The organism is Alistipes sp. HGB5, assembly GCF_000183485.2.
In the GTDB taxonomy this organism is placed as follows: domain Bacteria; phylum Bacteroidota; class Bacteroidia; order Bacteroidales; family Rikenellaceae; genus Alistipes; species Alistipes finegoldii.
This window is the reverse complement of sequence record NZ_AENZ01000084.1, coordinates 1-57,671: the sequence shown is the minus strand read 5'-3', so window position 1 is coordinate 57,671 and position 57,671 is coordinate 1. Positions and strand designations below refer to the sequence as shown.

The following is a 57,671-nucleotide window of genomic DNA, read 5'->3' as shown; positions in this document are numbered from 1 at the left end:
CCGATGTCACAGATCATGTCCGAGATCGAACGGCAGACCAAATATCTGTTCGTTACGGGTTCGGATGTCAAGACCGACCGTATCACAAGCCTCGATGTTACGGCGGTGCCGCTTACGGAAGCCCTGAACCGGATGGTGGCGGGTGCGGACCTGACCTACGACATCCGTTCGCTGAGCATCATCCTCTCCGTAAAGAAAGCCGAGCAGCCTGCGGCCGTCGCAGGTTATGTCCGCGACGGGAGCGGCCAGCCGGTCATCGGCGCCACGATCATCGTCCGCGACACCTCGACCGGTACGACGACCGACGCCGACGGCCGTTTCACCCTTTCGGTGCCCGCACCTTCGACGGCATGGCTCGAAGTGAGCTATCTGGGCTATGAGCCGCAGGCGGTTGCCGTCGGCAACCGCACTTCGTTCGACATTACGCTGCGCGAGGCCGCATCGGAGATCGAATCGGTCGTCGTGACGGCCCTCGGCATCAAGCGCTCGGAGAAGGCGCTCTCGTATAATGCCCAGCAGATCAACGCCGAGGACATCGTGGCCGTGAAAGACGTCAATTTCGTCAATTCGCTCAACGGCAAGGTGGCCGGTCTGAATATCAACGCCTCGTCGTCGGGTGTCGGCGGTTCGTCGAAGGTCGTGATGCGCGGTTCGAAATCCATCGAGCAGTCGTCGAACGCCCTCTATGTGATCGACGGCATTCCGATGTGCAACTTCCGCAGCGACGGCAGCGAGGAGTTCGATTCGCAGGGCTCTTCGGAGGCCATCGCCGACCTCAACCCTGAGGATATCGAGTCGATGACCGTCCTGTCGGGCGCAGCCGCCGCGGCACTCTATGGTTCGGATGCCGCCAACGGCGCCATTCTGATCACGACCAAGCGCGGCAAGGCCGGTCAGACGACCGTGACGGTGACGAGCAACACCGAAGTGCTCGCGCCTTTCGTGATGCCGATGTTCCAGACCCGTTACGGCACGGGCGACAAGCTGGCGGGAGCCGCCAACGGCATCTACTCGTGGGGCGAACGTCTGAATGCGTTCAATTACAGGGGCTACGACCCTGCCGACGACTATTTCCAGACGGGCGTCGTGGGCACCGAGACGGTTTCGTTCTCGACGGGCAACGAGCGCAGCCAGACCTATGCTTCGGCCGGCGCCGTCAATTCGCGCGGTATTATTCCCAACAACGGTTACGACCGTTACAACTTCACTTTCCGCAATACCTCGTCGTTCCTCAAGGACAAGATGCACCTCGATCTGGGTGCCAGCTACATTATCCAGAAAGACCGCAACATGGTCAATCAGGGCGTCTACTCAAACCCGCTGGTGTCGGCTTACCTCTTCCCGCGCGGCGACGACTGGGCGGATGTGGAGATGTACGAACGCTACAACCCCTCGCGCGGCATCTACGAGCAGTACTGGCCGACGATGGGAGCCGATACCTATCAGATGCAGAACCCCTACTGGATCAGCTACCGCAACCTGCGCGAGAACCGCAAGGACCGCTACATGATCAACGCCTCGCTGACCTACGACATCCTCGACTGGCTCTCGGTTTCGGGCCGCATCCGGGTGGACAACTCGAACAGCGACTATACCGAGAAGCTCTACGCATCGACCAACAACCTGCGCACCGAGGGATCGCCCAACGGTCTCTACGGCATCACCAAGACCAACGACCGTCAGACCTACGGCGACGTGATGGTCAATATCAACAAGACCTTCGGCGAGAACTGGAGTCTGCAGGCCAACGTCGGCGCTTCGATCTCGGACATGCGTTCCGACGCCTCGAAAGTCCGCGGCCCGATCGCCTACGGAGAGCAGACCGGTTACGACAAGGACGGCAACGCCATCTACGAGCCGAATAACATCCCCAACGTGTTCAACGTCTACAACCTCTCCAATTCGAAGACCGTCCGCGAGCAGATCGGCTGGCGCGAGCAGTCGCAGTCGGTCTTCTTCTCGGCCGAGGTGGGCTTCAAGGGGGCGTATTACCTGACCGTGACGGGCCGCAACGACTGGCCTTCGCAGCTGGCGGGTCCCAACTCGGTGAACTCCTCGTTCTTCTATCCGTCGGTCGGCGCTTCGGTCGTGCTCTCGGAGATCATCCCGAACATGCCCAAGAACCTCTCCTACGTCAAGCTGCGTGCGTCGTACGCATCGGTGGGTCTGGCTTTCTCGCGTTTCTACGCCAATCCGACCCGCTCGTGGAACTCTTCGACCAACAGCTGGAACCTCTCGTCCCAAAGTCCGCTCTACGACCTGAAGCCCGAACGCACCAAATCGTTCGAAGTCGGTCTTACGATGCGCTTCCTCAGACATTTCAATTTCGACATTTCGTACTATAACACCCGTACGATCAACCAGACGTTCAACACGGGCATCCCCGCAAGTTCGATGTACAGCAAGGTCTACAAGCAGGACGGCGACGTGCGCAACCGCGGTTTCGAAATGTCGCTGGGCTACAAGAATACGTGGAACCGCTTCTCATGGGACAGCAACTTCACGGCCAGCGTCAACCGCAACAAGATCATGAAGCTGGGCAAAGAGGTGATCGACCCCAACACGGGCAAGGTCACTCCGATCGGCGACCTGAACGTGGGAGGCATGGGTAACGTCCGCTTCATTCTGCGCGAGGGCGGCTCGCTGGGCGACATCTATTCGCGCGCCGACCTGCGCCGCGACTCGAACGGCGATATCTATCAGGATATGGACGGCAACATCTTCGTGGACAACAAGACGCAGACCAAGGATTTCATCAAGCTGGGTTCCGTATTCCCCGACGCCAATCTGGCATGGCGCAACGACTTCCGCTGGCGCAACTTCAATTTCGGGTTCCTGCTCACGGCCCGTCTGGGCGGCGTAGTCTACTCGCGCACGCAGGCCGTAATGGATTACTACGGCGTATCGGCCTCGTCGGCCGATGCGCGCGATGCGGGCGGCATCGTCATCAACGGCAACGACCTGATCGATGCGCAGAAATGGTACCAGACCGTCGCCAACGGCGATACGACTCCGCAGTACTACACCTATTCGGCTACGAATGTGCGGTTGCAGGAGGCTTCGATCGGCTACACGATTCCGCGCAAGAAGCTGGGAGACGTTTGCGACATCACCCTCTCGATCGTAGGCCGCAACTTGTGGATGCTCTACAACAAGGCGCCCTTTGATCCAGAGGCGGTCGCTACCACCAGCAACTACTATCAGGGCATCGACTATTTCATGATGCCTTCGTTGCGCAGCATCGGCTTCAACGTGCGTGTCAAATTCTAATCAAGCTAAAACGCCATGAAATTCAATATATCGAATATGACGGTGGCCCTTGCGGCGGCAGCGCTCGGCGCGGCATCCTGCACGGCCAACTACGAAGATATCAACCGGAATCCCTATGAGGTTACCGCAGAGGATATGGAGCGGGACGGTTACGCCATGCGGTCGTTCATGACCACCATGCAGAGCTGGGTCATTCCGGCCGACGTCAATCAGTGCCAGTTCACCGATCTGCTGCTGGGCGGGCCTTACGGCGGTTATATCGCCGATGCGAACAGCGGATTCAACACCGGAAAATTCTCGACCTACGACCCGCAGTCGAACTGGTCGCCGGTATTTTACCGGGTTATCTACACCAATGAAATGTCGAACTTCACGGAGTTGTGCAAGGTGACCGAAGACGAGAATGCCATCGCCGTGGCGAAGGTGGTGAAGGTCGCCGGCGTACACCGCGTCGCCGACACCTACGGACCGATTCCCTATACGCAGGTGGGTACGGGCGCCGATCCGGTGCCGCTGGACTCGGAGAAAGAGGTCTTCAAGGCCATGTTCGCTGATCTGGATGCTGCCGTCGAGGTGCTTACGCGCAACCGTGCAGGCATGATCACCACCGATGCCGACCGGCTTTACGGCGGCAGTCTGGAGCGCTGGGGCCGTCTGGCCAACTCGCTCAAGTTGCGTCTTGCGATGCGTATCGTCTATACGGATTTCACCACCGATGACGGTCGTACTCCGCAGCAGCTGGCCGAGGAGGCCGTCAGCTCGGAGCTGGGCGTGATCGAGGACAACTCCGGCAATGCCATGTATACGGGCTTCGGCAAGGACGGCAATCCTTTCTACGTCTGCTTCTTCAGCTATAAGTCGGGTGCGGGCGACCACCGCGTCGCCGCCGATATCGCGTCGTTCATGAACGGTTACGACGATCCCCGTCGTGCGAGCTATTTCAACGAGTCGGCTTTCAGCGGAGGCGGCTATGACGGTCTTCGCAACGGCATCCAGATTCCCGACGATGATCGTATCAACAACTTCTCGCGGTATAACGTGACGGCATCGACGTCGCTGATGTGGATGAACGCTTCGGAGGTGGCCTTCCTGCGCGCCGAGGGCGCTTTGCGCGGCTGGGCGATGGGCGGCAACGCCCGGACCTTCTACGAGGAGGGTATCCGGCTCTCGTTCGAGCGTTGTGGCGTCGCGGATCAGTTGACTGCCTATATGGCTTCGACGGCGCTTCCCGGCGGCTATGACGACCCGGCATTCGGTTACAGCTGTTCGAACCAGTCGACGGTCACGATCCCTTGGAACGACGGGGCGGCTTTCGAAGAGAACCTCGAACGCATCATCACCCAGAAGTGGATCGCCAATTTCCCGCTGGGTACCGAAGCGTGGGCCGATTACCGCCGTACAGGCTATCCGCGTCTGTTCCCGGTGGTGGTCAATAACAATCCCGACATCACGAATCTGCAGCTGGGCGCCCGCCGTATGACCTATCCGCTGGAGGAGTACGAGGCGAACGGCGAAACGATCCGGGCCGCCGTGGATCAGTGGCTGGGCGGTCAGGACAAAATGTCCACCCGTCTGTGGTGGGATTGCAATCCCCGGATTCGCTAACCTATAAAACCGTCAAACTATGAAAATCAACATCAAAAGATATTTTCTGCCCCTTGCAGCCGTGCTTTTCATGGTCGGCTGCCACGAGGCCGTCGAGCCTGAGGCGATCGACGTGAACTATTCGTCATTCGAGGAGACGAATCCCGAATTGTATGCCCGGTACATGCAGGCGCTCCGGGAGTACAAGGCCGGTTCGCACAAGGCGGTGTTCGTTACGATGACCGTTCCCGAAAACGGCGCCGCGACGACCCATCGTACGCAGCACTTCACGGCAATGCCCGACAGCGTCGATTTCATCGTCGTGAATCCGGTTCCGTCCGTCCTTTGCCAGACGCTTGTCGATGAAATCCGGAAAGTGCATGAGAAGGGAACCCGCATCCTCTTCAATATCGACCTGCAGACATTCGAAAACGACTGGACGCAGGTGCTGAAGGAGGACCCCACGCTCAGCGAGGAAGATGCGCTGGCTTATCTCGGCGGCCGTGTCGGCGAGCAGATCGCGCTGGTAGACCGCTGGGGCTATGACGGCTTCATCTTCACCTACACGGGCAAGGCCGTAGGCAGCATGCAGGACGAGGCGCTGGCCGTCTATACGGCCCGTCAGGAAGCGCTCTTCGCTCCGATCCGCGCTTGGCATGAGGCCCACCCGTCGCATGCGCTCGTCTTCCGCGGTTTCACCGGAGCCATTACGGAGACGAATATGCCGCTGCTGGACGAGTGCGCCTACATCATCCTGCCGACCAATGACGTGAAGACGCTCGACGAGATGTCGTTCTCGGCTCTTACCGCAGTCAGCGTTGCCGGCGTGCCGGCCGACCGTCTGATCGTGACGGCCCAGACCACCCGTCCCGGCGACGACAAGAAGGAGTTCGGTTATACCGGCATGGTCGATGCCTTCGGCGATACGGTCGAGGCGATCGAGGCTTGGGCCGGATGGGTGACGCTCCCTTCGCCGGGCTATACGCGTGCGGGGCTGCTGATCGAGGATGTCCAGTACGACTATTACAACCCCGCCAAGGTGTGGGCCAAGACCCGCGAGGCAATCGGCATTATGAACCCCTCCATCTAAAAACTGACAGCCATGAAATACAATAAATGCTTATTGGTTCTCTCGGCGCTCGCCGCAGTCGTTTTCACCGGCTGCAAGAACGAGGATGTCGAGAAGCATCGTTTCGATAACAAGTTCTATATCACTTCGGCCATCCTCTCCGACGATCTGCTGATCAAGAGCGATACGCCCGGTTATACCAAGACGATCGAATCGCGTCTGGCCAAGCCTGCCGGGCAGCAGGTCGCCGTGACGATCGAGGCCGATCCGTCGCAGGTCGCCGCCTACAACATGATCTACGGCGACAATGCCGTGGCGCTTCCCGCCGAATGCTACGAACTCTCTTCCAACCAGATCGACATTGCGGCCGGTCAGGTGAGCGGCGACGCGATAGAGATCGTGTTCAAGGATATCAACACCCTCGACGGCAGCCGTCGTTACGTGCTGCCCGTGACGGTAACTTCGTGCAATGGCGTGGATCTGCTCGACAGCCGCAGTACGGTCTACTTCGTGGCCCGTCAGGGTGCGATGATCAACGTGGTGGCCAACATCGCGTGGATGAACTTCCCGGTCAGCTGGTCGGCCGACGCCAAACCGCTCGTCAGCGGCATGAAGCAGGTCACCATCGAGGCCCTGCTGCGCAGCGCCGACTGGACCGACGGCCGCGGCGACGCCCTCAGCTCGGTATTCGGTATCGAAGGCAACTTCCTCGTGCGCATCGGCGACGCCGACCGTCCGCGCGACCAGCTCCAGCTGGCGACGGGATCGGCCAACGGCGGCAACTGGCCCGCAGCCAATGCCGCTCCGGGGCTTCCGGTCAATGAATGGGTGCATATCGCCGTGGTTTGGGATGCCGTAAACGGCGAGCGTATCTATTACCAGAACGGCAAGCAGGTGGCCTACTCCAATCAGAAGATGAGCGGATCGGTTACGCTGACCAGCAACTGTTACGTCGGCAAGTCGTACAACGAGGAGCGTTACATCCCCGGAGAGATTTCCGAGCTGCGCGTTTGGAGCGTGGCCCGTACGCCGGAGCAGATCGCCGGCAACATGTACGGTGTCAGCCCCGAAAGCGAAGGGCTGGTAGCCTACTGGAAATTCAACGAGGGTTCCGGTTCGACGATCATCGACCATGCGAACGGCACGAATCTCTCTGCCGTGGGCGGCACGCCGACTTGGATTCCCGTAACTCTTCCTGAAATAAAATAACCAATAACAGCTATTACGCATGAAAACGAGATATTTCAAATCCGGTATTCTTGCCGCAGCCGCGGCCCTGCTGTGTTCCGCTGCGCTCGTATCCTGCACGGACGACGTCACGGTCGGCGAATGGGATGGCGCCGGCTCGATCGAAACGGGCCTCAATGAAACGGGCGCCATGCTGCAGGACCTCAATTCCGGGAAGTCGAACACCACCGTCGAATTGTGGAAGGAGACCTACACCGCCGACCTGCGTCTGGTGCTGACCAAAACCCCTTCCGAGGGATTTACGGCCCGCGCCAAGGTCGATGACTCCTATGACGTCGGACAGTACAACAAGGCCAACGGCACGAACTATACGCTTTATCCGGCCGACAAGGTGACTTTTGCCAACGACGGCCTCTTTGCCGCCGCAGGCCGCAATGTCGAACTTACGGTCGAGATGACTGTCCATGCTGCCGAAGGACTCGTAGCAGGCCGGGGATATCTGATCCCCGTAGCCCTCGAAGCCGATGGCGTGATCCTCAAGGAGAGCCATTGTTTCTACGTGGTGAAGGATATGACCTCGATGCCTACCTGCTATAAGGGCGACGACCTGCCGAAGGGCTTCCTGTTCTTCGAGGTCAACGACGTCAATCCGCTCAACGCCCTGACGTTCGAGCTCGAAGACGGACGCCTGCTGTGGGATGTGGTCTGCCTCTTTTCGGGCAACATCAACCACCATGCGGACCGCAACGCTCCGTTCCTGAGCCTCAATCCGCAGACCCAGTACTGGATGGATAACAACGAGGTCTTCATTCAGCCGCTGCGCAAACGCGGCATCAAGGTCATCATGTGCGTACTGGGCAACCACGACCAGTCGGGTGTAGCCCAGCTTTCCGACTACGGATGCCAGATGTTCGCCAAGGAACTCGCCACGTTCTGCGAAGCATACAATATCGACGGCGTGTGCTTCGACGACGAGTATTCGAACAGTCCCGATCTTTCGAATCCCTACTATGCTTCGCGCAGTTCGGCGCGTGCGGCCCGTCTGGCCTACGAATCGAAGAAGGCGATGCCCGACAAGCTTGTCGTTGCCTATTGCTACTCTAGCTTCAATATCAGCGGCTGGCCGACCGAGATCGAGGGACAGGACATTGCGGAGTGGGTCGATATCGCCGTGGGCGATTACGGTTGGTCTACCTCGCCCATGGGCAATATGACCCAGAAGCAGTGCTCGGCCATCTCGATGGAGTTCAACCGCGGTACGGGCGGCAACTTCACCAGCGTTGTCGCCGAGAGAATGCTCGACCCGACGACCGGCAAGGGCTGGTTCATGGGCTTCGCGCCCGACCCGTTGAAGAATACCAACGGCAGGGTGAATAAGAATGCTTGGCGCAATATTTTCGTCAACCGGCTGAACAAAGGTCCCGAAACTCTCTACGGATCGCCGCTCAAGGAGCCGGAGCACTTCTACAAGTTCGCCGACACCACGCGCTATAATTATCCTGAGGACCTGCCGGATACCTATTCGCGTCCGGCGCAGCCTGAGTGGCCGAACTATTGATTCGATTCCGCCTTGCGGGCGGGGTGCGGCCCTGCCTGCGAGGCGATATTAACCGAAAAACAGTAAACGATGAAAAACATGTATAAATATGCACTGCTTTTCGCCCTCGCGGGCGGTGCAGCGCTCTTCACCGGCTGCCGCGCCGACGAGGAGGTCGATCTGGCGGGCTACCCCGAAACGCCGGTCGGCGCAACGATCTCCGGTACTACGGACCGGGTGGCGACTTTCGCGGGAACTTACGATAATGAAGGCGTGCTGAATCTCGCCGGTTCGCTTTCGGGCGAGTATACCATTGCCCTTGCGCAGGCCAGCCCCGAAGAGACGGTCGTTCGCGTAGAACCTATTATCACCAATGTACCGGCCGAGCTGGTCGAGATCAGCGCGCGCGAGCTGGTGATTCCCGCCGGCAGCACTACGGCGGCAGTCTCGGTAAGGATGATCGAGGAGAACTACGACTTCATGGAGAATGTGTTCGGGCCTGTGACCTACGAGCTGGGCGTGCGTGTGGTCGAAGCGCGCGGTTCGCAGGTTCCCGTGGTGGACGGCGAGGCGAAGATGGTGATCGAAAAGGCTGCCTATGTCGCTGTCGCGTCGCTCGTGGGCGTCGAGGGCAATGCCGTGACTTTCAAACGCAACTTCATCGACGGTGCGATCGTCAACGAAGATCCGATAACATATGACGTGAAGGTCGTGGTGGACCGTCCCGTGCTGGAGGATACGAAGTTCGTCGTGAAATCGGCGGGCATTCCCGAAGGATTTGTCGACGACGAGCGCTTTACGCCCGCTGCCGAGGTGACGATTCCGGCCGGGGCGAAAGAGTCGGACGCAACGACGTGGTCGGTGACGGACGACTTCCTCGAAGCGGACGAAGAACTCGGCACTTTCCCGGTGCAGCTCACGGCCGAGCTGGTCGGCGATACCGCCGGGGCCGCCGTCGATCCGGAGGATGCCGGCGTTGCGATTTCGATCGTGAAGAAGTCCGATCTCCTGACTTTCCTGTCCGCGGCCGATCCGTCGTGGAAGAAGTATCCGACGAGCGGATGGACCGTGCAAACCAACGGCAGCTCAAGTTCGAATGCTAATACCGCTCTTTGGGACGGAGATTCGTATTCCGATATTTATCTTTGGAGAGATTCCTCGCTCGAACTTACGATCGACATGAAGACCTTGCAGTGGGTCGCCGGTTTTGATATTCAGGCTTTTAGTATCGACTATTTGGGCGAGTACTTCGAGCTTTCTACGTCGGAAGACGGGGAGAACTGGACGCCGCACGGAGAGCTCCGGCAGGCCGAGGCTCCCAACAGAGGCTATGGCGCAACCAACTACGTTCAGTTGCTCAAACCCTGCAACGCCCGCTATGTCAAGTGGGTCGGCATGAAGGGCAGCACTGCGCTTAGCATCAATGAGTTGTATATCTATGGTCGGAACGAATAACCGCTATCCGGTCCGAATGTTAACGGAGGCTCCCCGCAGAAATGCGGGGAGCTTTTTTTCGGTCTTGACTTTTGTCGGCGGAGGTCCGTCGTCCGGCAATCAGGTCGGTTTGACACTTTTGTAGCCAAAATTCATCATTTTGTGCATTTTTTCGTCCGAAAGGTAGCTTTTCAGCGGGAAAGAGCGTATATTCGCTGCGCTGAAATTGTTTTGTCGATAATGCTGGAGAGAATTCAATATGCGCTGTTCGTGCTGCTCTTCGTGCTGGCGGGAAGTCTCGACGGTGCGACGCCGCAGGGAGGCGCATGCCGGGTACAGCCCGGAATGAGTCCGCAGGCCGCACTCCATGCACCCGTTACGGCGCAGAATTATTTCACGGCCGCCGTAATGCTTTCGGGCGACGCTTCGATCGAGATTCCGGCCCACTCTTCGGAGCATAAGGCCATCGTGCGGCATCGTTTCTATGCCCGTTCGGCTGCGGCGGAAGCCGTGGCGCAGCAAAACTCGGCGCTCTCGGACCGCGGCGCGCTCTATTCCAAGCCGGTCGATTACTACATCTTTTCTCTGGGGCGGATTCTGATTTAGCCCCGGCTGTCCCTTTTTGCCAGCCGCATGGTTTCCGGCCGCGACGTCCCGTCCGCCGGGGGCATGCCCGTTTTTCGTGTTCCGGAATATAAATTCGTAAAATAACAGGTTATGTATTTCACGCTATTGGTGGTCGTTATCCTGACGGCCATTGCGCTGGTCGCAGTCGCGCTGGGTATCGCCCGCGCCGTGTCGCCGCGTTCGTACAACCCCCAGAAGGGCGAAGCGTATGAGTGCGGCATCCCGACACGGGGCCGGTCGTGGATGCAGTTCAAGGTGGGTTACTACCTCTTTGCGATCCTGTTCCTGATGTTCGACGTCGAGACGGTGTTCCTCTTTTCGTGGGCCGTCGTCGTGCAGGAGCTGGGCGTATACGGACTGGTGAGCATCCTCTTCTTTTTGGTCGTCCTGATTTTGGGCCTTGCGTACGCATGGCGGAAAGGAGCTTTGGAATGGAAATAAAGAGAGAACCGAAGATCAAGTCGATGAAATACGAAGATTTCAACGACAACGAATACCTCGAAAAGATGGTCGCCGAACTGCGCGACAACAATACGAACGTGATCGTGGGCTGTCTGGACGAGCTGATCGAATGGGGCCGCAGCAACAGCCTGTGGCCGCTGACCTTCGCCACGAGCTGCTGCGGCATCGAGTTCATGGCCGTGGGCGCGGCGCGTTACGATTTCGCCCGGTTCGGGTTCGAAGTGGCCCGCGCCTCGCCGCGTCAGGCCGACTTCATCATGGTCGCCGGCACCATCACCCACAAAATGGCCCCGGTGCTCAGGCGCCTTTACGACCAGATGGCCGATCCGAAGTATGTGATCGCCGTGGGCGGCTGCGCCATCAGCGGCGGGCCTTTCAAGAAGTCGTATCATGTGCTGAACGGCGTGGACAGGATTCTGCCCGTCGATGTCTATATACCCGGCTGTCCGCCGCGGCCCGAAGCGATGCTTTACGGACTGATGCAGCTGCAGCGCAAAGTGAAGTTGCAGCGTTTCTTCGGCGGGGTGAACAAGCAGATCGGCCGCGAAGAGTATGAAGAACTGCTGCGCCGCGACCTGACTTCGGAGCGGAACGATTTGAATGTGGAAGGAGGAGAAAAGCAATGAGTATGACGCTGAAAGACAAGATAACGGCATGGGAACCTCAGGCCGTATGGTCCGAGGCGGGCGACGGCATGTGGACCGTGCCCGCGGAGAAGTTTCACGATCTGGCCGCCCGGCTCAGGGCCGAGGGATTCGATTTCCTGCGCAGTCTGACGGGCATGGACTGGGGCGAAGAGGGCTTCGGAGCCGTCTATCACCTCGAAGCCTCTGCCACGGGCGAAAACGTCGTCCTGCGGACGCTGACGCCGAGCCGCGAGAAATGCGGCCTGCCCTCGGTCTGCGATTTGTGGAAGGCCGCCGAGCTGAACGAACGCGAGGTGTTCGACTATTTCGGCATCGGGTTTCTGAACCATCCCGACATGCGGCGGCTGTTCCTGCGCGACGACTGGGTGGGGTATCCCCTGCGCAAGGATTACGATCCGGCGCTCAATCCGCTGCGCATGACCAACGAGGTGTCGATGGACAGCGCTCCGAGTTTCGAGCTGACCTCCGACGGCAGTTTCATCCGCAAGCGCAACGTGCTCTTCGAAGAGGACGAATACGTCATCAACGTCGGTCCCCAGCACCCTGCGACGCACGGCGTGCTGCGCTTCCGAGTGTCGCTGGAGGGCGAGATCATCAAGAAGCTCGACGTGCACTGCGGTTATATCCACCGCGGCATCGAGAAGTTGTGCGAGGGGCTGACCTATCCCCAGACGCTGGCCCTTACGGACCGGCTGGATTATCTGGGGGCCGCGCAGAACCGCCATGCGCTCTGTATGTGCATCGAGAAGGGGCTGGGCGTCGAGGTGTCGGAGCGGGTGCAGTATATCCGCACGATCATGGACGAGCTGCAGCGCATCGATTCGCACCTGCTGTTCTTCGCGTGTCTCTGTATGGACATGGGGGCTTTGACGGCGTTCTTCTACGGGTTCCGCGACCGTGAGAAGGTGCTCGACATTCTGGAGCAGACCACGGGAGGCCGCCTGATACAGACCTATAACACCATCGGCGGCGTGCAGGCCGACATCCATCCCGGATTCGTGCGCAAGGTCAAGGAGTTCATCGCCTATATGCGTCCGCTGCTGCGCGAATACCACGAAATATTCACGGGCAACGTCATCGCGCAGGAACGTCTGAAAGGAACGGGCGTGCTGACCCGTGAGGATGCGATCTCGTTCGGCGCCACGGGCGGCACGGGACGCGCCGCGGGCTGGGCCTGCGACGTGCGCAAGCGGCATCCCTACGCCATGTACGGCAAGGTCGGTTTCGAGGAGGTGCTCTTCACCGAGGGCGACTGCTTCGCCCGCTACATGGTCCGCATGCGCGAGATCGAGCAGAGCATGAACATCGTCGAACAGCTGATCGACAATATTCCCGAAGGGGAATACCAGTTGAAGATGAAGCCGGTGATCCGCATTCCCGAAGGCAGCTACTACGCCGCCGTCGAGGGGAGCCGCGGCGAATTCGGCGTGTTTATCGAGAGCCGGGGCGACAAGTCGCCTTACCGCATGAAGTTCCGTTCGACGGGACTGCCGCTGGTGTCGTGTCTCGAAACCATAGCGAAGGGGACGAAGATCGCCGACCTGATCGCCATCGGAGGCACGCTCGATTACGTCGTACCCGATATAGACCGGTGAGCGGTTGAAAGCTTCGCCGGTCGGCGCCGGCTTTTCCCGATGTTTTTTCCGCCGCAGGCGGATAAGTCCCCTTCGATGAGGGGATTTAGGAGAGGGGCAGACTTGTAAACACGGCCAGAGACCGTGAATTGCAGCCGGGGAGAGCGGAAAACGGATTGAAAAAGGAAAAACTTACAGATATGTTTGATTTTAGTATAGTAACGAGCTGGATTCACGGGCTGCTCACGTCGCTGATGCCCCTCGGACTGGCGGTCTTTCTGGAGTGCGTGATCGTCGGCGTATGCCTGCTGCTGATGTATACGGTGATCGCCATCCTGATGATCTTCATGGAGCGCAAGGTCTGCGCGGCCTTCCAGTGCCGTCTGGGGCCGGTGCGCGTGGGGCCGTGGGGCACGTTGCAGGTCATCTGCGACGTATTCAAAATGCTCACCAAGGAGATTATCACCATCCGCCGTTCGGACAAGTTCCTCTACAACCTCGCGCCCTACATCGTCATTCTGGCGTCGGTGCTGGCGTTCGCCTGCCTGCCCGTGAACAAGGGGCTGGAGGTGCTGGACTTCAACGTGGGCGTCTTCTTCATGATGGCCGCGTCGTCGATCGGCGTGGTCGGCATCCTGCTGGCGGGATGGAGTTCCAACAACAAGTATTCGCTCATCGGCGCCATGCGGAGCGGCGCGCAGATGATTTCGTACGAGCTTTCGATCGGCCTTTCGATCCTGACGATCATCGTGCTGACCGACACCATGCAGTTCTCCGAGATCGTGGCCCGGCAGGCCGACGGCTGGTTTATCTTCAAGGGCCATATTCCGGCGCTGATCGCCTTCGTGATCTACCTGATCGCGGGCAACGCCGAGGTGAACCGCGGCCCGTTCGACCTGCCGGAAGCCGAGTCGGAGCTGACGGCGGGGTATCACACCGAATATTCGGGCATGCACTTCGGACTCTTCTACGTCGCCGAATTCGTCAATCTGTTCATCGTCGCGGGCGTGGCCGCCACGATCTTCCTCGGAGGCTGGATGCCGCTGCATATCTCCGGCTGGGAGGGCTTCAACGCCGCGATGGACTACATTCCGGGCTTTGTTTGGTTCTTCGGCAAGGCGTTCTTCGTGGTGTGGCTGCTGATGTGGATCAAGTGGACATTCCCGCGCCTGCGTATCGACCAGATACTGACGCTCGAATGGAAGTATCTGGTGCCGATCGGACTGGCCAACCTGCTGCTGATGGTCGTTGTCGTCGTATTTAAACTGCATTTTTAGCCATGAAAAGCTATATCAAAGGATTCTTTCACGGACTGGGGTCCCTGTTGACGGGACTCAAGGTGACGGGCCGTGAGTTTTTCACGCCCAAGGTCACCGAGCAGTATCCGGAGAACCGCGCCACGCTCAGGATGTTCGACCGCTTCTGCGGCGAACTGACCATGCCGCACGACGCCGAGGGCCGGAACAAGTGTATCGCCTGCGGCCTGTGTCAGTCGGCGTGTCCCAACGGCACCATCCGCATCACGACCGAAATGGTCGCCGATCCCGAAACGGGCAAGAGCCGCAAGCGGCTGGTGCTCTACGAGTACGATCTGGGGGCGTGCATGTTCTGCCGTCTGTGCGTCAATGCCTGCCCGACCGGGGCGATCCGTTTCTCGACCGACTTCGAACATGCGGTCTACACGCGCGAAAAGCTGGTCAAAACCCTGAATAAACAGTAAGCCATGGAGATAACACTCGAATTAATCGTCTTTACGGTGCTGGCGGTCTTCACGGCCGTGAGCGCTCTGCTGGCTGTGACGACCAAGCGCATCCTGCGCGCGGCGACCTACCTGCTGTTCGTGCTGTTCGGTACGGCGGGCATCTATTTCCAGCTCAACTATTCGTTCCTCGGCGCGGTGCAGCTGCTGATCTATGCCGGCGGCATCACGGTGCTGTACGTCTTTTCGATTCTTTTGACGTCGAGTCAGGGCGACAAGTCGGAGGACCTGAAGGGATATAAATTCTTCGTGGGGCTGGCCGCGACGCTGCTGAGTCTCGGCGTCTGCCTTTATGTGACGCTCGGACACGATTTCAGGCCCTCGCATTTCGTTCACGGCGAACTGCACGTGCAGACCATCGGCCATGCGCTGATGAGCAGCGGCAAATACGGCTACGTGCTGCCGTTCGAGGTCATCAGCATCCTGCTGCTGGCCTGCATCGTCGGCGGAATCCTCATCGCACGCAAACGCTAAAAAAGTACGGCTATGATACACATGGAATATTATCTCGTCCTCTCCACGATCATGATGTTCGTGGGAATTTACGGATTCGTCACGCGCCGCAACCTGCTGGCGATGCTGATTTCCGTCGAGCTGATCCTCAATTCGGTCGATATCAACTTCGTCGTCTTCAACCGGTTCCTCTTCCCGGAACAGTTGGAAGGATTCTTCTTTACGCTGTTCGCCATCGGGATCAGCGCCGCGGAGACGGCCGTCGCCATCGCCATCATCATCAATATTTACCGCAACATCCGCAATATCGAGGTCAAGAGCCTGCGGGAGATGAAGTGGTAGCCGAAAACGAAAAACGACTCTTATGGAATATACGATTCTGATTCTGCTGCTGCCCCTGCTGAGCTTCCTCTTCTTAGGCTTGGCCGGCATGAAGCTCAAGCCCGCGGCGGCGGGCCTCGTCGGCACGGCGGTGCTGGGTGTGGTGACGCTGCTGTGTTACTGTACGGCGTTCGAATACTTCACGGCCGGGCGCGATGCCGCCGGGGCGTTCCCGACGCTGATTCCGTGGAATACGGTCTGGCTGCCGATCAGCCGTACGCTGCATATCGACATGGGCATCCTGCTGGACCCGATTTCGGTGATGATGCTCGTGGTGATCTCGACCGTCTCGCTGATGGTGCATGTCTACTCGCTGGGCTACATGAAGGGCGAACGGGGTTTCCAGCGTTACTATGCGTTCCTGTCGCTGTTTACGATGAGTATGATGGGACTTGTGGTGGCGACCAATATTTTCCAGATGTACCTGTTCTGGGAGCTGGTGGGCGTCAGCTCTTATCTGCTGATCGGCTTCTACTATACGAAGAAGGAGGCCGTCGCCGCGTCGAAGAAGGCCTTTATCGTGACGCGCTTCGCCGATCTGGGATTCCTCGTCGGAATCCTCTTCTACGGCTATTACGCCGGGACGTTCTCCTTTACGCCGGAGGTGCGGCTGCTGGCCGCCGCCGGGACGATGATCCCGCTGGCGCTGGGGCTGATGTTCATCGGCGGCGCGGGCAAGAGCGCCATGTTCCCGCTCCACATCTGGCTGCCCGACGCCATGGAAGGCCCGACGCCCGTGTCGGCGCTGATCCACGCCGCGACGATGGTCGTGGCGGGCGTCTACCTCGTGGCGCGCATGTTCCCGCTCTTTATCGGCTATGCGCCCGAAGTGCTCCACTGGACGGCCTATATCGGTGCGTTTACGGCGCTGTACGCCGCCGTGGTGGCCTGCGTGCAGAGCGATATCAAGCGCGTGCTGGCGTTCAGCACCATTTCGCAGATCGGTTTTATGATCGTGGCGCTGGGCGTCAGCACCTCGGCCGATCCGCATGCGGGCGGGCTGGGGTACATGGCTTCGATGTTCCACCTCTTCACGCACGCCATGTTCAAGGCCCTGTTGTTCCTCGGCGCCGGATGTATCATCCACGCCGTCCACTCCAACGAAATGTCGGCCATGGGCGGCCTGCGCAAGTATATGCCCGTGACGCACGCCACGTTCCTCGTCGCCTGTCTCGCCATTGCCGGCATCTGGCCCCTGAGCGGTTTCTTCTCGAAGGACGAGATTCTGACGGCCTGCTTCGCGTTCAGCCCCGCGATGGGGTGGCTGATGACCGCCATTGCCGGACTGACGGCGTTCTACATGTTCCGCCTGTACTACAATATCTTCTGGGGACGCGAGAACCGGGAACTGCATGCCGCGCACAAACCGCATGAGGCTCCGCTGACGATGACCCTGCCGCTGGTGTTTCTGGCGGCGGTGACGCTCGTCGGGGGCGCGATCCCGTTCGGGAAGTTCGTCAGCAGCGACGGCATGCCCTACACGATTCATATCGACTGGCGCGTGGCGGGCGTGAGCCTTTGCGTGGCTGCCGCGGGCATTGCGCTGGCGACGTGGATGTACCTGCGCGAGCGGCAGCCCGTTGCCGACCGGCTGGCCCTGCGGTTCCGCGGCCTGCACAGGGCGGCCTATAACCGGTTCTATATCGACGACGTTTATCAGTTCGTCACCCACAAGGTGATCTTCCGCTTTGTTTCGACCCCGATCGCGTGGTTCGACCGCCACGTCGTGGACGGCTTTATGAATCTGCTGGCAAGGGCGGCCGGCGGCGCGGCGTACGCGATCCGCGACATGCAGAGCGGCAGCGTGCAGCGTTACTGCATCTGGTTCCTCGGCGGGGCGCTGGGCTTTACGATCATCCTGCTGTTAATCCGTTAATTTGAAGTTATTATGAATATGTTATCCTTGTTTCCCGCCATTCCGCTGCTGATGATGCTGGGACTTTGGCTGTCGAAATCGACGCGGCAGATCCGTGCCGTGATGGTGGCGGGCTCTTCGCTGCTGCTGTTGCTGGCGGCGGTGCTGGTGGTGCGCTACCTCGGCCTGCGCGAAGCGGGCGAGACGGCCGCCATGCTCTTTACCGCGAGCCATGTGTGGTACGCTCCGCTCGATATCCACTATGCGGTGGGCGTGGACGGTATCTCGGTCGCCATGTTGCTGCTGTCGGCCGTCATCGTATTTACGGGTACGTTCGCTTCGTGGCGGATGCAAACGCAGATCAAGGAGTACTTCCTCTGGTTCTGCCTGCTGAGCGTCGGCGTTTTCGGGTTCTTTATCTCGGTGGACCTCTTCACGATGTTCATGTTCTACGAGGTGGCGCTGATCCCGATGTACCTGCTGATAGGCGTCTGGGGCAGCGGCCGCAAGGAGTACGCCGCCATGAAGCTGACGCTGATGCTCATGGGCGGTTCGGCGCTGCTGCTGATCGGCATTCTGGGCATCTATTTCGGCGCCGGGGCGACGACGATGAATATTCTGGAAATCGCGCAGTTGCACAGCATTCCGCTCGCGCAGCAGTATGTCTGGTTTCCGCTGGTCTTTGTCGGGTTCGGCGTGCTGGGCGCGCTGTTCCCGTTCCATACGTGGAGTCCCGACGGCCATGCTTCGGCTCCGACGGCGGTCTCGATGCTCCATGCCGGGGTGCTGATGAAGCTGGGCGGTTACGGCTGTTTCCGCGTGGCGATGTACCTGATGCCTGAGGCGGCGCACGAACTGAGCTGGATATTCATCGTCCTGACGACAATCTCGGTCGTCTACGGGGCTTTGGCGGCCTGCGTGCAGACCGACCTCAAATACATCAACGCCTATTCGTCGGTGTCGCACTGCGGGCTGGTGCTCTTCGCCATTCTGATGATGAACACCACGGCCGGAACGGGAGCGATTCTGCAGATGCTGAGCCACGGCCTGATGACGGCCCTCTTCTTCGCCCTGATCGGCATGATTTACGGCCGTACGCGTACGCGCGACATCCGCGAGCTGAGCGGCCTGATGAAGGTCATGCCCTTCCTTGCGGTGGGGTACGTCATCGCGGGTCTTGCGAACCTCGGACTGCCGGGGCTGAGCGGCTTCGTGGCCGAAATGACCATCTTCAACGGCGCGTTCATGAACGACGACACGTTCCACCGCGTCGTGACGATCATCGCCTGCACGAGCATCGTGATTACGGCGGTTTACATCCTGCGGGTGGTGGGGAAAATTATTTACGGCACCTGCACCGACGAACACCACCTCAAACTGACGGACGCCACGAGGGACGAGCGGCTGTCGGTCGTCTGTCTCGTCGCCGCCATCGCCGGCATGGGTCTCGCGCCGCTGTGGGTGAGTGACATGATCCGGGAGAGCGTGACGGGCATCATTGCACAATTAATGAGTTAAGCGATTATGGATTACAGCAACATATTTACCTCTATGCAGGCCGAAGTGACGCTCATCGCGGTGATCGTCCTGCTGTTTCTCTATGACCTGATCGCGGGGGAGCGGGGACGCCGCCGGTTTTCGGCCGTCGCCTGCGGACTGCTCGCGCTGCAGGTCGCGGTCAATGTCGTTCCGGGGACTCCGGGCGAAGTGTTCGGGGGCATGTTCCAGTACGTGCCGATGCACTCCGTCGTCAAGAGCGTGCTGACCGTCGGGACGCTGATCGTCTTCCTGCAGGCCGATGCGTGGCTGCGCCGCGGGGATACGGCCCACAAGCAGGGCGAGTTCTACATCCTGACCCTCTCGACGCTGCTGGGCATGTATCTGATGGTCGGCGCGGGCAACTTCCTGCTTTTCTTTATCGGCATGGAGCTGGCTTCGGTGCCGATGGCCTGTCTGGTGGCGTTCGACAAGTACAAGCGTTATTCGGCCGAGGCGGGTGCGAAGTACATCCTCTGCGCCCTCTTCGCCAGCGGGCTGATGCTCTATGGAATCTCGTTCTTTTACGGGACGACCGGGGCGCTCTATTTTGACGACATGGCAGCGCGCATTACGGGTTCGCCGCTGCAGATCATGGCCATGGTCTTCTTCTTCGCGGGGCTGGGGTTCAAGATTTCGCTGGTCCCGTTCCACCTCTGGACCGCCGACACCTATCAGGGCGCACCGACGACGGTGACCTCCTACCTGTCGGTGGTGTCGAAAGGCTCGGCGGCGTTCGTGCTGATGACCGTGCTGATGAAGGTCTTCGGGCCGATGATCGGGCAGTGGCAGACGCTGCTCTGTGCCGTGACGGTGCTGTCGATCACGGTGGCGAACCTCTTCGCCATCCGGCAGAAGGACCTGAAACGCTTCCTTGCCTTCTCGTCCATCTCGCAGGCCGGTTACATCATGCTGGCCGTGATCGGCGGGAGCGCCTTCGGCATGACTTCGCTGGTCTTCTACGTGCTGGTTTACATGGCCGCGAACCTCGCGGTTTTCGGTGTCGTTTCGACGGTCGAGCAGCATAGCGGCGGCAAGGTCGGGATCGAAGATTACAACGGGCTGTACCGCACCAATCCCAAGCTGGCGCAGATGATGACCCTCGCGCTCTTCTCGCTGGCGGGGATTCCGCCCTTTGCCGGGTTCTTCTCGAAGTTCTTCGTCTTCGCCGCGGCGTTCAAAGGCGGCTTCCACCTGCTGGTGTTCATCGCGCTGATCAATACGGTCGTCTCGCTCTATTACTACCTGCTGGTGGTCAAGGCGATGTATATCACTCCGAACGATGCGCCCGTCGCGCCGTTCCGCAGCGACCGCTATACCCGCATCAGTCTTGCGCTCTGCATGGCGGGCGTCCTGCTGCTGGGAGTCGTCAGCGCGGTTTACGACGGCATAAACGCTTTCGCGTTCGGGCTTTGACGGGGTGAATGGAAAAAGAGGGCGGCATCTTCTGCGGATGCCGCCCTCTTTTCGTGCGGATGAGTTTTTGCCAGCGCAATGCCGGCGGGCCTGCCGCCGTTTCAGTTGTCCGGCCGAGGCCGTCTTGTGTGCTTCTTGAGGCCGGTCGCCTGCCGTTGTCCGGGGCCGTCGCGCCGTCAGTCTTCGTGGGCTTTTTCGAGATTCAGCAGGTGGGTTTTCACGCCCAGACCTCCGGCATAGCCGACCAGTGCGCCCGTGCTGCCGACCACGCGGTGGCAGGGGACGACGATGGCGATCGGGTTGCGGTTGTTGGCCATGCCTACCGCGCGGCAGGCCGTCGGGCGGCCGATCTGCGCCGCGATCTGGCCGTAGGTGCGGGTCTCGCCATAAGGGATCATCCTCAGGGCCTCCCATACGGCCTGCTGGAACGGAGTGCCGGCGGGCGCCAGCGGGAGGGTGAACTCGCGGCGCGTTCCGGCGAAGTATTCGGCCAGCTCGGCTGCCGCCTGCAGGAGCAGGGGACCGCCCGTCTCCGGCGTGCACGCCTCCGGGGCGTTGCGCGGTCTGCGCCGGTTGCGGTATTCGCGGCCGAAGAAGATGCGGGTGACGGCTTCGTCCGAAGCCGTGATGCCGAGCTTTCCGACGGGTGTTTCGATGAAGAGCATCCGTTCCATATCGTCTCGTTTTAAAGGTTGTCCAGCGTGTAGCGGATCATTTTCTGCCGTACGTTCGCCGTGTCGTGGGGCTGCATCGAGTGGTTCTGGTCGGGGTAGACCATCATGTCGTACTGCTTGCCGCAGCGGTTCAGGGCGCGGGTCATCTCGACGGTGTTCTGGAAGTGGACGTTGTCGTCGGCCGTGCCGTGGATGATCAGCAGGCGGGTCTTGGTGTCGTCGAGCATCCGGGCAAAGTTGAGCGGCGAGTTGTCGTCGTAACCCGAAGCGTTGTACTGCGGCAGGTTGTTGTAGATTTCGGTGTAGATCGAGTCATAGTAGCGCCACGAAGTGACGGGCGCCACGGCGATCGCCATTTTGAACAGTCCGTGCCCTTTGAGCGCGCAGCTCAGGGCCATGAATCCGCCGTACGACCAGCCGTAGATGCCGATGCGCGCCGGGTCGGTATAAGGCTGCGCCGCCATGTAGCGGGCCAGCGAGAGCTGATCCTCGACTTCGAGCGCGCCCAGCCGTCCGTAGGTCTGTTTCTTGAATTTCTCGCCCCGGAAACCCGTGCCGCGTCCGTCGGCGCAGACCACGATATAGCCCTTGTCGGCCAGTGCGTCCTCCCAGTCGAGCGACCAGCGGTCGCGCACCGACTGCGAGCCGGGACCCGAATACTGCGTCAGCAGGACGGGGTAGCGGTGCGAAGGGTCGTAGCCGCGGGGTTTGACGATGTAGGCGTTGAGCGTGTCGCCGCGCTCGGTGGCGAAGGTGAAGAACTCCTTCTGCGGGCGGTCCGCGGCGGCCAGCTCATCGCGCAGGGCCTTGCTGTCGGCCAGCAGGCGGACCGGGTTGCCCTCGCCGTCGCAGATCTCGACCCGGTTGGGGGTCGCGGCGTTGGAGAAGGTCGAGATGTAGTATTTCATGCCGGCGCTCGGTGCGATCGTGTAGAAGCCTTCGCCCGTGGTCAGGCGGCGTTTCTGCGTGCCGTCGAGCCGTACGCTGTAGAGGTTGCGGCGCAGGGGGGAGGTCTCGGTCGAGAGGTACCACACGCGCTTGCCGTCGCTGCCCGCGACGTCGGTCACCTCCCAGTCGCCCTTGGTCACCTGAGCGAGGAAACCCCGGCGGATGCTGTAGAGGTAGAGGTGCATGTATCCCGTGTGGCTCTCCTGCCGTACGAGGAAGCGGTCTTTGTCCACGAACGTGAGCGAGGAGTCGTCCACGCGCTCGACGTACTGCTGCGAACGTTCGTCGTAGATCGTCCGCTGGGCGCCGTTAGGCTCGCAGAGGATCACCTCGAAGGTGTTCTGGCGGCGGTTGAGCCGGAAGAAGTAGAGCCGCCCGTCGGGGGTCCAGCCGATGCGGGGGATGTACTGGTCGGTTTCGCGGCCCGTGTCGATGCGCTCTTTGGCGCCGGTCGCGAGGTCGCAGACCCACACTTCGACCGTCGAATTGCGTTCGCCGGCCTTGGGGTATTTGAACGAGTAGGCCTGATTGTAGAGCTTGCCGTCGAAGCGCATCATCTCCATCAGTGGCACCTGAGATTCGTCGAAGCGCAGGTAGGCGATGCGGCGGCTGTCGGGCGAAAAGGCATAGGCTTTCGTGAAGCCGAACTCCTCCTCGTAAACCCAGTCGGTCGTGCCGTTGATGACCGAATTCCACGCACCGTCGTCGGTGATGCGGCGCGTCTGCCGGGCGGCGGTGTCGTAAACGTAAAGGTCGTTGCGGTCCGAATAGGCGATCAGTCTGCTGTCGGGCGAGAACGAAGCGTCGCGCGGGGCTTCGGCCTCCCGGAGTACGGGCGTCAGGCTGTTGCCCGCAGCCAGAAAATAGCTGGTCGTATAGGAGTGGCGGTAGATCGGCTTCGACCCCGAAGCGATCAGTATCTGCCGCTCGTCGGGCGAGAAGGAGTAGTCGGTGATCGTCAGGTTGGCCGCGGACGAAGGGAGCATCCGCTCGCCCGGTCCCGCCGCGGCGTAGCTGTGGCGGATGATGTTGCTGCCTTCGAGCGTGGTGTAGTGCTCGCCGTCGGCCATCGAGCGGATGCCGCGGACGGTCTGGTTCATGCCCCGCAGTCGGGCGATTTCGGCGTATTCGTTCTGGGCCTGTACGATGCCCGCTCCGAGCAGTGCGGCCGCAAGGAGCGTAATTAACGATGCTTTCAATGTAAATTCCGTTTTAAATGTCCTCCACTTCGAAATCGTAGCCGAGCCGCTTGCCCGTGACGAATTTCGAGTTGTCCATCTTGGTGTTGAACTGATCGACCGTCACGCGCTTGTTGTCCTCGTAAGGCGGCATCAGCAGGTCGAAGTTCAGGGCGAACCAGATCGCCTCTTCGAGGATGGCGATGAGCGCGTCATGGCCGATTTCGCTTTTGCCGAACTCCGCGGCCCGCATCGAGGTCTGCTGTTTGCCCTCGACGAAGTAGCGGCGTTCGCGGTTGATGAAGATGCGGCCGATGAGGTAGCCTTCGTCGGCGTTGCGGTTGAACTTGAACGAGTCGGAGAGGAAGTTGTAGATGTTGATCAGGCCGCAGTAGGAGTTTTCGCGGTCGCCCTGCACATAGGGATTCTGCCAGATCGGGTGGTCGGCGGCGAATTCGAAGATGTCGGTGTGCATCTGGAATATCAGGATGTCGTTGGCCACCTGCAGCTGGGCTTCGAACTTGCCGCGGTCGCGGTATTCGAGCCGCACGCGGCGGTCGAGTTTGCCGTCCAGCTCGTCGTCCAGCTCCGAGGCCATTTCGAGCAGCGTCTCCTTCAGCTCGTTGAAGGCCGAGAAGGTGTTGTCGAAAATCCGTTGCTTGAGCGTCGATTTGCGGATGATCGTATCGAGGATCTTGCTTCTTAGCGGTGTGGTTTCCATGCTGTATCGTGTGTTTTACTTTATGCGTATCTGGCGGCCCTGTTCGAGCGTGTCGCCCGGCCTGAGCTTGTTGAGCTTCTCGATCGAGCGGGTGCGGATGGCGTACGACTGCCCCACGGCGTAGGCCGTTTCGCCCTGACGGCAGGTGTGGGTGTGGGCGTTGCCCTCCCAGCGTTTTTTCTTGCGCTCGATGTAGACCACCTCGTGGGGCATCGGCTGGGCCTTCTTGTCCTTCAGATCGTTGAACTTGCGCAGATTGCGTGCCGAAATGCGGAATTTCTTCCCGATGTTCTCGAACGTGTCGCCCTCCTTGGCCAGCACGTAGTGCACGCCGTTGGTCGCATAGACGTTGTAGCCGTTGTGGGCGTTGATCGTCACGCGGTAGTTGTCCGGATCGACGGCCGACGATCCGTCGGCCGGGCGCTCCATGCTGGTCTGGTCGGTGAACCAGCCTTCGGGATCGGTGATCTTGCGCCCCGAACGCGAAGCGTAGAGCCGCTCGCCGTCGGGCTGGTCCAGCAGGAAGAGCTGGGCCTCCTCGATGATGCGGCAGAGCCGCTGCGCATAGTCGGGCGCCGTGGCGTAGCCGGCGGCCTTCAGTCCCCGCGCCCAGCTTTTGTAGTCGGTCGGGGAGTAGGCGAACAGCGAGTCGTAGCGGGGCTGCGAGTCAAGGAATTCGGCATGGTCTTGGTACGAGGCTTCGACCGTGGGATAGCTGCGGAAGCACTCGCCTTTGGCGTCGTCGTCGTGGTAGACTTTTTCGCCCGTCCAGTTGCGTTTGCACTTGATGCCGAAGTGGTTGTTGGACATCAGCGAGAGACGGCTGTTGCCGCAGTCGGATTCGAGGATGCCCTGCGCCATGGTGATGCTGGCCGGGATGCCGTAACGTTCCATATGGGCCACGGCGATGGATTTATAACGGTCGATATACTCCTCGCGGGTCTGGCGGACCTGCGCCCGCAGGCTTCCGAATGCCGTCAGGAGGATTCCAGCGAGCAGTATTGCATTTTTGGAAAAATTCATTATCTTTGTTTAATCTTATACGGACAAAGGTATAATTTTCCCACGAAAATTACAATTAAAATATATTGCTGAACTATGTTTACCGAAAACGCAAACCGCATTTTCAACCGGGTTATCGAAGAGTATCACCGCTGGGACGATGTGGACCGCCCCGTCGAGAATCCCTATGAGCCGGGAACGATCGATCACCTGCTCTATCACAAGAACTGGATCGACACCGTGCAGTGGCATCTTGAGGATATCATCCGTGATCCGCAGATCGACCCTGTGGCCGCGCTGGCCATCAAACGGCGCATCGACAAGTCCAATCAGGAGCGTACGGACATGGTGGAGTACGTCGATTCGTACCTGCTCGACAAATACAGGGAGATAGAACCCCTGCCCGGCGCTCGGCTCAATACCGAGACCCCGGCGTGGGCCATCGACCGGCTGTCGATTCTGGCGCTCAAGATTTACCACATGGCCTGCGAGACGGAGCGTACCGATGTGGACGACGCCCACCGCGCGGCGTGCCGGAAGAAGCTCGACGTGCTGCTGGCGCAGCAGGCGGATCTTTCGAAAGCGATCGAAGAGCTGATCGAGGACATCGAGGCGGGCCGCAAGTACATGAAGACCTACAAACAGATGAAAATGTATAATGATCCGGCGTTGAACCCGGTTCTTTATGGTCAGAAAAAGTAAGAAGCTTCCGCGTCATCTGATCGTGTACCGGACCTCGGCGATGGGGGACGTGGCGATGCTCGCGCATGCGCTGCGGGCCTTGAAGCGGGCATATCCCGATCTGCAGGTCACGGTTGCCACGCGACCGCTGTTCCGGGCCTTTTTCACGGACCTCGACGTCGGTTTTCTGGACGTCGATGTCAAGGGCGCCCACCATTCGCTGTGCGGCATATGGCGGCTGGCCGCCCAAGCGCGGCGGCTGGGGGCGGATGCCGTGGCCGACGTGCACGGCGTGCTGCGTTCGGTGACGTTCCGCACGGCTTTGCGGCTGCACGGTATTCCCTTCGCGGCCATCGGGAAGGGCCGGGACGAGAAGGGTGAATTTATCCGGCGCGGCGGCCGGGGTGTCAAACCTGCGAAACATACAGTCGTCCGCTATTGCGACGTATTCCGGAAGCTGGGATTCGTGTTCGACGATCCGAAGCCGGCCGTGCGGCGCGAGCATCCCAGTCCGATGGGTGAAAAGACGGGGACGTGGATCGGTTTCGCCCCTTTCTCGGCGCAGCAGGGCAAGACCTATCCCGAACCGCTGGCCCGCGAGACGGTGCGCCTGCTTGCCGGGCGTTATGACCGGGTTTTCATCCATAGCGGCGGGGGTGCCGAGGCGGAATTCGCGCAGGAGATGGAGCGCCTTCATCCTAATGTCACGGCGCTGTTCGGACGGGTTAAGATGGCGGGCGAGATCGACCTGATCGCCAATCTGGATTGCGTGGTGTCGATGGATTCGCTGGTCATGCATTTGGCTTCACTCGTGGCGACGCCCGTGGTGTCGGTATGGGGTGCGACGCATCCCGGTCTGGGATTCTTCGGGTACGGCTGCGATCCGCGCGGCATCGTGCAGGCCGATATGGAGTGCCGCCCGTGCTCGGTCTTCGGAAATAAACCGTGCCGTTACGGAGATTACCGTTGTCTGCATGCCGTGACGCCCGCCATGATCGTGGAGCGGGTTGAGGAGATCGTCGGCAAATGACAATAGGACTGAATATGAAAAGCCCCGGAAATTCCGGGGCTTTTTTCGTATCCGGGCGTGTGCCGCGGCGGAGCCGGCGGGCTTTGTCGCGTGGACACGTTTTTTATCGGCTGTTTGGACCGGCTGTTTTTCCGGCTTTTGAGACCGGCTGTTTGGACCGGTTCGGGTCTTTTTACCGGCTTTGTCCGGTTTGTGTTTCCGGCACTGCGTTTCCCGCCGGAGGGGCGGTGCCTTTCCGGCTTTATATTCCCGGTATTGTGTTTCCGGCCGATAATAATCGGCGCTTTCCCGGCTTTTTGTTCCCCGGCGCTGCGTTTCCCGCCGGAGGGGCGGTGGTTTCCCGGCGCTATTTGTTGCGGCGGATCACGATGCAGTTGGGAACGCCGCGCTCGCCTTCGTGGTCGAAGCGTTTGTTGTCGTAGGGGTGGTTGAGGACGCCTTCCTGAGCCGTCCAAAGCGTCGAGGAACCGCCGCCGTCGAGGTTCAGTGCATCGACCAGTCCCAGCTGACAGGCGATGTAGGCCGTCTCGGCGATGGTTGCGCCGTCGGCTTCGCCCTTGAAGCGGCCGTCGATGACGGCCATGACGACCGTGCCGTCGGCCCGTTTGCCAATCAGCGTGCGGGGATGGCGGCGGGCGTAGAAGCTGTCTTCGGAGTCGTATTCGACGCTCCGGCCGTCGCGGACCAGCACCGGACCTGCGGCCAGCGCCGAGCGGTAACGGCGGGCGATGCGGGAGTATTGGGTCGTGTCGCAGCGGAGAATGTCCATTTTGCGGCCGCGTTTGTCGCGCAAAGCGATGACGCCGTTGGTGCGCATCGTCTCACCGGGAGTCGTCCGGCCCAGAATCTGCTTGTCGATCAGTACGAAGGTTACGGGGGCGAGCGTCTTCATGTTGAAGTAGCTGCCGTTCAGGGCGGCGTCGGCTCCGGCGGCTTTGCCCAGCTCGCTCGTGGCGCATGCTTTGCCGTCGAGCTGTATGATCTCCGTCGTGAAATTACGGGCGGGGTAGGCGACCACCGAGACGGTCTGCCGCGAATCGAACATGTCGATCTGGGCGCGGCGGCATTCGGCGCCCGCCGCGAGGGGCGTGATCTGCCAGCGGGCGCCGGCGAAAGCGACCGAGTCTTCGGGTGTCTGGGCTGCGGCCGTAAAAGAAAAGAGGAGCAGGAAGGCTCCCGCAAGGAATTTAATCATGGCTTAGGTAGAATTGACGGATACAAATTTAAGAATTTAAATCGGTTCGCCAAATTGCGGCCGCCGTCGGGACGCGTGAAAAATCCCCGGCCTTTTCGGGACCGGGGATATGCTTTGGCTGCGTAAAGCGGCCTTGCTATTTGGTCGCTTTGGTGTAAACCGTCTTGTTGCCCTCGATGGTCAGCGTGTATACGCCGTCGGCGTCCTTGGCGATGATACCCGTCTCGGTGAAGTCGATGGTCTGGCCGTTGCCGACGCTTTGGCCTTTGAGCAGGATTTTGCCGGCTTCGCCCTGCAGCTCCCACGAGGTGTAGCGCAGCGTGGCCATGTTGATCGACTGGGCCTGACCTTCGATCAGGATGTCGATGCCCATTACGCCTTCGGGGTCGATGGGGTCGGGCATGGTCCACTTGCCGACGGCTTCGGCATAGGTCGGGTCGGTGGCGACTTTAGCGGCTGCGGCGCCGTCCTCCAGCTTGCCTTTGTAGTCCACGACGACCGGGGCGCCGAGCAGCAGGCCGTTTGCTTCGCTCTTGTCGGCGTCCATAGTCGAGAAGGTGAAGGTCCCTTCGGCGTTCTCGACGGTTACGGTGTTCATCGACGCATCGGTGATGAAGCCGGTAAAGGTTTTGGGCGTGTTGTCGCCGCAGGCAGTCATGCCGCACAAAGCGATGGCGGCGGCCATGATCTTGATGCTTTTCATTGCTTGTGAGATATTTATGTTTAACGCTTTCTGAGGTATTCGTCGATGGCCCGTGCCGCTGTGCGGCCTGCGCCCATGGCGAGGATGACGGTCGCGGCGCCGGTTACGGCGTCGCCGCCCGCGAAGACCCCTTCGCGCGACGTGGCGCCCTGCCCGTCGGCCGTGATGCAGCCGCGGCGGTCGGTCTCCAGTCCTGCGGTCGTGGCGGCCAGCAGGGGATTGGGCGAGGTGCCCAGCGCCATGATGACCACGTCGCAGGCGATGTCGAATTCTGAGCCGGGCTTCACTACGGGCGAGCGGCGGCCGCTCTGGTCGGGTTCGCCCAGCTCCATCTCCACGCACCGGATGCCGGTGACCCAGCCGCGCTCGTCGCCGAGGACCTCCGCGGGGTTGGTGAGCATGCGGAAGCAGATGCCCTCCTGCTTGGCGTGATGGACCTCCTCGACACGTGCCGGAAGCTCCTTTTCGCTGCGGCGGTAGACGATCGTCGCCTCGGCGCCCAGCCGTTTGGCCGTGCGCACGGCATCCATCGCCACGTTGCCGCCGCCGACCACGACCACACGCTTGCCGACGTAGATCGGGGTGTCGTACGTGTCGTCGTAGGCGCGCATCAGGTTGGCGCGCGTCAGGAATTCGTTGGCCGAAACCACGCCGTTGAGGTTCTCGCCCGGAATGCCCATGAAGCGGGGAAGTCCCGCGCCGGAGCCGATGAATACGGCGTCGTACCCCTCCTCGCCGAGCAGCGAATCGACGGTGACGGTGCGGCCCACGATGACATCGGTTTCGATCTCCACGCCGAGCCGCTCGACTTCGGCGATCTCGCGCGCCACGATGCGCTGTTTGGGCAGACGGAATTCGGGAATGCCGTAGACCAGTACGCCTCCCACCTTGTGCAGGGCTTCGAATATCTTGACTCCGTAACCCATTTTCGCAAGGTCGCTGGCGCAGGCCAGTCCCGCCGGGCCGCTGCCGATGACGGCGACCCTGCGGCCGTTGCGCGGTGCGGTGCGGTGCGCCGCGGCGCCGTGTTCGAGTTTCCAGTCGCCTACGAAACGTTCGAGTTTGCCGATGGCGACCGGTTCGCTCTTGATGCCCAGAATGCAGGAGCCTTCGCACTGCGATTCCTGCGGGCAGACGCGGCCGCAGATCGAAGGCAGCGAACTGTCTTCGGCGATGATGTCGGCCGCTTGCTGCAACTCGCCCCGGTGCAAGGCTCCGATAAAGTCCGGGATGCGGATATTGACCGGGCAGGCCGCTACGCAGCGGGGATTCTTGCATTGCAGGCAGCGCGACGCTTCGAGCGTCGCCTCTTCGAGGTCGTAGCCGTAGCAGACCTCCTCGAAGTTGGTCGCACGTACTTTCGGGTCTTGTTCGCGCACGGGGACGCGCGGTATCTTGTTTGCCATTGTAGTCGTATGCTTTTGGGTGTGTAGGCGGAGCGGCGTGCCGGCTCCGCCGTGCGTTTATTTGTCCAGTCCTATTTTACATTGGTGTCCGGCTTGACGCTCGGCTTCGATGGCCGCGGCGCGCTGTTCCTGCGTGCGGTACATGCCCTGACGGCGCATCGCTTCGTCGAAATCGACTTCGTGGCCGTCGAATTCGGGGCCTTCGACGCATGTGAAGCGCGTCCTGCCTGCCACCGTCACGCGGCAGGCCCCGCACATGCCCGTTCCATCGACCATCAGTGCATTGAGCGAGACGGTCGTTTTCAGCGCGTATTTCTTCGTCGTGAGGGCCACGAACTTCATCATGATCATCGGACCGATGGCCACGCATTCGTCGTAATGTCGGCCCTGCTTTCCGATCAGTTCGTCGATCACCTGCGTAACAAGCCCTTTGAAGCCTTCGGAGCCGTCGTCGGTGGCGATATGGAGGTTTTCGGCCACGGCGCGCATCGCGTCGGTGTAAATGAGCATGTCGCGGGTCTTGGCGCCGATGATCACGTCGGCCTTGACGCCGTGTTCCTTGAGCCATTTGACCTGAGGATAGACCGGGGCGGTGCCCACGCCGCCTGCGACGAAGAGGTAATGCCGCTTGCGGAGTTCGTCGAGCGGCATTTCGACGAATTCGGAGGGGTGGCCGAGCGGGCCTGCGAAGTCGGCGAACGCTTCGCCCGCTTCGAGCGAACAGATTTTGCGCGTCGAAGCGCCGATGGCCTGCGTTACGATGGTGACGCTGCCCTCTTCGGCGTCGAAGTCGGAGATCGTGAGCGGAATGCGTTCGCCGTGTTCGTCGGCGCGGACGATGATGAACTGTCCCGGCCGGGCCGAGCGTGCGACGCGCGGTGCGAGGACTTTCATCAGCCAGATGCCCTCTGCGAGGAGTCTTTTTTCAAGTATCGGGTACATTTATAAATGGGTTTCTGGCTTTTATCCGCCTGCGCGGTAAAGCCGCATTGTCGTATCTTTAGTCTTCGACGATCGCCGTCGCCCGCAGCCGCCGCATCGGGCGCGTGGGATCGTTGGTTATGATCGTCACGAAATCGGTCACTACGCCGTATTCCTGTCTGCCGGGGTCGAGCGTCGCCTTGGCCGTGAACGAACTGCCGGCAGGGATGCGCTGTCCCGGCGTGAGCGTCGTCGCGACCTTGCCGCCCGTCTCCACGGCGCGGACGATCAGCTCGCCGTCGCCCGTGTTGGTGAGCGTGAAGGTGCGCTGCTGTTGGGGTGCGTTGTGTTTTACCGGGCCAAATTTAATAATATTTTCGGTTATCTGCAGTTTCGGCGTCCGTCGGGCGTCGGCCGGGGACTTGTCGATACCGATGCCGTGGGCCACGATCAGCGTTCCGTTGCCGCGGCCGTCGGCCCGCACCTCCAGCGCGTCGCGCAGCGAACCGTAGCGGGGTGCGCCCTCCGGGTTGAGGTACATGAGGTTGATTTCGGCGGTCTGGCCGGGGGCGAGTTCGCGCGGGTAGTCGGCGGCGAGCAGGCCGCTCGACTCCTTGGGATGCAGTTCCAGACGGACCGGGCGGTTCGACGTGTTGATGCAGCCGATGGCAGACTGGACCTGCTGTCCCTCGCGGATATAGGAGAAGGTGCAGAGCGTCGAAGCAAGCCGCAGACCGCCGCCCGCATCGACCGGATAGAGCTCTTCGGTGGTTTTGGTGCGCGGAGTGACGGAACCGCGCACGGTGAGCGTTGCGATCTTGCGCCGCTCGGAGGAGTAGACGCCCAGCTCTTTGGTGAAGGCGCCGGGGCGGTTGGTCGGGTCGAACGTTACTTTGATTGTCGTTTTCTCGCCCGGACGGATCGGCCGTTTGGTGAATTCGGGCACCGTGCAGCCGCAGGTGGTCACCACGTCGAGGATTACGACGGGTTTGTCGGAGCGGTTCTCGCCCGTGAACGTGTGGCTTACGCGGCCGTCGGTTTCGGAAATCGTGCCGAAGTCCCATGAATCGGGGGTGAAAATCAACTGGGCGTGCGCCGGCGCCGTCAAGGCGCAAAGGGCCAAGATTATGAGTGAGATATGTCGTCGTATCGTCATGGTGCGTATGGATGTCGGTTTTGCAAAGGTACATTTTTTGTGAAAAAATCGTGCAATAATTTTGCGGGAATGAAATTTTGCTATATATTTGCACTCCGAAACGGTTAAACAACAAGTTTCGAATGCCTGAATAGCTCAGTTGGTTAGAGCACATGACTGTTAATCATGGGGTCCTAGGTTCAAGTCCTTGTTCAGGCGCAGATGCGCGAGGGTTGCGTAAGGTTCTTTCAAAAACGCCTGCAAAGAGGTGATGAAAAGAGAATGAAAAATTTTGCTGAAAAATTTGGAGTTCCTGAAAATTGAATTACCTTTGCAGTCCCAAGCCATTTTTAACGGGAGCTTAGCTCAGCTGGTTCAGAGCGTCTGCCTTACAAGCAGAGGGTCGGGGGTTCGAATCCCTCAGCTCCCACTAAGTTGAAACCATCCAAGAGGATGGTTTTTTTATGCGGAAAAATTCTGGGAGCATAGCTCAGTTGGTTTAGAGCGCCTGCTCGACAAGCAGGAGGTCAGCGGTTCAAATCCGCTTGTTCCCACCAATGAAAATCAGACAGTTGCAGGAGTGCGGCTGTCTTTTTTCATGCCCTCGGCGGAGGGGCTTTCCATGAGGTTTGCGTGGAACGGGTAGACCGCACGGTGAACCGACGGCCGAGGTCCGATGGGCATGCGCGTATGTGCAGCGGATTTTTGTTGTCAAAAAAACGCCGCGCCAGCGGGACCGGCGCGGCGTGAATATCCTCGTTGTCGGTTAGAATTTGTAGTAGAATCCGAATTTCAGATCGGACGAGGAGAGTTTCAGGCCGAAGGCCTCGCCGCTGCCGCCGTTGAAGTAGTCCTTGCGGTAGCCGAGGAAGCCGACCTGCGTCAGGAAGCTGAAGTGCTCGTTGATCTTCACGCTCAGTCCCGGTGTAATACCGGCCTGAAAGCCCTCGTGGTCGCAGCAGGCGAAGCCTACGCCGCCGTCGAGGAAGAGCGACAGAATCCCCTTGTTATAATATTTGTAACGGGCATAGGGCGACGCCGTGAAGACGTTGGCGCTGCCGCCGTCCTTTACTTTCAGGTACTCGTAACCGAGCGCCACGCCCACCGACCATCTCTTGTTGAAATCGTAGCCCGCTTCGGGAGCGATCGAGAACGAATCGGTTTTGACGCCTTCCGTCTTGTCGTGCCAGTAGCCCAGCTTGCCGCCGATCCACAAACCTTTCTCCTGCGCCGAAGCTTTGTTGGCCGCCGTAAAGCTTGCAGCTGCTGCAAGCAGTACGATAATGATTTTCTTCATCTTTGTTGCGTTTTTAGTTTGACTGAAAAATGGAGCTGTTTTTCTGTTCCGAAAGCAAAGAAACAGCGCGGATTTCTTACGTGCAAATAAATTCAACGAACCGGATGTTTCTAAAAATCAACGCATAGAATTTATAAATTGAACGATCGGCCTATGCCGGCGAAAGTGCGGAAAAGGGGACCGCGGGGTAAAAAATCAGGCTGCAAGGGATCTCTTGCAGCCTGATTCGGAGGATGAGTTGTGTGCGGCTTACCGGTGCGAGCGTTTGGCGACGAAGAGCGCCAGAATGAACGATACGGCCGACGCGGCGATCCAGAAGACGATCGCCGAGTCGAAATTGTAGCTCGTCACGCCGTCCAGCTCCGTTTTGCCGGAGTTGATGAGCCAGCCGCTGACGATGTCCTGCAGGCCGGCGCCGACGTAGCTCGCCATGCCGACGATTCCCAGCGCTGCGCCCGTCGCTTCGCGCGGTACGATGTCGATGGCCATCAGGCCGCCCAGAAAACAGATCAGCACGCCGATCGCCACGCCGAACAGAATCATGCTGAGGATATTGACGATCAGCCCGTCGCCGGAGTAGAGGAACAGGCAGAGCGCGACGGTGTTCAGCACACCGAAGCCGAAGGCCAGCACGTTGCGCCGCCCGTAGAAGAAGGCGTCGGAGAGCCAGCCCGAAAAGACCGTGCCCACGATGCCGCAGAGCGCATTGACCGAAATGACCTGCGTGGCCGCGGCCAGCGTATAGCCTTTGATCTCCTGCAGGAAAAGCACGCCCCAGCCGTTGATCGCATAGCGGCTGATATACATGAACGCGCTGGAGAGCGCCAGCACCCAGACCAGCGGATTGCGGATCACGGAGCGTTGCAGGTCGGAAGTTTTGCCGTGGTCGCGGGGCGTGCCGGGAGTCTCTTCGCCGGTCAGCTCCTCGATCGGGGGCAGCCCTTTCGATTCGGGGGTGTCGTGCATCAGCAGTACGATCGTCAGTACGCCGAGCACGCCGGCGACCGACGAGCCTACGAATCCCCATTGCCAGCCGAAGAAGCCGACGACCGCGCCGACGAACAGGAACGACAGGAATTCGCCGAGGTTGTGGCTGGCGCTGAAGAATCCGTAGTAGGTGCCCCGCTTGCTGAGCGGGTACCACCGCGAGAGGGCGATGATGGCCGGGGGCGCGCCCATCGACTGGCTCCAGCCGTTGACGCCCCACATGACGGCGAAGGCGACGAACAGCACCATGTTGCCGACGATGCCGCCTCCGTTGGCCAAGCCGAGGATGCCGACCAGCAGGTTGGCGACCGCCGATACCGCAAGACCCGCGGCCATGAAGCGTTTGATGTTGCTGTGGTCGGAGAGGAATCCGTTGACGAATTTGCCGATGGCGTAGGCGAACAGCAGCGCCGAACCGATGACGCCCAGCTGCGTGGCGTCCAGCGCCCCGCTTTCGAGGATGGGCTTTTTCACCACGTTGAGACTCGTGCGGCAGACGTAATAGAGACTGTAGCCGACGGTGCCGGCGATGAAGCTCTGCCAGCGGAGTTTTTTGTAGAGACGCATCATGGCGTCGTCGTCCTTCGGCAGACGCGGCGCCGGTGCGCTTTTTCTGAAAAATGAGAGTATTGACATAAGCAGGTTGGTTGCGTTATCAGGTTAATCGGAGTCTTACCGCTTCGTGAATTCCAGTTCGACCTGCACGGGGAAGTGGTCCGATGGAGTCCGGGCCCGGAATTTCCGCTCCCCGCCGTCCGGGTTTTCCGAACGGTAGGTGTCGGTCAGGATTCCGTAGCGGAGCACCCGGAAGCCCGGCGTTACGAAGAGGTAGTCGATGCGGCGGAAGGTCTTGATGTCGGGGTCGAACCAGTTTTCGGTGCCTGTTTCGGCATAGCGGATTTCGGCCGTGTCGTAGGTGTCGGACAGGATGCCGGAGTCGCGCAGGATCGCGTAGCTCCGGCTCGTTTCGCCCACGTTGAAGTCGCCCGTGAGGATGACCCGCTCGCCGCGGCACAACTCTTCGATCTTCGCCAGTATCAGGCGGCAGCTCTCGGCCTGAGCCTGTTCGCCGCGGTGGTCGGTGTGGGTCGTGAAGAACCAGAACCGCTGACGGCTCTGTCTGTCATAGAACCGGCCCCATGTGCAGATGCGGACGTATTTGGCGTCCCAGCCCTTGCCGGGCTTCGAGGGGTCTTCAGAGAGCCAGAAATGGCCCGAATCGAGCAGTCGGAAGCGGCCGCGCTTGTAGAAGATCGCGGAGTATTCGCCGCCTGCGGCCCCGTCGTCGCGTCCGACGCCGACGTAATCGTAGCCGGGCAGCGCCGCGAGCATGCCCTGCAGCTGGCTGTGGAAGACCTCCTGCGCCCCGAAGATGTCGAAGTCGTGGAACCGGATCAGCGACGAGATCACCGGGAGACGCCGCTCCCAGCCGTTGCCCTCGGCCGTGTCCTTGGCGTTGAGCTGGCGGATGTTGTAGGTCGCGGCCGAGAAACTCTGCGCCGCGGCGTTGAAGGCCGTCACGCATGCGACGGCCATGCAGATCAGTAATTTGTTCATGTCGCTCGGTTATTTGCGCCGTCCCTGCGCTTCGAGGTAGCGGATCAGCAGTTCGGGCCGGTCGGTCTGGATGATCGAAGCGCCCATGTCCAGCAGGCGGCCGTACACCTCGTCCGGCGATTCTGTGAAGGCCTTGTCGTCGCTCAGACCGCCGCAGAGCGAGTCCCAGAGCGAATTGACCCACAGTTTCGAACCGCCTGCGACGACCTGCCGCATGCAGGCTTCGACTTGGGGCGTATAGTCGTCCCAGCACACTTCGTAAGCCAGCGGGACGACGCCCTTCGAGGCATATTCCTCGAAAAGCTCCCTGCCCTGCGGCTTGAGGATGTCGATGATCGGCATGTACATCATGTTGTGTCCGTATTCCGCGAATTTTGCAGAGACGGTCTCCACCGGACGTTTGCCTTTGATGAGCACCTGATCCGTGACGCCCAGCTCCTCGGTGATGGCGAACGCGAGGTCGTAATATTCGTAGCCTTGGTCGATATTCACCGCGATGCGGTCCTTGCAGACGGCGAGCGCTTCGCGCAGGGTCGGCATTTTGAGCGAGGTCTTCACGCCGTGGCCGGTTTTCAGCACGCAGCGCCGGATCGAGTCGTAGGTGATGTCGCACACGCGGCCGCGGCCGTTGGTCGTGCGGTCGATCGTCTTGTCGTGGCACAGGACCAGCACGCTGTCCTTGGTGAGCTTGAGGTCCAGCTCCATGATGTCTACCCCCATGCCGATCACCGATTCAATCGCTGGGATGGAGTTTTCGGGCCAGTTGCGCCAGTCTCCGCGGTGCGAGACCACCACGACGTACCGTGACGAGGGGTTGTGGAGTTCCGCGCGGACGAACCGGGCTTTGTCCGTCGTTTCGGCCGCCGGCTGCGAACAGGCGTACAGACCGGCTGTTGCGCAGAGGATGAGTAGGTAACGTTTCATTTCGTTCGGTTTAAAAAGGGAGAACCGGAAAGTTCCGGTTCTCCTGAAGAGTTATTTTTCCAGTACGGGATAGCTCTCCGATGCCGTCCACTTGCGCAGGACGACGTCGGGCTTGCCCGGCAGCGTTGCCGCCGGGGTGTCGTTGAAGAGCGTTGCGCCGGCGTTGAGCGCTGCGGCGAAGTTTGCGCACGACTCGCCGCTCGAAGGTACGGTGACGGCGCCCGACTTCATCTCGTCGAGCGAGAGCAGGGCGAAGGTCGTCTTTTTCCAGACCGTTCCGGCCGCCTTGTCGCTGCCGACGGCGGAGTTCGCCGCAGACTTGGACGGACATGCCGAGTTGCCGTAGATGTTCTGCAGGTTGCCTTTCTTGCTGTAACCCACCACCGATGCGTAGGAGCTGTTGGCTGTGATCTTTTCCACGGTCGAGTAGCAGTTGATGACGAAGCTGTCGTCGCTGACGATGCCGGCGATGCCGCCGACGTCGTTGTGTTTCGCTTCGAGTTGGTCCACCCGGCTGTAGCAGTTGATGACATAGCGGCCCAAGCCGTCGTCGCCTTTGGCGATCTGGCCGACGATGCCGCCCATGTTGGGGTCTTTCGGGGCGTCGGTCTTCATCGTGCCGCCGAGGTTGGCGCAGTTGACCAGCGTACCCTTGTTCTGGCCCGCGATGCCGCCGATGGTCTTGGCTCCGGTGCCGCCCGTGATGTCGCCCTTGAAGGTCGCCCCGTCGATGACGCCGGCGTTTATGCCGACGATGCCGCCCGCGATCTCGAATTCGGTCGAAAGCGCACCTTCGACGGCCAGATCGCGGATCGTGCCCTTGTTGGCGCCGAATACGCCGCAGGATTTGCCCGGAGCGACGATCTTCACATTGAGGAGCTTATGTCCCGCACCATCGAATTCGCCCTCGAAGTAGATCGTGTTGTCGGCCGTGAAGGAGATCGGCGTGAGGTTCTTGTTGTCGAAGTCGATGTCGGCCGTGAGACGGTAGTAGGCCGCCGATGTGTAGACGGCGTCTTCGGCCTGTCCGTTGATCGACGCGGCGACCGTGTTCCAGTCGCTTACGGAGTTGAGCTGCCACGGGTCCGCGGCCGTTCCGGAGCCCTCGACCACGTCGGGTGCGGGTTTCTCGTAGTCGGTGTCGAACTGAATCGTCAGGGGGCAGTGGTCCGAAGGGTAGATGTTGCCGTAAACGGTGTTGTCCACCTTGTAGGATTTTAGCTCCACGTCGCCGCGCGAGTAGATGTAGTCGATGCGCGCCGTGGCCTGCGTGAGGTCGGCGGTGATTTTGTGGCCGTTGAACGTGCCGACGGGACCGCTGACGAAATCCGATTCCACCGTGAGGAACGAGTCGTTCCAATGGGTGCGGAGCGTCTTCGACGAGGCGTCGTCCATGGCGGCGTTCATGTCGCCGACTAGAATCGAGGGGATGCCGTCGGGGTTGTACATCTTTTCGCGCTCGATCAGCAGTTTGGCGCCCTCGGCGCGCGCCGTGGCGCCCAGCGGGGCGTGGGTGACCATCATGAAGAACTGCTTGTTGTACAGTTTGTCGGTCACCATGGCGCAGGCGGCGATGCGGTGATAGCCCAGCTCGTCCCAGCCGTAGCTCATTTCGTCGGGCGTGGGCGAGATCCAGAAGAAGTGCTTGTCGGTCAGCTCGAAACGATCGGGGTTGTAGGCGATGCCCAGCGCTTCGCCGCTGACGCCGTCCTGCGAGTCGCGGCCTACGAACCACCATTCGTATTTGCCGCCCTGCTGCCCGACGAGCGTCGGCAGCTCGTTCTGGATCGTTCCGTTGGCTTCTTGGAAGCCGAAGATGTCCCATTTGTTTTTGACGATCGACTGCGCCAGCACCGTGCGGCGGTTGGTCCACAGGTAGTCGCCCGTGCCCTTGCTCGAAATCCAGAGGTTGTAGCTGCCGAGCGTGAGCGTCTGCTCGGTGATGTCGGGTTCGCGGGAGGGCGTGTCGTCCTCGTAGTACTTGTCGTTGAGTACCGTTTTGAAATCGTCGGCGCATCCGGCTGTCAGGGTGCAGAGCGCCGCGAACATCGCGAGAATTATTGTTTTTTTCATGTTCAGGTTCCTTATATTTCCCGGAAGGCGGGGCGGCCCTGCGGACCGTCGCCCCTCCGGAATTCTACATTCGGTTATTTCTGGTAGTTGCTGTGACGTGCGTTCTGTCCGTACTGCGACCACGCCGAAGCTGCGGGCGAAGTGACGCCGGGCAGCGCGACGGAGTAAACCTTGAGCGCACCTGCCGCCGAGTCCTTGCCGAGGAAGTAGGAGTAGCCCCATTCGGAGATCGTCGGCGAGCCGTCCACCGAGTCGGCCAGATGCTCCTTGTAACGGAGTTCGCCCTCGGCGCTCAGCACGACGTAATCGCCCGTCTTGGTGCAGAGGTGGATCTGGCCGAGATTATCGACGGCCGGGATGCTGTTGCTTGCCGCGTCGAGCGTGTACGACCAGCGGGTCGAACCGTTCGAGGTGTTCAGCGCGTAGACCACCGAGGGGGTGGCCTTGTCGGCGACGATGTAGAGCGTCGTGCCGTCGGCGCTGAGCGATGCGCCCGTCTGCTGGAATCCGTCGGGCAGGTTCACGCTCCATTTCGGGGTCTTCTTCGACGATGCGGTGAGGTTCGTGCAGTCGAAGCTCGCGAGGTTCCAAGTGCCCGATCCTTCGGCGATGCCGGGAAGGTAGACGCAGTTGTCGGCATCGACGCAGGGCTGGCAGCGGCCGGCCGAGAGAATCTTGTTGGGAGCGAACGTGTCGGAGGTCGGAACCGGCGACCAGACGAACGATGCGTCGGGAACCATGATGCCGTAGCCGTACTGGGCGGTGTTGGTGAAGATCACCACGCCGTTCTTGAGCGCGATCGTGCCGGAGGTGCCGCCGCCGTTGGCCGGGGTGGCCGTAGCGGTGTTCTTGCCGGTGCCCTTCTCGAATCCGCGGATCGCGCCGTTGGTGCCGCGGCTGCCGACGATGACCATGCTCGGACTGATGCAGGGCGTCGAGAAGGCGATGCGCGCCGCCGGGGCGTAGGCCGTCGTGTTCTTCCAGAGCACCGAACCCGTCGCGCCGTCGAACGCATAGACGAGCGATGCCGACGAGGAGCCGCCGTATCCGTGCGCCACCCAGTAAACCGTGCCGTCGGTGTCCGCCGAAGGATAGGAGATTTCGCTCTTGAGGTATACGCCGTCTTTTGCCATGGCGTCGTATTCCCATACCTTGGCGCCGTCGGTGTTGAGCGCGACCATTTTGCCGTCGCCCGATACCGAATAGATATAGCCCATGTCGCTCGCGGCCACGACGCTCGCCGCGCAGAGCGCATCGGCGGAGGCTACCGCAGTGGACCAGAGCAGCGTGAAGGCGTTGACGTCGCCTGCGCGGACGTTGATGGCCTTGGAGGTGCTGTTCGAGCCGCCGCGGTCATCGGTCACGGTCAGCTGGACGTTGAACATGCCCATTTGTTCGAACGTGTAGGTCGCGTTGATGTCCGTCGAGGTCGTGCCGTCGGGGAAGAGCCATTCGCGCGACACGATTTCGCCGTCGGAATCGGTCGATTTGTCCGTAAAGGTCACGGTCGTGCCGATGCTGATCATCTGGGGCGAGTAGCTGAAGTCGGCCGTCGGCAGCACGTTGTCCGCAAGGACGGTGATTGTTCTGGTCGTCGTGGCGCGGTTGCCGTCGGCGCCCCATGCCGTGAGGGTGACCGTGTAGTCGCCCGGACGGTTGTAGACGATCGGGTCGGGAGCGGCCTCCTCGGACCAGTTGCCCTCTCCGGCGAAGCCGAAGTGCCAGAAGTATTCGGAAACGGTCGTCCCTTCCGCCGTGGTCGTATTGGTGAAGGTGACCGGAGTGATGCCCGCGATGATCTCCTCTTCGCCGAACGTGAAGCCGGGAGTGATGACCGAGTTGTAGGCCTTGTCCATCTCGCTGCTGTCCGAACATGCGACCGATGCGGAGAGCAACACGATACTCAGATATGATAGTATTCTTTTCATTGAAATTGATTTTTTGAAATTTTAAGGTTTAGCGTTTCCCTTTGTCTCTCAGGTATTCGTCCATCAGGGCGGGGTAGTCGCACTGGATCATGCGCAGGCCCGCGGCGACGAAGCCGTCCATCGTGACGGTGTTGCCGTTGCGGAAGGCCGCGCCCTCGTCGTCGAGCAGGTTCGAGACCGAAAGCCCTTTGGCATTGAGCGACGAAATCCATGCGCTGTTGACATAGCCCGTCGAGGTCTGGATCATGTAGACGGGGGCGAATGCCGACATGGCGGCCAGCGCCGAGGCGTTGTTGGCGTGCGGGGCGATGATTCCCGGCTGCTCCTGACGGGCCAGCCAAGCGGCTCTGTCGCTGTTGGTTCCGACATAGAACTGCACCCGGGCCAGACAGCCGCAGCGTTTGACGACCTCGTAGACCTTGGCGATGTCCACGTCGTCGCTGCCGCATTTGTCGAGGTTGAACCAGACCTTGCCGCGCAGCTCCGTGAGGACCTCCTCCAGCGTCGGAATCTGTTCGCCGGTCACCTTGCCGTCGGTGGTTTTCAGCCGGAATTTCCGCAGCTCCTCGCGCGTGAAGTTGATGACGTAGCCTTCGTCGCCGGCATAGGAGCTGTAGTCGGTGAACCGCTTGAGGTAGTTGTCGTGCAGACAGATGACCTGCCCGTCCTTGGTGATCTGGACGTCGGTTTCGATGAAGTCCACGCATCCCAGTTCGACGCACTTGCGGAACGCCGCCATAGAGTTGGGGGCCAGATCGTAGCCGTTGTTGAAGTTGCCGCGGTGGGCCATGATCCACATTTTGCCGGTGTCGAAATTCAGGCACGAGCGGCTCAGGGAAGCTCCTTCGACCGTGACGGTCTGCGTCAGGGTCTGCGTCGTGCCGTCCGTGTAGGAGATGGCGGCGCCGGCCCTGTACTGTCCGTCGGCTTCATACCGGTGTTCCACCCGCTGCGTCGGGTCGGTCACGCGCTGCGCCGCGCTGCCGTCGCCGAAATTCCAGACGACGCCCGACACGCCGGGGATGCGGCTGAGCGCGAAGGCGACCTGCTCCATACGGGCCGGATGGTCGTTGCTGACGACGATCGCGGCCTCCGTATCGGCGACGGCGACCGTGGCCGAGAGTTCGGTCATCGGGCCATGCAGCCGGGTGACGGTCGCCCTGACCGTGTAGGTGCCGGCCGTCCGGTAGGTGTGTTCGGCCGATTCGCCTGCGCCCGAAGTCGCGGTCGCGCCGTCGCCGAACATCCACAATACGCTGCGGACGTTATCCGGACTGCCTTCGAGCGAGAAGACGACTGCGGCGTCCCTGACCGGAATTGCGGGCGTCCAGACGATGGTCTGAGTCCCGTTTTCCGGTCCGGGGGCCTCCGTGCCGCCGTCGGAGCAGGCAGCGAGCGGCCCGCACGCGATCGCCCAGAGGATCAATATGATTCTGTTTGTGAATCGCATGACGTCGTCGGTTTATTTTACGCCGTAGCCCGGATTCTGGTAAAGTCCCTCGGTGTTGAGGATGCGTTCGTTGTAGGGGATCGGAAGCAGCAGGTCCTTCAGCCCGAAGTTGGGGTTGATCGCGTTGAAATGTTCGATCATCTCCTGCTTGGAGTACATGCGCAGCAGGTCCTGCCAGCGGAGTCCCTCTTGGATGAACTCGTTGCGGCGCTCGTCGTAGATGCCCTGACGCAGGTCGGTGCCCGACCAGTCGCCCAGTCCGGCGCGTTTGCGGACCATGTTCAGGAAACTCTTGGCCGTCGGCTCCGTGCCCTGCCAGTAGTAGGCTTCGGCCAGCATCAGCGCCACGTCGGCGTAACGCATGACGATCCAGTTGTTGCCGCCGTAGCCGTTCGCACCGCACTCCAGATCGGCGTACTTCATGGTGTGGTAGTAGGTCACGCCCGCAACGGTCGTCTCGCGCAGGTAGTTCTTGCGCACGTCCTCCTTGGCGAAGGCGTCGTAGACGCTTTTGGTGGTCATGTTTTGCATCAGGCCCACCTTGTTCGAGGTGATGCCGGTTTTGCTGGGACCGAAGAGGTAGTTCCAAGTGGAGCCGAGGTCGGCGTTGTTCTGGATGTAGTTGATCTGGAAAATGTTCTCGGCGCAGGACTTCTGCGTGGAGAGGTCCCAGATCGCGTTGTAGGGGATGTCGGACAGTTCGCCGAACGACCGCAGGTTCCATGCGGCGGTGAGCTTTTCGATGGCCGAAGTGAGCGACGCCGACTTCTCGGAGGCGAAATCCTCGTCGCAGGCGTATTGCAGTTTGGCCTTGCCGTAGAGCGTCCATGCGGCAGCCTTGCTTGCACGGCCGCACTCCGATGCGGGCTGCATGTCGGCCAGCGGGCTGCCGAGTACGTAGTCGAGGTCGGCGAAGACCGCCTTGTAGACCTCGCTCTTCGGACGGCGGTAGTTGTTGGCCTGCACCTCGTCCTTGGTCTTGAGTTCGGTCAGGATCAGGGGCACGTCGCCCCACTCGGTCACCAGATGGAAATAGGTCAGCGCGCGCAGGAAGCGGATTTCGGCTTCGTAGGTGTTGCGCGCGTCGCCGTTGGAATAGCTCACGTCGTCCAGATGCGCGAGCAGCGTGTTGGCCCGCGAAATGGTCTTGAAGAGCTGCGTGTAGCGGTTGTATACGTAGGAGTTCTCCTCGGTAAGCGTATAGTTGTAGAATTGGTAGGGAATGCCGCTGTTGGCGCCGCTGTCCGTCACGGCCGTGTCATGCGAGCGGACGTCGGTGAAGTAGTGGTTGTTCGTGTAGTAGTAGCTCTGCGTGAGCGACGCATAGACGCCGTTGAGCGAGGTGACGATGTCGGCTTCGGACTTGTAGAAGTTGCCGACCGTCGTGGCGTTGGGGTCGTATTCGTCGAGGAATCCGCAGGACGCCGTCGAGACCGAGGCGGCGAGCAGGATGAACATATGTTTGATCTTCATATTCGTACAAGATTTAGAAAGTTAAGTTTAAACCGACCGAATAGATGCGCGAGAGGGGGTAGCATCCCCAGTCGAAGCCCGGCATCATGTTGCTGCTTTTATACGACACCTCAGGGTTGTAACCGCGGTAGGGGGTAATGGTGAAGAGGTTGTCGCCGCTGACGTAGACGCGGCACGAGGTGATGTGCAGCTTGCTGGTCCAGCGTTTGGGCAGCGTGTAGCCGAGCGTGATGTTCGCGCAGCGGAAGAACGAAGCGTCCTCCACGTAATACGAAGAGAGTTTGAGCGAGGTGTTGGTCGTCGAGATGCGCGACGCGATGGGCACGTTGTTGCGGCCCGGCTGTGCGTCCGAGATGTAGCGGTCGGCGACGATCGAATACTGGTTGCCCGATCCCTCCATGTTGTAGAGGTAGTAGTCTTGGAAGTTGATGACCTCGCCGCCGTACGAATAGGCGAAGCTGGCGCTGAAATCGAGTCCGTTCCACGACAGGCTGGTCGAGAAGCCGCCCGTGAAGTCGGGGTAGGCGTCGCCGATGATCGTCTTGTCGTCGGTGGTGATGACGCCGTCGCCGTTGGCGTCCTTCCAGATGGCATTGCCGTAGGAGAGGTTGTCGAGGGCGTACGAAGCCACGGCCGGACCCTTGAGCTGGTAGCCTTCAGGGAATTTGTTGCCGTTCTTGATGTAGACGTCGCGGTCGAGCAGGGCGTTGGCATAGTCGGCCTTCGACATGATGCCTACGGCCTGATAGCCGTAGAACGAGCCGATGGGCTTGCCCTCTTTGGTGATGTGGGAGCCTACGGAGCGTTCGGTGGTGGAGATGATGTCGTCCAGACCGCCCATGCTGACGACCTTGTTGCGGTTGACCGAAATGTTGGTGCTGAAGTTCCAGTTTACCTTGCCTGTCAAGAGGCGTGCGTCGAGCTGGACGTCGAAACCGCGGTTGCGGATCTTGGCGCCGCTCATGTTGGTCGTCGTCGAGGTCGCGCCTGAGATCGAGGAGATCGGGTATTTGTAGAGGATGTCCGTCGAAATGGAGTTGTACCAGTTGCCGATCACGTTCAGGCGGCCGTTGAAGAAGCCCAGATCTATACCGACGTTAGTCTGGCGGGTGGTTTCCCAGCCCAGCGCGGCGTCGGTGAAGGAGCCTTCGTAAGTCGTCGATACGGGAGTCTGGCCGAAGGCGTAGCTGCCCGACGAGATGCCGGCGAGGCTGGCGTAGTTGCCGATGTCGTTGTTGCCGCTCTTACCCCAGCTGGCGCGCAGACGGATCGAAGCCACGTCCTTGAGCGCATCCTTGAGGAAGGGTTCGTTCGAGAGCGTCCAGCCGGCCGATACCGAGGGGAAGTAACCCCAGCGGCTGTCGATGCCGAAACGCGAGGAACCGTCGGCGCGGAACGAGCCGGTCAGCGTGTAGCGGTCGTCGAACGAGTAGTTGACGCGGGTCAGGAACGACATCATGGCCCATGCGGCCTTGCGGGTGCTGTAGAGCGAAATGTCCGAGGCGTTCGAGCCGTGGCCCGTAACCTCGTGGATGCGGTCGTCGGCGAAGCCCGTGGCTTCGACGCCCAGACGGTCGTAGGTCTTCTTCTGGAGGGTGTAGCCGGCCAGCGCGTCGATGTGGTGGCGGCCGATCTTCTTCTTATAGCTGAGCGTGAACTCGCCCAGACGGTCCACGTCGTAGGTCGAGGTCGTGCGGGCGATGTTCGACGAGCGCAGCTCCTCGCTGTAGGCGGGGGCGGCATCGCGGCCGATGCTCATCGGGCGGTAATAGAAATAGCGGTAGTTGTACCACTGCTGGCCGAGCCGGGCCGAGAGCTTGAGGTCGGGGAGAAACTCGTAAACCAGATTGAGATTGAGGTTGTGGCGCGACATCTTCTCGTTGATGTCCAGCTCGTTGGCGATCGCCAGCGGGTTTTCGGGGAAGTTCATGCCCCAGTCCGTCTTCATGCGGATCATGGCGCTGCGGGCGTAATCGCCGTTTTCCTCGTAGGCCGGCAGGTTGGGCAGGTACATCAGCGCGCTCTGGATCACGCCGTCGTTGATCATGCGGCCCTCGGCCTGTACGACGGTGTTCTTGGCGTCGTACATCGAGTAGCTGATGCTCGCCGTCAGGCGCTTGGTGATCTGGGCGTCGAGGTTGATGCGGGCGTTGATGCGGTTGTGGTTCGACGGTGCGATGATACCGTCCTGATCCATGTAACCGACGCTGGCCATGTACTTGATGGCCTTCGTGCCGCCGATGACCGACACGTTGTGGCGCATGATGCCGGCGTTGGAGAAGAGTTCGTCCTGCCAGTCGGTGTCGTACTGCGGCGTTACGGGGGTGCGGGTCGTGAAGTCGTAGAACATCGGGTGGATGCCCACTTCGGCCAGCGAGAAGCCTTTGGCGGCGCGGATCGTGTTGTCGTCGTAGGGACTCCACGACACGCCGGCGGCCGTGGCGCGCAGGCGGTAGGAGTTGTTGCGGGCGTCGATCAGCAGGTCGCGGAACTGCGTCGAGTTCAGCAGGTCCACCTTGTGGTCGAGCTGCTGGATGCCGTACGAGAAGTCGTAGCTGACTTTGGCGGCTTCGCCGTCCTTGCCGCGCTTGGTGGTGATGAGCACGACGCCCGACGCGCCGCGCGAACCGTAGATGGCGGCCGAAGCGGCGTCCTTCAGGATGTCGATGCTTTCGATGTCGTTGGGGTTGATGAATACGTCCTCCGAAGCGGGATAGCCGTCGATGACGTAAAGGGGCGCGCTGCTCGCCGAGAGCGAGTTGACGCCGCGTACGCGGATCGTTACGCCGTCGCCCGGCGCGCCGCTGGTCTGGTGGACCTCGACGCCGGCGACCTTGCCGACTAACGACTGTCCCACGGTGGGCGTCGTGGCGGAGAGTTCGCTGGCCTTGACGCTGGCGATCGAACCCGTAAAGTCGCTCTTGCGCATCGGAGTGTAGCCGACGACCAGCACTTCGGAGATCTGCTTGCTGTCCTCGGTCAGCGTGATGTCGAACGACGTCTGGCTGCCGACCTTTATCTGCTGCGTGTTGTAGCCGAGGAAGGAGACGGAGAGCGTCTGGCCCGGCGTGGCCTCGACCGAGAAGTCGCCCTCAAGACCGGTGACGTTGCCCCGGTTGGTCTCCAAGACGATTACGCTGGCGCCGATGACGGGTTCGCCCGAAATCGTTTTGACCGTTCCGGTCACTACCCCCCCCCTTACGGGTTGCGCCGTCTGTACGCGTGCGGCGGCCGGTTTGCGGCTGACGACGATGCGGCTGCCCTCCATGCGGGCGGTCAGGTTCTGGGCGCTGAGCGCGCGGATGACGACGTCTACGACGTTTTCGTCGGCCGCCTTGACGCTCACGCGGCGCGTGAGGTCGATTTCGGAGTTGTTATACGCGAATGTATAACCGCTCTGCGATTCCACGGTTTTGATAAATTCCCGGACCGGGACGTTGTCCAGATCGACGGTGATTTTCTTGTTCTGCGCCGCTGCCGGCAGGGCGGCCAGCAGCATCAGGACAAGCGACACGACAAGTCTCCGCACGGAGGGTGTCCGGTCGGAAAAATTCAGGCGTTCATCTTTTTTCATGACTGAGTTTTAAGTTTTGATTGATAGTTTCTTGAGTTTCTTTGAAAGAAGATCCGGGGAGGTCTCCCGGCGTTCATGTGTTGCGTTCCATGGTCGGTTTTCTTGGTTATTTGTGTATTATTACGTAGTGTTTGTCTATCTGGCGGCAGCGAAGGTGTGTCAGCGTTTCGATGATCTTGAGCGTCTCTTCGAGGGTTTCGGGCCGCAGGGTGAACGAAATGCGTATGGAGGTGTCGATGCGTTCGTCGATCCGGAAGCGGATGTTGTACCAGTGCTCCAGATTGACGGCGATGTCGGCCAGCGTCATGTTGTCGAAGATGATCGAGTTGCCCGTCCAGCTGCAATAGTTGCTGGCCGCGACGTTGCGCACGGCGACCGCGCCCGAACCGGCGTCGTAGGAGCAGCTCTGGTCCGGGGTGAGGACGACCGACTGGTCGGCGCGGTAGCCCGACACCTCGACTTTGCCCGAAAGGAGCGTCACCTCCTCCGTGTTGAACGCCGGCATATGGCTGGCCGTGAAGCGCGTGCCGAGAACCTTGACCCGGAGTTTGCCCATCTCCACCTCGAAGGGGCGCAGCGTGTCGCGTTTCACGTCGAAGAAGGCTTCGCCTTCGAGCCGGACCGCGCGGCTGCCCGAAGCCGTGAAGCGGTCGGAGTAGGCCAGCCGGGAGTCGGCGTTGAGCCATACCACCGAGCCGTCGGGCAGCGTGAAGCGGCCTTTGCTGTTTTCGGCGGTCACCAGCCATGTCGTGGTGTCGGCCGAGAGACGTTTCACGACGAAGAATTCGACGGACATCGCCAGCAGGACGATTGCGGCCGCAGCGGCGGCCGTGCGGCGGGTGATGCTGAACAGCCCCCGTTTCGGGGCGGCCGGAGGCGTCATTTCGCGGTGCAGCCGGTCGAGCTTGCGGCGGTAGGCCTTTTCGTCCGCCGGAAGGACGGACGCCGGGTCGAGCCGCTCCCATTCCTTCCATAAGGCGTCGGTCTTTTCGCCCGCGCGCTCCTTGTTCAGGCACCATGTCCGAAACTGCTGCTGTACCTGTTCCGGCATCGGATTGTGCAGGAACGTGTGTATTATCTTTTTTATCATGTCCGTTCTTTCTGTGCGTTTGTAATAGTATGACGGGAAAAAGAGGGGCGTCCCTAGTCGGGATCTGAATTTTTTTGCAAATAAAAAAAGACAACAATTTTCGTGTCGTCTTTGTCTGCCGGGAGGCGTGAGGCGGAAGAATCAGAAGAAGAAGGCGATGACGCCGATGATTTTTTTCAGTTCGGCGAGCGCCGTGCGGATGTGATACTCGACGGTTTTGGGGGTTACGCCCAGTTTTTGTGCGATTTGCTGATGGGAAAGCCCTTCGTAGCGGCTCAGGCGGAAGACCCGCTGCCGCTGCTCAGGCATCTGCTCCACGGCCATGTCGATAATCATCAGCAGGTCCTCGGTGGCGACCTTCGTCGAAATGTCGTCCGTCAGAAGGTCCTCGACGTGCAGGAGCCGCTGTTCGTAACGGGTTTGCACGCTCTTGTGTTCGAAGATGTCGAAAACGGCGTTCTTGGTCATCCGGAACAGATAGCTGCGGAACGATTTGATGCGGCCGATCGACTCGCGGGTTTCCCAGATTTTCAGAAAGATATCGTGCGCCAGATCCTCGGCTTCGCTCCGGTTTTTCAGCATGCAGAAGGCAAACGCCTCCACATGCGGGGCGTAACGCATGTACAACGCATCGAATGCATCGTAACTGCCCTGCCGGAGGCTCTGCAAGATCAATTCGTCCGGTTGCTTGTCCATTCTTTCGTCGTGTGGTCGAAAATCCGGGTGTTATCCGGGTGTGTAAATTGCAAACAGGGGCTAAAGTACATAAATTTTTCAGGAAACGGGATTGCGATACGTTAAATTTTTAATATCGGATGTTTTCCGGGACCGACGTCCGTGTCCGGAAAGTCTTGGTTTCTAATGAAATGATTCGATTCTTGCAAAACTTTGCGGCACGGTGTTCTGTTTGCGGTTCGTCGTTCAAATTCTGTGCCTTTCGGCTGCCGCAGGGCGGCGGTGGGGGGCGTATTCCCTGTTTCGGGCGTCCGGAGCGTCGTGATTTTTCGCACCGGAATGGTACGGCTTCCGGCTGCGCGCATGCCCGGTTTTGCGGAATGCCGGCGGCGTTTCACCCCCGATTTTTGCCGTTTGGCCCTCTGCGATGTCTGCCGGATGGCCGGAAGCTGCGGATTTTATCCGCAGGGAGCGCAATCGGGCCGGTCGGGAATAGCAGTTGCATGCGCTTTTTTCGTATCTTTGCCCTGACTCCGAAATCAAACCTTACTCGCTGCAATGAATAAAAGAAAGAAATGGATCGTTACGGCCGTTATCCTCGTCGTATTTTGTGCCGTGCTGGGCGTTTACAGACACTTCGGCCCCGGCTCCTCCGCTTCGGACGCCGATCCGGCCGCGGTGAGCGCGCCCCGGAAGAAGAGCGTTCTGAACGTGAACGGACTCGTCGTGCGTCCGCAGTCCCTCGCCGACGGCATTACGATGGTCGGCAACCTGCTGCCGGACGAAGAGGTGGACCTCTCGTTCGAGACTTCGGGCAAGATCGTCGAGATCAATTTCAAGGAAGGGTCGATCGTCCGCAAGGGCGAGCTGCTGGCCAAGGTCAACGACAAACCGCTGCTGGCGCAGCTGTCGCGCTACGAAGCGCAGCTCAAGCTGGCCGAGGACCGGGTTTACCGCCAGAGCGCGCTGCTCGAAAAGGACGCCGTCAGTCAGGAGGCCTACGAGCAGGCCAGTACGGAGCTGGCGATGCTCAACGCCGATATCGACATCGTCAAGGCCAATATCGCGCTGACGGAGCTGCGTGCGCCGTTCGACGGAATTATCGGTCTGCGAAACGTCAGCGAGGGCGCCTACGCCTCGCCCAGCGTGGTGGTGGCCAAGCTGACGAAGATTTCGCCGCTCAAGATCGACCTCTTCGTGCCGGAGCGTTATGCCAGCCAGATCAGGCCGGGAACGCCGCTTTCGTTTACGGTCGAAGGCCGGAACGAGACCTTCCGGGCGGAGGTCTACGCGCAGGAATCGAAGGTGGATATCGCCACGCGCACGCTGGCCGTGCGGGCGCTCTATCCCAATACGCGGGGAACGCTGCTGCCGGGACGTTTCGTGACCGTGAAAATCCGCCTGCACGACATTCCCGACGCCATAGCCGTGCCGACCGAAGCCATCGTGCCGGAGATGGGCGTGGACAAGGTATATCTCTACAAAGGCGGAAAGGCGCAGGCCGTCGAGGTGAAGACCGGCCTGCGGACCGAGTCCAGCATTCAGATTATCGAGGGGCTGAACGTGGGCGACACGCTGATTACCTCCGGCACGCTGCAGCTGCGGACCGATCTGCCCGTCAAACTCGACGTCGTCGAATAATCCCGCCGCCGTATGAATATTTCCGAACTCAGCATCCGGCGTCCCGTATTGTCCACGGTACTGACGATCATCATTCTGTTATTCGGCTTTATCGGATACAGCTATCTGGGCGTGCGGGAGTTTCCGAGCGTGGACAATCCGATCATCTCGGTGACGTGCTCCTATCCGGGCGCCAACGCCGATGTGATCGAGAATCAGATCACCGAACCCCTCGAACAGAATATCAACGGCATTCCCGGCATCCGGTCGATGTCGAGCGTCAGCAGTCAGGGCCAGAGCCGCATCACGGTCGAATTCGAACTTTCGGTAGACCTTGAAACGGCCGCCAACGACGTGCGCGACAAGGTGTCGCGCGCGCAGCGTTACCTGCCCCGCGACTGCGACCCGCCGACGGTGACCAAGGCCGACGCCGACGCTACGCCGATCCTGATGGTGACCATTCAGAGCGACAAGCGTTCGCTGCTGGAGCTGAGCGAGATCGCCGACCTGACGGTCAAGGAGCAGCTGCAGACGATCAGCGACGTGAGCGGCGTGCAGATATGGGGCGAGAAGCGTTATTCGATGCGACTGTGGCTCGACCCGGCCAAGATGGCCGGATACGGCATCACGCCGGCGGACGTCAAGAGCGCGCTCGACCGGGAGAACGTCGAGCTGCCGTCGGGAAGCATCGAGGGCAACACCACCGAGCTGACCATCCGCACGCTGGGACTGATGCACACCTCGCAGGAGTTCAACGATCTGGTGGTGCGCGAGGACGCCGACCGCATTATCCGTCTGAGCGACGTGGGCCGCGCGGAGCTGGGACCGCAGGATACGCGCAGCTATATGAAGATGAACGGCATTCCGATGGTCGGCATCGTGGTGGTGCCGCAGCCGGGAGCCAACCACATCGAGATCGCGGACGAGGTCTACAGACGCATGGAGTCGATGAAAAAGGACCTGCCGGAAGATGTGGTGACCGATTACGGATTCGACAATACGCGCTTCATACGCGCTTCGATCGACGAGGTGAAACAGACCGTCTACGAGGCGTTCCTGCTGGTGATCATCATTATTTTCCTGTTCCTGCGCAACTGGCGCGTGACGCTGATCCCGTGTATCGTGATTCCGGTGTCGCTGATCGGCACCTTCTTCCTGATGTATGTGGCCGGATTCTCGATCAACGTGCTGTCGATGCTGGCCGTGGTGCTCTCGGTGGGACTGGTGGTGGACGACGCCATCGTGATGACCGAGAACATCTACATCCGCATCGAGCGCGGCATGTCGCCCAAGGAAGCGGGTATCGAGGGGGCGAAGGAGATCTTCTTCGCGGTCATTTCGACCTCCATCACGCTGATCGCGGTCTTCTTCCCGATCGTCTTCATGGAGGGCATGACCGGGCGTCTGTTCCGCGAGTTCAGTCTGGTGATTTCGGGTGCCGTGGTCATCTCGACCTTCGCGGCGCTGACCATCACTCCGATGCTGGCGACCAAACTGCTCGTGCGGCAGGAGAAGCAGAGCTGGTTCTACAATAAGACCGAGCCGTTTTTCGTCTGGCTCAATAATTTCTACAGCCGCACGCTGGCCGGGTTCCTGCGGCGGCGCTGGATAGCCCTGCCGCTCGTGGCGCTGATGATCGGCCTGATCGGGTGGTTGTGGGGGAGCATTCCGGCCGAGATGGCGCCGCTGGAGGACCGTTCGCAGATTACGATCAACACCCGCGGGTCGGAGGGCGCGACCTACGAATACCTGCGCGACTATACCGAGGGCATCAACCGGCTCGTCGATTCGCTCGTGCCCGAAGCCCGTGCCGTGACGGCGCGCGTCTCCAGCGGTCGCGGCAACGTGCAGATCGCTCTGAAGGACATCGCGACCCGCGAACGTACGCAGATGGAGATCGCCGAGGAGGTGTCGGCCGCCGTGCGCACGAGGACCAAGGCGCGCGCGTTCGTGCAGCAGCAGAGCACCTTCGGCGGACGGCGCGGCAGCATGCCGGTGCAGTACGTGCTGCAGGCGACCAATATCGAACGGCTGCAGGAGGTGCTGCCGGAATTCATGCGGAAAGTCTACGAAAGCCCCGTATTCCAGATGGCCGACGTGGACCTGAAATTCAGCAAGCCCGAAGCCCGCATCGCGATCAACCGCGACAAGGCCAACCTGCTGGGCGTCAGTACGCGCAATATCGCGCAGACGCTCCAGTACGGACTCAGCGGCCAGCGTCTGGGCTACTTCTACATGAACGGCAAGCAGTACGAGATACTGGCCGAGATCAACCGCCAGCAGCGCAACAAGCCCGCCGACCTGAAGTCGATCTATGTGCGCAGCGACAAGGGCGAGATGATCCAGCTCGACAACCTCATCACGCTCGAAGAGAACGTCGCGCCGCCCCAGCTCTATCACTACAACCGTTTTCTGTCGGCTACGGTTTCGGCCGGACTGGCGAAGGGGAAGACCATCGGGCAGGGGCTTGACGAAATGGACCGTATCGCCGAGCAGACGCTCGGCGACGACTTCCGTACGGCGCTGGCCGGCGATTCGAAGGAGTTCCGCGAGAGTTCTTCGAGCCTGATATTCGCCTTCCTGCTGGCTATCGTGCTGATATATCTGATTCTGGCGGCGCAGTTCGAGAGTTTCAAGGACCCGCTGGTCATCATGCTGACCGTGCCGCTGGCCATTGCCGGCGCGCTGGTGTTCATGGCGGCCAACGGGCAGACGATGAACATATTCAGCCAGATCGGCATCATCATGCTGATCGGTCTGGTCGCCAAGAACGGTATCCTGATCGTCGAATTCGCCAACCAGAAGCAGGATGCGGGGCTGAACAAGCGGGAGGCCATCGAGCAGGCTTCGCTGCAGCGCCTGCGCCCGATTCTGATGACCAGCGCTTCGACCATTCTGGGCCTGCTGCCGCTGACGATGGCTTCGGGCGAGGGGGCGCAGGGACGTATCGCCATGGGTGTCGCCGTGGTGGGCGGCATGGTGGTTTCGACGCTGCTGACCCTTTATATCGTGCCGGCGATTTACAGTTACGTATCGACCGACCGGATCCGAAAAACGAAAAAGAACGCGAAATGAAACGACTGATTTTAACGGTTCTGGCCGCGGGGGCTGTCGGAGCGGCCGCGGCGCAGGAGTGCGGCGAGCCGATGACCCTGCAGCGGTGTCTGGAGCTCGGACTGGAGCAGAATTACGACGTCCGCATCATACGCAACGAGCAGCGCATTAGCGACAACGACGCGACGGCGGCCAACGCCGGGATGCTGCCGAGCGTCGATCTGACGGCCGGCTACAGCGGGGCGCTGGACAACGAGCGCACGACCCCGCGCGAGGGGGACGCCGTGACCGAAAACGGCATTTACGATCAGACCTTCGACGCCGGCGTTGCGGTGAACTGGACGCTTTTCGACGGATTCCGCATCCGCACCAACTACAAGCGGCTGCAGGAGTTGCAGCAGATGGGGGCGCTCAGGACCCGCATCACGATCGAGGACTTCGTCGCCACGCTTACGGCCGAGTATTATAATTATGTGCAGCAGACCCTGCGCCTGAGTAATTTCCGTTATGCGGTGCAGCTCTCGCGCGAGCGGTTGCGAATTACCGAAGAGCGGTTCAAGATCGGCAGCTTCTCGCGTCTCGACCTGTTGCAGGCGCGTGTGGATTTCAATGCCGACAGTTCGAAATACATGTCCCAGCACGAGCTGGTGACCGCATCGCGCATCCGCATCAACGAACTGCTGGCCAACGACGATCTCAACGGCAGGCTTTCGATCTGCGATTCGCTGATCGAGGTGAACAGCACACTCGAATGGGATCGTCTGGAGGCTGAAACGCGCGCTGCGAACGCTTCGCTGCTGCTGGCCGGGCACGACAACACGCTGGCCGAACTGGACCTGAAAAGCATCCGTTCGCGCTTCTACCCTTATCTGAACCTGACCGCCGGGTACGGATACACCTACAACCGGTTCGGCAACGGCGCCACTCAGTCGCGCGGTACGCTGGGGCTGAACGCCGGGGTGAAGCTGGGATTCACGATCTTCGACGGCAACCGCCGCCGCGAGCAACGCAACGCCCGGATCACGATCGAAAACACCGAATTGACCCGTCAGCAGCTGGAGCAGTCGCTCATGGCGAATCTGTCTAATTTCTGGCAGGCCTACCGCAACAACCTCGAAGTGATCCAGCTCGAAACCGAGAATCTGATCGCCGCCCGCGAGAACTACGAGATCGCCATGGAGCGTTACCTGCTGGGCGATCTGCCCGGCATCGAGATGCGCGAGGCGCAGAAGAGCCTGCTCGACGCCGAGGAGCGCATCCTCACGGCGCAGTACAATACCAAGCTCTGCGAAATATCGCTGCAGCAGATCAGCGGAAACATCGGGGTCTATCTGCAGTGACCGGAAGCAGTCGTCCTTCCGATTTGAAAAAACCACTCCCTGTCTGGGAGTGGTTTTTTCGTCCTGTGTGAGCCGGAGCCTCGGTTGCGTCGTATCGGAATCCGGTCTTACGGTCGTTACCGGCTGAAAATTTTCGTCAGCCTGTTGCCCGTCATGTACATGCGCAGGCGCCCCATGACGTCGCTGCCGTGCTCCTTGTGTTCGGGAGCGTGCAGCCATTCGTGAAATTCCAGATAAATCCCCCGGTCGATCATGAATTCGAAAGCCGCGTTCTTCAGTCGTTTTTCTTCGTTGTATCCCGCTTGGATATTGGATACCAGATCCTCGAACGCGGCGATGTTGTAGGGATTGGAAACTGGAATTTCGGCTGTGTAATGTTGCTTTCTCATAACTTTTTATTTTTATATAAATCGACTGGTGAGACATTTTCGGCCACAGACCTCCGAAAATATATGGAACCGACCGGAGGACAGCGTGTGTCGTGCGCTGCAATTTCACCGGTTTGTCCGGTTCGGAATGTGGTCTGTCTGGTGTTGCGTCGAAAAACCGGTACACCCTCCGAAAAGAACGGGGCTGCACGGCGCGGCAGTGACGGGCACTGTCGTAATGGTTTTGCAAAGGTAAAAGATAATATGCTGAAATACAAGCTTTTTGTGAAATTTTTCAAGGTGTTTTTCCGGCGGAAAAAGTTGCAGGCGGTTTTATTATTATATATAAATATAATAATACGTTTTGCGGAGCGGCCAAGAAAACCGCCGATTTTTTTCTTGGCTGCGGTTTGTTCGCTTATCGAATTAATAATGTTCGAAACCTCCGGTTGGTAAAAACGGCTTTTTTATTGGAGCGAGCGCCGTGCGGAACCGGTCCGCGGAGTCTTCGCGGACCGGCCGGGGAATTTGCCGGGCGAAGCCGCTGGAAAACCGGAACGGTTTTGTACTTTTTTTGTACTTTTGCCATATGATGTCTCTCGGATTACGAATCATATGTGCCTTCGCTGCCCTGCTTGCCTGCACGCGGGCGGCGGCCGGAACGCCGGAGAGCGGCTATCCCGTAAACGGCCGCGTCATCGACCGTCTGACGCGGCGCCCCGTGGCCTATGCGGCGGTCGTGCCGGTCGGGCAGGAGCAGCAGGGCGTCTCGACCGACTCCGCCGGACACTTTACGCTCCGGCGCGTACGGCCCGGCATTCACCGCCTGTCGGCTTCGTCGGTGGGCTACAAAAGCGTCGTTACGCCGGAATACATCGTGTCGGCGGCCACGCCCTTTATCGAGATCGAGCTGGAGGAGGACGCCACGCAGCTCGAAGCCGTGACCGTTGTGCCTTCGCCGTTCCGGGCCACGGCCGAAAGTCCCGTCGGATTGCAGGTGATCGGCCTGCGGGAGATCGAAAAGAGTCCCGGCGCCAACCGCGACGTATCGCGCATCGTGCGCTCCTATCCCGGCGTGTCGTTCTCGCCCGTGGGCTATCGCAACGACCTGATCGTGCGCGGCGGAGGTCCCTCGGAGAACAAATTCTACATGGACGGCATCGAGATCCCTAATATCAACCATTTCGCCACGCAGGGAGCCACGGGCGGTCCGGTGAGCATCGTCAATGCCGACCTGATCCGCGAAATCAGCTTCTACACCGGCGCTTTCCCGGCCGACCGTTCCGGGGCGCTGAGTTCGGTGCTGGATTTCCGGCTGCGGGACGGGAATCCCGAAAAGCAGACCTTCAAGGCGACGCTGGGTGCGTCGGAGGTCGGGCTGAGCGGCAGCGGACATATCGGCGGGAAAACCTCCTACCTCTTTTCGCTGCGGCAGTCCTACCTGCAATTGCTCTTCAAGATGATCGGCCTGCCGTTCCTGCCCAACTATATCGACGGACAGTTCAAGGTCAAGACGCGCTTTTCGGAGCGCGACGAACTGACGGTGCTGGGGCTGGCGGGCTTCGACAACATGAAACTCAACCTCGACGAGGAGGGCGAGGACGCCGAATACCTGCTGAGCTACCTGCCCCGGATTCGGCAGGAGACCTTTACCGTCGGCGCGTCGTGGCGGCACTATGCGGGCCGTCACGTGCAGACCGTCACGCTGAGCCACACTTACCTGAACAACCGCAACCTCAAATACCGCGACAACGACGACTCTTCGGAGGAGAACCTCACCCTGCGGCTGCGTTCCGTGGAGCAGAAAACCACGCTGCGGGCTGAAAACCGCAGCTATCTGGGCCGCTGGACGGTGCGCGAAGGCGCGGAGCTGAG

Annotated in this window: 45 protein-coding genes and 3 tRNA genes (1 of these 48 running past the window's edge); 27 read left to right on the top strand and 21 right to left on the bottom strand. The window is 60.4% G+C overall.

The window, feature by feature from the left end; all coding sequences use genetic code 11:
• The 17 genes from HMPREF9720_RS14300 to HMPREF9720_RS14220 form a co-directional block, all read left to right on the top strand.
• Positions 1-3,270, top strand: partial view of a SusC/RagA family TonB-linked outer membrane protein gene (locus tag HMPREF9720_RS14300; RefSeq protein WP_009599043.1) — the 3' portion only. It extends 138 nt beyond the left edge of the window; the window shows 3,270 of its 3,408 coding nt (coding positions 139-3,408); the start codon falls outside the window, past its left edge; the stop codon is at positions 3,268-3,270.
• 15 nt (positions 3,271-3,285) lie between these two features.
• Positions 3,286-4,875 carry a SusD/RagB family nutrient-binding outer membrane lipoprotein gene (locus HMPREF9720_RS14295; protein ID WP_009599076.1) on the top strand — a complete coding sequence of 530 codons (1,590 nt, stop codon included), beginning with the start codon at positions 3,286-3,288 and terminating at the stop codon, positions 4,873-4,875.
• A 19-nt stretch (positions 4,876-4,894) separates the two neighbouring features.
• A complete protein-coding gene (locus tag HMPREF9720_RS14290; protein WP_009599063.1) occupies positions 4,895-5,944 on the top strand; it encodes a glycoside hydrolase family 18 in 1,050 nt (349 codons plus the stop codon).
• Positions 5,945-5,956: 12 nt separating this feature from the next.
• On the top strand, positions 5,957-7,132 hold the full coding sequence (locus tag HMPREF9720_RS14285; RefSeq protein ID WP_009599045.1) for a DUF1735 and LamG domain-containing protein: 1,176 nt from the start codon (positions 5,957-5,959) through the stop codon (positions 7,130-7,132).
• Between the two features lie 19 nt (positions 7,133-7,151).
• The gene (locus HMPREF9720_RS14280) at positions 7,152-8,669 is read left to right on the top strand and encodes a BT_3987 domain-containing protein (protein ID WP_009599033.1); all 1,518 of its coding nucleotides are present in this window, start codon (positions 7,152-7,154) and stop codon (positions 8,667-8,669) included.
• Between the two features lie 69 nt (positions 8,670-8,738).
• Complete coding sequence (locus HMPREF9720_RS14275; protein WP_009599053.1) at positions 8,739-10,103, top strand: DUF4989 domain-containing protein; 1,365 nt, start codon at positions 8,739-8,741, stop codon at positions 10,101-10,103.
• A gap of 219 nt (positions 10,104-10,322) precedes the next feature.
• Positions 10,323-10,688 carry a hypothetical protein gene (locus HMPREF9720_RS14270; protein ID WP_009599055.1) on the top strand — a complete coding sequence of 122 codons (366 nt, stop codon included), beginning with the start codon at positions 10,323-10,325 and terminating at the stop codon, positions 10,686-10,688.
• Positions 10,689-10,799: 111 nt separating this feature from the next.
• Complete coding sequence (locus tag HMPREF9720_RS14265) at positions 10,800-11,150, top strand: NADH-quinone oxidoreductase subunit A (RefSeq protein WP_009599057.1); 351 nt, start codon at positions 10,800-10,802, stop codon at positions 11,148-11,150.
• The gene (locus HMPREF9720_RS14260) at positions 11,141-11,797 is read left to right on the top strand and encodes an NADH-quinone oxidoreductase subunit B (RefSeq protein ID WP_009599052.1); all 657 of its coding nucleotides are present in this window, start codon (positions 11,141-11,143) and stop codon (positions 11,795-11,797) included. Before HMPREF9720_RS14265 ends, HMPREF9720_RS14260 begins: the two co-directional genes overlap by 10 nt.
• 68 nt (positions 11,798-11,865) lie before the next feature.
• On the top strand, positions 11,866-13,413 hold the full coding sequence (locus HMPREF9720_RS14255; protein WP_175282422.1) for an NADH-quinone oxidoreductase subunit C: 1,548 nt from the start codon (positions 11,866-11,868) through the stop codon (positions 13,411-13,413).
• 179 nt (positions 13,414-13,592) lie between these two features.
• Positions 13,593-14,669, top strand: a complete 1,077-nt coding sequence (gene nuoH / locus HMPREF9720_RS14250) for an NADH-quinone oxidoreductase subunit NuoH (RefSeq protein ID WP_009599064.1) — start codon at positions 13,593-13,595, stop codon at positions 14,667-14,669.
• A 2-nt stretch (positions 14,670-14,671) separates the two neighbouring features.
• Complete coding sequence (locus tag HMPREF9720_RS14245) at positions 14,672-15,112, top strand: NuoI/complex I 23 kDa subunit family protein (protein ID WP_009599041.1); 441 nt, start codon at positions 14,672-14,674, stop codon at positions 15,110-15,112.
• A gap of 3 nt (positions 15,113-15,115) precedes the next feature.
• Positions 15,116-15,625, top strand: coding sequence for an NADH-quinone oxidoreductase subunit J family protein (locus HMPREF9720_RS14240; protein WP_009599072.1), 510 nt, complete (start codon positions 15,116-15,118; stop codon positions 15,623-15,625).
• 12 nt (positions 15,626-15,637) lie between these two features.
• Positions 15,638-15,946 (top strand): NADH-quinone oxidoreductase subunit NuoK, encoded by a 309-nt coding sequence (nuoK, locus tag HMPREF9720_RS14235; RefSeq protein ID WP_009599068.1) that lies wholly within the window; start codon positions 15,638-15,640, stop codon positions 15,944-15,946.
• A gap of 22 nt (positions 15,947-15,968) precedes the next feature.
• A complete protein-coding gene (gene nuoL, locus HMPREF9720_RS14230; protein ID WP_009599075.1) occupies positions 15,969-17,861 on the top strand; it encodes an NADH-quinone oxidoreductase subunit L in 1,893 nt (630 codons plus the stop codon).
• Between the two features lie 12 nt (positions 17,862-17,873).
• Entirely contained in the window at positions 17,874-19,358 is a 1,485-nt protein-coding gene (locus HMPREF9720_RS14225) for a complex I subunit 4 family protein (protein ID WP_009599073.1), read from the top strand.
• Positions 19,359-19,364: 6 nt separating this feature from the next.
• Entirely contained in the window at positions 19,365-20,792 is a 1,428-nt protein-coding gene (locus tag HMPREF9720_RS14220; protein WP_009599069.1) for an NADH-quinone oxidoreductase subunit N, read from the top strand.
• 176 nt (positions 20,793-20,968) lie between these two features.
• Here HMPREF9720_RS14220 and HMPREF9720_RS14215 read toward each other — a convergent pair whose 3' ends face one another.
• Genes HMPREF9720_RS14215 through HMPREF9720_RS14200 form a run of 4 tightly spaced genes read right to left on the bottom strand, consistent with a single transcriptional unit; the run spans position 20,969 to position 25,336 of the window.
• Positions 20,969-21,466, bottom strand: coding sequence for a methylated-DNA--[protein]-cysteine S-methyltransferase (locus tag HMPREF9720_RS14215; RefSeq protein ID WP_009599081.1), 498 nt, complete (start codon positions 21,464-21,466; stop codon positions 20,969-20,971).
• 11 nt (positions 21,467-21,477) lie between these two features.
• A complete protein-coding gene (locus HMPREF9720_RS14210; protein ID WP_009599035.1) occupies positions 21,478-23,613 on the bottom strand; it encodes a S9 family peptidase in 2,136 nt (711 codons plus the stop codon).
• 13 nt (positions 23,614-23,626) lie between these two features.
• On the bottom strand, positions 23,627-24,313 hold the full coding sequence (locus HMPREF9720_RS14205) for a hypothetical protein (RefSeq protein WP_009599067.1): 687 nt from the start codon (positions 24,311-24,313) through the stop codon (positions 23,627-23,629).
• 15 nt (positions 24,314-24,328) lie between these two features.
• Positions 24,329-25,336 (bottom strand): glucosaminidase domain-containing protein, encoded by a 1,008-nt coding sequence (locus HMPREF9720_RS14200; RefSeq protein ID WP_009599058.1) that lies wholly within the window; start codon positions 25,334-25,336, stop codon positions 24,329-24,331.
• Between the two features lie 75 nt (positions 25,337-25,411).
• Between HMPREF9720_RS14200 and HMPREF9720_RS14195 the strand changes: the two genes are divergently transcribed.
• Both HMPREF9720_RS14195 and HMPREF9720_RS14190 read left to right on the top strand, forming a co-directional pair.
• A complete protein-coding gene (locus tag HMPREF9720_RS14195) occupies positions 25,412-26,017 on the top strand; it encodes a DUF4254 domain-containing protein (protein ID WP_009599048.1) in 606 nt (201 codons plus the stop codon).
• Complete coding sequence (locus HMPREF9720_RS14190) at positions 26,001-27,026, top strand: glycosyltransferase family 9 protein (RefSeq protein WP_009599065.1); 1,026 nt, start codon at positions 26,001-26,003, stop codon at positions 27,024-27,026. The genes HMPREF9720_RS14195 and HMPREF9720_RS14190 overlap by 17 nt, the downstream gene beginning before the upstream one ends.
• 346 nt (positions 27,027-27,372) lie before the next feature.
• Here the strand turns inward: HMPREF9720_RS14190 and HMPREF9720_RS14185 are convergent, their stop codons facing one another.
• The 5 genes from HMPREF9720_RS14185 to HMPREF9720_RS14165 form a co-directional block, all read right to left on the bottom strand.
• Positions 27,373-28,221, bottom strand: coding sequence for a phosphodiester glycosidase family protein (locus HMPREF9720_RS14185; protein ID WP_009599038.1), 849 nt, complete (start codon positions 28,219-28,221; stop codon positions 27,373-27,375).
• A gap of 136 nt (positions 28,222-28,357) precedes the next feature.
• Complete coding sequence (locus HMPREF9720_RS14180; RefSeq protein ID WP_009599066.1) at positions 28,358-28,924, bottom strand: lipocalin family protein; 567 nt, start codon at positions 28,922-28,924, stop codon at positions 28,358-28,360.
• Between the two features lie 20 nt (positions 28,925-28,944).
• Positions 28,945-30,330: an NADPH-dependent glutamate synthase gene (gene gltA / locus HMPREF9720_RS14175; protein ID WP_009599034.1), complete on the bottom strand. Its 1,386-nt coding sequence runs from the start codon at positions 30,328-30,330 to the stop codon at positions 28,945-28,947.
• Between the two features lie 57 nt (positions 30,331-30,387).
• A complete protein-coding gene (locus tag HMPREF9720_RS14170; protein WP_009599061.1) occupies positions 30,388-31,272 on the bottom strand; it encodes a sulfide/dihydroorotate dehydrogenase-like FAD/NAD-binding protein in 885 nt (294 codons plus the stop codon).
• A gap of 58 nt (positions 31,273-31,330) precedes the next feature.
• Complete coding sequence (locus HMPREF9720_RS14165) at positions 31,331-32,407, bottom strand: DUF1573 domain-containing protein (protein ID WP_009599046.1); 1,077 nt, start codon at positions 32,405-32,407, stop codon at positions 31,331-31,333.
• 124 nt (positions 32,408-32,531) lie between these two features.
• Here HMPREF9720_RS14165 and HMPREF9720_RS14160 point away from each other — a divergent pair.
• From HMPREF9720_RS14160 to HMPREF9720_RS14150, 3 genes are all read left to right on the top strand, one after another.
• Positions 32,532-32,605: transfer RNA gene (locus HMPREF9720_RS14160), tRNA-Asn, on the top strand.
• A 136-nt stretch (positions 32,606-32,741) separates the two neighbouring features.
• Positions 32,742-32,816, top strand: a tRNA-Val gene (locus HMPREF9720_RS14155).
• 49 nt (positions 32,817-32,865) lie between these two features.
• Positions 32,866-32,943 (top strand) — tRNA-Val (locus tag HMPREF9720_RS14150).
• A 209-nt stretch (positions 32,944-33,152) separates the two neighbouring features.
• On the opposite strand, the gene HMPREF9720_RS14145 is transcribed toward HMPREF9720_RS14150, so the two are convergent.
• From HMPREF9720_RS14145 to HMPREF9720_RS14095, 11 genes are all read right to left on the bottom strand, one after another.
• The gene (locus tag HMPREF9720_RS14145) at positions 33,153-33,683 is read right to left on the bottom strand and encodes an outer membrane beta-barrel protein (RefSeq protein ID WP_009599078.1); all 531 of its coding nucleotides are present in this window, start codon (positions 33,681-33,683) and stop codon (positions 33,153-33,155) included.
• A gap of 249 nt (positions 33,684-33,932) precedes the next feature.
• Complete coding sequence (locus tag HMPREF9720_RS14140; RefSeq protein ID WP_009599059.1) at positions 33,933-35,306, bottom strand: MFS transporter; 1,374 nt, start codon at positions 35,304-35,306, stop codon at positions 33,933-33,935.
• Between the two features lie 36 nt (positions 35,307-35,342).
• Positions 35,343-36,227, bottom strand: coding sequence for an endonuclease/exonuclease/phosphatase family protein (locus tag HMPREF9720_RS14135; protein ID WP_009599054.1), 885 nt, complete (start codon positions 36,225-36,227; stop codon positions 35,343-35,345).
• Between the two features lie 9 nt (positions 36,228-36,236).
• The gene (locus HMPREF9720_RS14130; RefSeq protein ID WP_009599079.1) at positions 36,237-37,151 is read right to left on the bottom strand and encodes a glycerophosphodiester phosphodiesterase family protein; all 915 of its coding nucleotides are present in this window, start codon (positions 37,149-37,151) and stop codon (positions 36,237-36,239) included.
• A gap of 51 nt (positions 37,152-37,202) precedes the next feature.
• Entirely contained in the window at positions 37,203-39,224 is a 2,022-nt protein-coding gene (locus tag HMPREF9720_RS14125) for an endonuclease/exonuclease/phosphatase family protein (protein ID WP_009599071.1), read from the bottom strand.
• A gap of 74 nt (positions 39,225-39,298) precedes the next feature.
• Positions 39,299-41,152 (bottom strand): PKD domain-containing protein, encoded by a 1,854-nt coding sequence (locus HMPREF9720_RS14120; RefSeq protein ID WP_009599042.1) that lies wholly within the window; start codon positions 41,150-41,152, stop codon positions 39,299-39,301.
• 28 nt (positions 41,153-41,180) lie between these two features.
• On the bottom strand, positions 41,181-42,602 hold the full coding sequence (locus HMPREF9720_RS14115) for a glycerophosphodiester phosphodiesterase family protein (protein ID WP_039940861.1): 1,422 nt from the start codon (positions 42,600-42,602) through the stop codon (positions 41,181-41,183).
• A 12-nt stretch (positions 42,603-42,614) separates the two neighbouring features.
• Positions 42,615-44,075: a RagB/SusD family nutrient uptake outer membrane protein gene (locus HMPREF9720_RS14110; protein WP_009599062.1), complete on the bottom strand. Its 1,461-nt coding sequence runs from the start codon at positions 44,073-44,075 to the stop codon at positions 42,615-42,617.
• Positions 44,076-44,088: 13 nt separating this feature from the next.
• Positions 44,089-47,649, bottom strand: a complete 3,561-nt coding sequence (locus HMPREF9720_RS14105; protein WP_009599080.1) for a TonB-dependent receptor — start codon at positions 47,647-47,649, stop codon at positions 44,089-44,091.
• 106 nt (positions 47,650-47,755) lie between these two features.
• Positions 47,756-48,739 (bottom strand): FecR family protein, encoded by a 984-nt coding sequence (locus tag HMPREF9720_RS14100; protein WP_009599036.1) that lies wholly within the window; start codon positions 48,737-48,739, stop codon positions 47,756-47,758.
• Between the two features lie 141 nt (positions 48,740-48,880).
• The gene (locus HMPREF9720_RS14095) at positions 48,881-49,435 is read right to left on the bottom strand and encodes an RNA polymerase sigma-70 factor (protein WP_009599077.1); all 555 of its coding nucleotides are present in this window, start codon (positions 49,433-49,435) and stop codon (positions 48,881-48,883) included.
• Positions 49,436-49,972: 537 nt separating this feature from the next.
• Between HMPREF9720_RS14095 and HMPREF9720_RS14090 the strand changes: the two genes are divergently transcribed.
• From HMPREF9720_RS14090 to HMPREF9720_RS14080, 3 genes are read left to right on the top strand one after another with little or no spacing between them, the layout of a single operon-like run.
• A complete protein-coding gene (locus tag HMPREF9720_RS14090) occupies positions 49,973-51,055 on the top strand; it encodes an efflux RND transporter periplasmic adaptor subunit (RefSeq protein ID WP_009599037.1) in 1,083 nt (360 codons plus the stop codon).
• Positions 51,056-51,067: 12 nt separating this feature from the next.
• Positions 51,068-54,109 carry an efflux RND transporter permease subunit gene (locus HMPREF9720_RS14085; RefSeq protein ID WP_009599056.1) on the top strand — a complete coding sequence of 1,014 codons (3,042 nt, stop codon included), beginning with the start codon at positions 51,068-51,070 and terminating at the stop codon, positions 54,107-54,109.
• Complete coding sequence (locus HMPREF9720_RS14080) at positions 54,106-55,428, top strand: TolC family protein (protein WP_009599060.1); 1,323 nt, start codon at positions 54,106-54,108, stop codon at positions 55,426-55,428. The genes HMPREF9720_RS14085 and HMPREF9720_RS14080 overlap by 4 nt, the downstream gene beginning before the upstream one ends.
• 116 nt (positions 55,429-55,544) lie before the next feature.
• Here the strand turns inward: HMPREF9720_RS14080 and HMPREF9720_RS14075 are convergent, their stop codons facing one another.
• The gene (locus tag HMPREF9720_RS14075; RefSeq protein ID WP_014774722.1) at positions 55,545-55,817 is read right to left on the bottom strand and encodes a hypothetical protein; all 273 of its coding nucleotides are present in this window, start codon (positions 55,815-55,817) and stop codon (positions 55,545-55,547) included.
• Positions 55,818-55,880: 63 nt separating this feature from the next.
• Here HMPREF9720_RS14075 and HMPREF9720_RS15535 point away from each other — a divergent pair, with 63 nt between their 5' ends.
• The gene (locus tag HMPREF9720_RS15535) at positions 55,881-56,252 is read left to right on the top strand and encodes a hypothetical protein (protein ID WP_009599051.1); all 372 of its coding nucleotides are present in this window, start codon (positions 55,881-55,883) and stop codon (positions 56,250-56,252) included.
• 133 nt (positions 56,253-56,385) lie between these two features.
• On the top strand, positions 56,386-57,671 hold a 1,286-nt coding region (locus HMPREF9720_RS14065; protein ID WP_009599039.1), incomplete at its 3' end, for a TonB-dependent receptor.

Coding starts and splice junctions, on each gene's coding strand:
- HMPREF9720_RS14120 (WP_009599042.1), bottom strand. CDS start 41,152: ATGAAAAGAATACTATCATATCTGAGTATCGTGTTGCTCTCCGCATCG.
- HMPREF9720_RS14145 (WP_009599078.1), bottom strand. CDS start 33,683: ATGAAGAAAATCATTATCGTACTGCTTGCAGCAGCTGCAAGCTTTACG.
- HMPREF9720_RS14105 (WP_009599080.1), bottom strand. CDS start 47,649: ATGAAAAAAGATGAACGCCTGAATTTTTCCGACCGGACACCCTCCGTG.
- HMPREF9720_RS14215 (WP_009599081.1), bottom strand. CDS start 21,466: ATGGAACGGATGCTCTTCATCGAAACACCCGTCGGAAAGCTCGGCATC.
- HMPREF9720_RS14185 (WP_009599038.1), bottom strand. CDS start 28,221: ATGATTAAATTCCTTGCGGGAGCCTTCCTGCTCCTCTTTTCTTTTACG.
- HMPREF9720_RS14245 (WP_009599041.1), top strand. CDS start 14,672: ATGAAAAGCTATATCAAAGGATTCTTTCACGGACTGGGGTCCCTGTTG.
- HMPREF9720_RS14110 (WP_009599062.1), bottom strand. CDS start 44,075: ATGAAGATCAAACATATGTTCATCCTGCTCGCCGCCTCGGTCTCGACG.
- nuoK (WP_009599068.1), top strand. CDS start 15,638: ATGATACACATGGAATATTATCTCGTCCTCTCCACGATCATGATGTTC.
- HMPREF9720_RS14200 (WP_009599058.1), bottom strand. CDS start 25,336: ATGAATTTTTCCAAAAATGCAATACTGCTCGCTGGAATCCTCCTGACG.
- HMPREF9720_RS14075 (WP_014774722.1), bottom strand. CDS start 55,817: ATGAGAAAGCAACATTACACAGCCGAAATTCCAGTTTCCAATCCCTAC.
- HMPREF9720_RS14285 (WP_009599045.1), top strand. CDS start 5,957: ATGAAATACAATAAATGCTTATTGGTTCTCTCGGCGCTCGCCGCAGTC.
- HMPREF9720_RS14130 (WP_009599079.1), bottom strand. CDS start 37,151: ATGAAACGTTACCTACTCATCCTCTGCGCAACAGCCGGTCTGTACGCC.
- nuoH (WP_009599064.1), top strand. CDS start 13,593: ATGTTTGATTTTAGTATAGTAACGAGCTGGATTCACGGGCTGCTCACG.
- HMPREF9720_RS14080 (WP_009599060.1), top strand. CDS start 54,106: ATGAAACGACTGATTTTAACGGTTCTGGCCGCGGGGGCTGTCGGAGCG.
- HMPREF9720_RS15535 (WP_009599051.1), top strand. CDS start 55,881: ATGGAACCGACCGGAGGACAGCGTGTGTCGTGCGCTGCAATTTCACCG.
- HMPREF9720_RS14180 (WP_009599066.1), bottom strand. CDS start 28,924: ATGAAAAGCATCAAGATCATGGCCGCCGCCATCGCTTTGTGCGGCATG.
- HMPREF9720_RS14125 (WP_009599071.1), bottom strand. CDS start 39,224: ATGAAAAAAACAATAATTCTCGCGATGTTCGCGGCGCTCTGCACCCTG.
- HMPREF9720_RS14220 (WP_009599069.1), top strand. CDS start 19,365: ATGGATTACAGCAACATATTTACCTCTATGCAGGCCGAAGTGACGCTC.
- HMPREF9720_RS14140 (WP_009599059.1), bottom strand. CDS start 35,306: ATGTCAATACTCTCATTTTTCAGAAAAAGCGCACCGGCGCCGCGTCTG.
- HMPREF9720_RS14265 (WP_009599057.1), top strand. CDS start 10,800: ATGTATTTCACGCTATTGGTGGTCGTTATCCTGACGGCCATTGCGCTG.
- HMPREF9720_RS14240 (WP_009599072.1), top strand. CDS start 15,116: ATGGAGATAACACTCGAATTAATCGTCTTTACGGTGCTGGCGGTCTTC.
- HMPREF9720_RS14280 (WP_009599033.1), top strand. CDS start 7,152: ATGAAAACGAGATATTTCAAATCCGGTATTCTTGCCGCAGCCGCGGCC.
- HMPREF9720_RS14195 (WP_009599048.1), top strand. CDS start 25,412: ATGTTTACCGAAAACGCAAACCGCATTTTCAACCGGGTTATCGAAGAG.
- HMPREF9720_RS14255 (WP_175282422.1), top strand. CDS start 11,866: ATGTGGACCGTGCCCGCGGAGAAGTTTCACGATCTGGCCGCCCGGCTC.
- HMPREF9720_RS14115 (WP_039940861.1), bottom strand. CDS start 42,602: ATGCGATTCACAAACAGAATCATATTGATCCTCTGGGCGATCGCGTGC.
- gltA (WP_009599034.1), bottom strand. CDS start 30,330: ATGGCAAACAAGATACCGCGCGTCCCCGTGCGCGAACAAGACCCGAAA.
- HMPREF9720_RS14100 (WP_009599036.1), bottom strand. CDS start 48,739: ATGATAAAAAAGATAATACACACGTTCCTGCACAATCCGATGCCGGAA.
- HMPREF9720_RS14205 (WP_009599067.1), bottom strand. CDS start 24,313: ATGGAAACCACACCGCTAAGAAGCAAGATCCTCGATACGATCATCCGC.
- HMPREF9720_RS14275 (WP_009599053.1), top strand. CDS start 8,739: ATGAAAAACATGTATAAATATGCACTGCTTTTCGCCCTCGCGGGCGGT.
- HMPREF9720_RS14260 (WP_009599052.1), top strand. CDS start 11,141: ATGGAAATAAAGAGAGAACCGAAGATCAAGTCGATGAAATACGAAGAT.
- HMPREF9720_RS14135 (WP_009599054.1), bottom strand. CDS start 36,227: ATGAACAAATTACTGATCTGCATGGCCGTCGCATGCGTGACGGCCTTC.
- HMPREF9720_RS14270 (WP_009599055.1), top strand. CDS start 10,323: ATGCTGGAGAGAATTCAATATGCGCTGTTCGTGCTGCTCTTCGTGCTG.
- HMPREF9720_RS14165 (WP_009599046.1), bottom strand. CDS start 32,407: ATGACGATACGACGACATATCTCACTCATAATCTTGGCCCTTTGCGCC.
- HMPREF9720_RS14290 (WP_009599063.1), top strand. CDS start 4,895: ATGAAAATCAACATCAAAAGATATTTTCTGCCCCTTGCAGCCGTGCTT.
- HMPREF9720_RS14170 (WP_009599061.1), bottom strand. CDS start 31,272: ATGTACCCGATACTTGAAAAAAGACTCCTCGCAGAGGGCATCTGGCTG.
- HMPREF9720_RS14225 (WP_009599073.1), top strand. CDS start 17,874: ATGAATATGTTATCCTTGTTTCCCGCCATTCCGCTGCTGATGATGCTG.
- nuoL (WP_009599075.1), top strand. CDS start 15,969: ATGGAATATACGATTCTGATTCTGCTGCTGCCCCTGCTGAGCTTCCTC.
- HMPREF9720_RS14295 (WP_009599076.1), top strand. CDS start 3,286: ATGAAATTCAATATATCGAATATGACGGTGGCCCTTGCGGCGGCAGCG.
- HMPREF9720_RS14095 (WP_009599077.1), bottom strand. CDS start 49,435: ATGGACAAGCAACCGGACGAATTGATCTTGCAGAGCCTCCGGCAGGGC.
- HMPREF9720_RS14085 (WP_009599056.1), top strand. CDS start 51,068: ATGAATATTTCCGAACTCAGCATCCGGCGTCCCGTATTGTCCACGGTA.
- HMPREF9720_RS14190 (WP_009599065.1), top strand. CDS start 26,001: ATGGTCAGAAAAAGTAAGAAGCTTCCGCGTCATCTGATCGTGTACCGG.
- HMPREF9720_RS14090 (WP_009599037.1), top strand. CDS start 49,973: ATGAATAAAAGAAAGAAATGGATCGTTACGGCCGTTATCCTCGTCGTA.